The sequence below is a fragment of the Rhodococcus sp. DMU1 genome (assembly GCF_012272955.1).
In the GTDB taxonomy this organism is placed as follows: domain Bacteria; phylum Actinomycetota; class Actinomycetes; order Mycobacteriales; family Mycobacteriaceae; genus Rhodococcus; species Rhodococcus aetherivorans.
On sequence record NZ_CP050952.1, the window covers coordinates 5927433 to 5983265 of the forward strand.

Below are 55833 nucleotides of genomic sequence, written 5' to 3' on the forward strand. Positions count from 1 at the left end.
CTGTTCCACGGCGGATTCGGCGCCGACCCACAGATCCGGGAGATCCGCGAGGCCATGCGGGGCACCATGGTCGAACGGACCCTGACCGCGCTCGGCACCGAGGGCGACGCATGGACGATCATGCGGTTGCGGGGCTGGTGGGCGATGGTCGAGTCGCTCTCGATCGACCGGACCGCCGAGCCGTCCGTGTCGGTCGACGACGTCGTCGACCATGCCGTCCGGCTCATCCGCGAGGACCGGGTCTGACCGCCACCAGGCAGCCGGTCGACGGCCGGATCTCGTGGAAGGCCGGCTCGTCGAATCCGGCCCTCCGCAGTGCGCCCGCGTAGTTGCGGACGTCGACGGCGGCGATCGGGTCGACCGCCCGGGCGACGTCCGAGGCGCCGGCCTCGTCGTGACGGTGGCGCATCGCACGGGTCAGGACCCGCACCGCGATCGGGCGGATCCGGTCGGTGGGGTACATGTCGGCGAGCAGCAACCGGCCGCCCGGACGGAGCACCCGGAAGAACTGGGCCAGCGCGTCGTCGCGCCGGCCTTCGGGGATGTGGTGCATCGAGAACGTCGCGGTCACCGCGTCGAACGACTCGTCGGGGTCGTCGAGCTCCTGCGCCGTACCGACGCGGAACTCGCAGTGGGGCAGCCTTCGCGCCCGTGCGGTCGCGTGGTCGATCATCTGCCGCGACGGGTCCACCCCCACCACGTGCCCCGTGGGACCGACCCGCTCGGCCACAACGCGGGCGAATGCCCCCGGTCCGCAACCGATGTCGAGAACGGCCTGCCCGCGCTGGAGGCCGAGCAGGTCCGCCGCCGCGGCGTCGACCCGCGATCGCCGACCGGCGAAGAAGATCGTGTTGAAGGCGGCATAACCACGGACCCGGGTGATCAGCACCCCCGGTCCGTCGTCGTGGACGGTGGACTGTCGCTGGAAGTCGTTGTGTCTCATGGCTCCATGGTTACGACGGTCGCCGCGCGACACCAGGAGCGAAACCCCGGAAAGTGTCCGGTTCCGGACACTCGGGCGCACAATGTGCGGTAACGCCGACGACCGCAGGAGAACCCGTGCCGCCCACCGAGGACCGCCGGGTCCGACGGACCCGCAACGAACTGCACCGAGCGCTGATCGAGTTGCTCACCGAGAAGGGCTACGACCGCGTCTCCGTCCGCGACATCCTCGATCGCGCCGACGTCGGCCGCTCCACGTTCTACCACCACTTCCGCGACAAGGACGACCTGCTGGTGGTCAGCTGCACCGAATATGTGCAGCGGGCCGTCGAGGAACGCGCTCGGGGACGGCGGACGCCGTGGGGACCGGTGCGCACCGTGTTCGACCTGTGCGAGCAGCACCCGCGGTTGTACGAGGCGCTGGCCGGCCGGCGCAGCGACGCCGTGCTCGTGCGCGCCACCACCCACATGGTCCACGAGGTCCTCGCCGGCCACCTGCGCGAACAGTGCGAGGCGGGGGAGGCGGAGTGCGATCCGGCGGTGCGGTTCCTCGCGTGGGGGATCGTCGGCCTGTTCGGTCCTGTCGCCGCGGGCGAGCTGACGGCCGCGCAGGCGTTCGCCACGTTCGAGGCCGCGGCGCGGCCGTGGCGTCTCTCGGACCCCGGGCCGGTCCGACCCGGGGGTCCGGCGGCGGTACCGCTCACCCCCACGGCGGCGCCATCACCTATCCGGGAATCTGGATCGTCACGCCCGGCAGGACCTCGATCTGCTGCGGCACCTGGATCTCCGGCGGCAGCTCCACCGGCGGCGCCGGGATCGTGATCGGCGGCAGCTCCGGCAGCTGCAGCTGGGGCAACTGCACGGGCGCCGGGACGTTGTTCGACGGGGCCGTCACCCCGGTGTCGACGGGCACGCCCGCCTGCCCGCCGATCGGCTCGGGCCACGGGAAGCTCTCGACCTCGGTGCCCTCGAGGGCACCGTCCATCGTGCCCTTCCAGATGTCCGACGGCAGCATCGAACCGTAGATCGACCCGCCCCAGCTGTTCGTGATCGCGGTGCCGTCCGGCGTGCCGACCCACACCGCGGTCGACAGCGACGGGGTGTACCCGACCATCCAGGCGTCCTTGTTCAGGCCGGTGTCACCGAGCTGGGTGGTCCCGGTCTTCGCCGCCGACGGCCGCCCGCCCGCGAGCGCGTGTCCGCGCGAGTACGCGGCGATCGGCTGCATCGCCTGCGTGACGTTGTCCGCGACGGCCGGGTCGAGGCGCTGCTCGCCCGGGGACGCGGGCCGGTCCAGCAGCACCTCGCCCTCCGCGTTGACGACCCGCTGCACGAAGTACGGCTGGTGGTAGGTCCCCGACGCGGCGAGCGTGGCGTACGCCGACGCCATGTCGATCACCCGCGACTGGTACTGGCCCAGCACGATGCCGCCCTCCGGCGCGCCGCCGTTGTGGCTGAGCGTGGGGCCCTCGATGCCGGGAATCTCGAGCGGGATGCCGGCCTCGTGGGCGGCGTCGGCGATCTTCTGCGGCCCGTCCTCCATGGCCAGCATCAGCCGGTAGAAGCTGGTGTTCAGCGACCGCTTCAGCGCCTCGGCGATGGTGCACACGCCGCACGACTCGCCCTCGACGTTGCCGATCTCGAGATTGCCGACGGTCAGCGGAGCGCTGCTGAACCGGGCGTTCAGGCCGATGCCGTCCTTCAGCGCCGCGACGAGGCCGAACACCTTGAACGCCGAGCCGGTCTGCACGGGTGCCTGCGCGAAGTCGAACCCGACACCCTCCTCGCCGCCGTAGTACGCCCGGACCGCGCCGGTGCGCGGATCGATCGACACGACGGCCGTGCGCAGGTTCGCCGGTTCGCCCTCGAGGGTCTCGCGAGCCGAGTCGATCGCCGCCTGCTGCGCCCGCGGATCGATCGTCGTCGTGATCTGCAGGCCCTCGGTGCTGAGCACCTGGCCGCTGATGCCCGCCGCCTCGAGCTCGCGGATCACCTGGGTGCGCAGCAGCCCCTCCGGCCCGCCGGCCTCGTTGGCCTGCGTCGCCTGCGCGGCCGGCACCGTCGGGGGGAACTCCTGGGCGTCGCGTTCGGCGGTGTCGAGCTCGCCCATCTCGACCATGCCGTCGAGGACGTACTTCCAGCGCGCCTCGATCGCCGGCCGGTTGAACTCGGGGTCGAGCGCCGACGGGGTCTGGATCACTCCGGCGAGCACAGCGCCCTCGGCCACCGACAGCTCCCCGACCGGCTTGCCGAAGTACGCCTGCGCGGCGGCGGCGATGCCGTAGGCGCCGCGGCCGAAGTAGATGGTGTTCAGGTACGACTGCAGGATCTCGTCCTTGGACCACTGCCTGGCCATCTTCGTCGAGATCACCAGCTCCCGCATCTTGCGGGTGACGGTCCGGTCGGCGCCGACGAGCACGTTCTTGACGTATTGCTGGGTGATGGTGGACCCGCCGCCGGCGGTTTCCTTGCCGAGCACGTTGTCGCGGGCCGCGCGAGCGAAGCCGCTGACCGAGAAGCCCGGGTTGCTGTAGAAGTTGCGGTCCTCGGCCGAGAGCACGGCGTTGCGCACGTGCTCCGGGATCTCCGCGAGGTCGACCTCGACACGGTTGCCCTCGGGTGGCACGATCCGGCTCAGCTCGGTGGTACCGTCCGCGGCGTAGACCGTCGCGACCTGATTGGTCCTCATGTCCGACGGGCGGGGCACGTCCGTCGACATGTACGCCACCGCGAACGCGAGCGCCGGCACGAGCACCAGAACGGCCACCACGGCGAGCGCGATGTTGCCGACGATGCGCCACCGCCGCGCTTTCGCAGCGGCGGTGGGTTTCCTGTGCTGGGGGTTCGACGGGGTCGTAGAACTCACACGTACCACTTTCTCGGAAAGATCCGGGTCCGACGAATGATCGCACCCTCTCGATCGCATGGTACGGAGTTCCGTCCCGATGTGACGGGTACCGCAGGCCGCGCGGACACCGCCCGGCCCGCGCGCCCCGGCGGACAAACCGCCTCCGAGCTGCGGCGATACGGCACCCCTCAGGAGCCCGCGCGCCGCCAGGCCCGGAACGTCAGCCCCCACGCCGCCACGCACCCGAGCAGCACCAGCGACGGGACCACCCCGGGCGAGGCGGACAGCAGCTCGGCGACCGCACCGACCAGCGCCAGCAGCGTGACCATGGTCAGGAACCCGAGCAGCAGTTCGAGCCGCTGCCGGCGCGACGGCCGGCGGCTCACGACTTGACGCCGCCGGCGGTCAGGCCCGCGATGATGCGACGCTGGAAGATCAGCACCATCACCACCAGCGGCACCATCACCAGGGTGCCGCCCGCCATGATCGACGCATACGGCGTCACATACGGGTCGGTCCCGGTGAACCGGGCCATCGCCACGGTTACCGGGGCGGTCTTCTCGCTCGACAGCTGCGACATGAGCAGGAACTCGTTGACGGTCGCGATGAACGCGAGGATCGCGGTGGTGAACAGCGCCGGCGCCGCGAGCGGCAGCATGATCATCCGGAACGCCTGGCCCCGGCTGGCGCCGTCCATGCGGGCGGCCTCCTCGAGCTCCCAGGGCAGCTCGGAGAAGAACGAGGTCAGCGTGTAGATCGTCAGCGGCAGCACGAACGAGATGTTCGGGATGATCAGGGCCTTGTAGCTGCCGATCCAGCCGATGTCGGTGAACAGCTGGAACAGCGGCGTCACCAGTGCGACGACGGGGAACATCGATGCGCCGAGGATGATGCCGGTGACGAAGTACTTGCCGCGGAAGTCGAACCGGGACAGCGCGTAGGCGGTGAAGACACCGACCAGCAGCGCGATCGCGGTGGTGGCCCCGGCGATGATCACGCTGTTGAGCAGCGCCCGGGAGAAGTTGACCTTCGCGGACGGGTCCAGGGCGTCCGCGAAGTTCTGCAGCGTCGGGTTCGTCGGCCACGGCGTGGTGCTGAACGTGTCCGCCGGGTCGCGCAGCGCGGTGACGATCATCCAGTAGCACGGGGCCAGGCCCCACACGACGATGAGTGCGACGCCGGCGTAGGTGCCGATGCTGCCGCGCAGGGCCTTGCCGGTGCCCGGTCGGCTCATGCCGGGGTCCCCTTCCGCTGTTCTTCCTGCGTGCGCACCGCGTTGGCGCCGAGGAACCGGACCAGGACGAACGCCACCGCGAAGATGATGAGGAACGTGATCGTCGACAGGGCCGACGCGGAGTTCGCGCCCTGGCGCATCTGGTCGACCACCAGCACCGAGATGGTGGAGGTGGCCGGGTTGGAGCCCATCATGATGGCGGGCAGGTCGTACATGCGCAGCGCGTCCATCGTGCGGAACAGGATCGCGACCATGAGCGCCGGCTTCACCAGCGGCAGCGTGATCTGGGTGAACCGCTGCCAGGCGGACGCGCCGTCGACCTTGGCGGCCTCGTACACGTCCGACGGGATCATCTGCAGCCCGGCCAGGATGAGCAGCGCCATGAACGGCGCGGTCTTCCACACGTCGGCGACGATGATCGCGAACCGCGCGGGCCACGGGTCGGCCGTCCACAGGATCTCGGTGCCGAGGATCTGGTTGGCGATGCCGTCGTTGGCGAAGATGAAGAACCACAGCTTCGCGGTGACCGCGGTGGGGATCGCCCACGGCACCAGCACCGACGCGCGCAGCAGGCCGCGACCGCGGAACGACTTCGCCATCACCAGCGCCATCGCGAACCCGATGACCGTCTCCAGCGCCACCGTCACCACGGTGAAGAAGAAGGTGTTGCCCACCGAACCCCAGAACTGCGAGCCGAGGGTGCCCGGCGGGCACGGGATCGAGCCCGTCGCGGTGCCGCAGCTCTGCGTGATCCAGCGGACGTAGTTCTCGACGCCGACGAAGCCGCCGGTGACGAACCGGCCCGTCTCGGGATCGAGCTTCTTCGCGTCGCCGTGGAACGACATCCACACCGCCCGGCCGAGCGGATACAGAATGACGACGGCCAGCACGACCAGTGTCGGCGCGACGAACGCCCACACCGGTATCCGCCGGCGCGCCTTCACTGCCGCGGCCGGCGGCTCGGGGGGCTCGGGAGCCCGGTGCCGGCCGCCTCCACGGCCACGGTCGGGACCGATCACTGCGGTCCCGACCGTGGTGGTGGGCGACTGGTCCGCGGGCTCGACCTGCGGCTTCGCCATGTACTACTCCTGCATCAGTTGCCGGCGGTCTCGATGCCGGCCTTGGTGTCCGCGAGCGCCTGATCCACCGTCTTCTCACCGCGGATCGCCGCATAGGCGTTGTCGCGGATGGCCTTGGAGACCTGCGAGTAGTACGGGGTGACCGGACGCGGCTGCGCGTTGGCCAGGGATTCCTTCAGCGTCGCGAAGTACGGGTACTGCTCGAGGATCTGCGGGTCGTCGTAGACCTCCTCGAGGACCGGCGCGCCACCGGCCTCGGCGTAGTAGGTCTGCGACTTGCGCGTCTGCATGAACTCGAGGAAGTCGCGGGCGGTCGCCGGCGCATCGGAGAACGCGCTGATGCCGACGTTGTAGCCGCCCAGGGTGGAGGCGCCGGGGCCGTCCACGCCCGGCAGCACCGCGATGCCGTAGCGGCCGGCGACCGACGAGGACTCACCGTCGGTGAAGAATCCCGGCCAGGTGCGCATGAACAGGGCGCGGCCCTCGCCGAAGGCGTTCTGCGACTCGCCCTCGGTGTACGTCTGCGCGGCCTCGGGGATGGTCCCGTCCTTGAACGAGTCGACGACGAACTGCAGCCCCTCGGCGGTCTTGTCGTCGATGGCCGGCGTGGTGCCGTCCTCGGCGACGAAGCTGCCACCGTAGGCGTTGACGATCTCGGAGACGTTGACCGTCAGGCCCTCGTAGTTCTTGAACTGGCCGACGTAGCAGTCGATGCCCGCCTCCTGCGCCTTCGGGCACTGCTCCTTCAGCTCCGCCCACGTGGCGGGGGCCTTGTCGACCAGGTCGGTGCGGTAGTACAGGAACGCGCCGTTGGTGTTCTTCGGCGCCGCGTACAGGGTGCCGTTGTAGGTGGCGGAGTCGACCGTGGCGGGCAGCAGGCCGCCGGTCTCGATCGCGTAGTCACCCTCGAGCGGCCGCAGCCAGCCGTTGGCCGCGAACTCGGCGGTGTTGGTGACGTCCACGGCGATGAGGTCGTACTCGTCGCTCTGGGCCTGCATGCGCTGGGTGATGTCGTCGCGCTGCTGGTCCGCTTCCTTGCCCAGCGGCTTGAAGGTGACCTGCTCGTCCGGGTGCTCCGCGTTCCAGTCGGCGATGATGCTCTCGAGCGCCGTGTTCAGCGGATCCTGACCCTCGACGATCGTGATGGGGCCGCGGCCCTCACCGCCGGCGGCGGTGCCCCCTTCGCTGCCCGAGTCCGAGCCGCCGTCGGAGGAACAGGCCGTGAGCACCAGCAGCGACGCGGCGGACGCCGCGACCGCCGCGCGGCGCATCGCCTTCGAGTTCAGAATCATGAATGACTCCCCGTTGAGATCGTGAGAAAAGCCTCGTCGGCGGCACCCGGCCACCGACATCGGCCCTTACTCTGGCATGGAGGGCACCGGACTGCAGGGATTCCGCGCGACCTTGATCGGTTCCGTGTCGTGCCCTGCCGCTCGGCTCAGCCCAGGCGACGTCCGTCGGATGTGGTGAAGACGTGCACCTGGTCCGGGTCGAACCGCAGGTGCACCCGCTCGCCCTTGTGGGGCGGATTGCGCCAGTCCCCGCGCGCGACGACCTGCTGCGGGCGGCCGGCGATCTGGGCGCGGCCGTAGATGTAGGCGTCGGAGCCGAGTTCCTCGACGACGTCGACGTCCATCCCCAGGCCGTCGGGCGCGATCTCGAAATGCTCGGGACGGATGCCGACCACCACCTCCGACTCGGTGACCCGGCCGACGACGTCGCGCGGCACCTGCACGGCGGTGTCGCCGAGCATCACCCCGCGGTCGAAGACCGGCAGCCTGAACAGGTTCATCGCCGGCGAGCCCATGAATCCGGCGACGAACACGTTGGCGGGCTTGTTGTAGAGCACGCGCGGCGACGCGCACTGCTGCAGAATCCCCTTGTCGAGCACGGCGACGCGGTCGCCCATCGTCATGGCCTCCACCTGATCGTGCGTGACGTAGACGGTGGTGGTGCCGAGGCGGCGCTGCAGCTGCGCGATCTGGGTGCGGGTCTGCACGCGCAGCTTCGCGTCGAGGTTGGACAGCGGCTCGTCCATCAGGAACACCTGCGGCTGGCGGACGATGGCGCGGCCCATGGCGACACGCTGCCGCTGCCCACCGGACAGCGCCTTGGGCTTGCGGTCGAGGTACTGCTCGAGGTCGAGCATCTTCGCGACCTCCTCGACCCGCGCGCGGATCTCCGCCTTCGGCGTCTTGGCGAGCTTGAGGGCGAAGCCCATGTTCTCGGCGACGGACATGTGCGGGTAGAGGGCGTAGTTCTGGAACACCATCGCGATGTCCCGGTCCTTGGGCTCCTGCGCCGTGACGTCGCGGCCGCCGATGAGGATGCGTCCGCTGTGCACCTGTTCGAGTCCCGCGAGCATCCGCAGGGAGGTGGACTTGCCGCAGCCGGACGGGCCGACCAGGACGAGGAACTCGCCGTCCTCGATCTCCAGGTTCAACGCGTCGACGGCAGGCGTGGTCGACCCGGGGAACAGACAGGTCGCGTGGTCGAAGGTCACTGGGGCCATGGCAGGAGAATAGGCGACCCCGTCGCCGTGGTGTCCTTTCGGATCACCACGGGTCCGAAAGGGCACCACGGCGTAGCCTGCCTGGGTGAGTTCGGAGAAGATGCTGACCCGCATCGGTGGCCTGCTCCGTCAGGCGGAATCCACCGACAACCCCCACGAGGCCGACGCGTTCCTCGCCGCCGCGCAGCGGCTGGCCACGGCGGCGTCGGTGGATCTGGCGGTGGCGCGTGCCCACACGGCGGGCCGGGAGCGCCGGGCCACCCCCGTGCAGCGCCTGATCACCATCGGCGAGGCCGGCCGGAAGGGGTTGCGGACGTACGCGCAGCTGTTCCTGGCGATCGCCGCCGCCAACGACGTCCAGTGCGACATCACCACGACGTCGACGGTGATCTACGCCTACGGCTTCGCCTCCGACATCGACGTGTGCGAGGCGCTGTACTCCTCGCTGCTGGTGCAGATGGTCCGCGCCTCCGACGCGTACCTGCGCTCGGGCACCTACAAGGAGGAGACGACGGTGCGCACGGTGGTCGAGACCCGCGGGGGACGGCGGGTGCGGGCCCGGGTGCGCCGGCCCGTCGCGGCCGTCACCGCGCGGCTGAACTTCCAGTCGGCGTTCGCGGCGCGGATCGGCCGGCGGCTCGCGGAGGCGAAGCAGGACGCGGAGCAGGAGGCGGCGGCCGCCGCACCGGGCACGGCCCTGGCACTGCGGGACAAGCAGATCGAGCTGCGAGACTTCTACCGCACCACGTCCGAGGCGCGCGGCAGCTGGCGCGGGCCGGGGGTGGGGGTGGGGCACTCGTCCGACGCCCGTCGCGCGGGGGACCGGGCGGGACGGCAGGCGCGCCTGGGAACGACTCCGGAACTGCCGACTCCGGCCCGGCGGTTGCCGCGGTGACCCGGCTGCGCGACACCCAGAGGACCGCCGTCTACGAGGCGGAGTCCTTGGTACGCAAGATGTTCGACCGCGCCGACGAGCGCGGACTCCGGGTGGTGGAGCTGGCCGGGTCGCAGGTGACCCTGCCGGTGGAGCGGCGCTTCGCCTCCATTGATTCCGTCCAGGCGTACGTGGACTCGGTGCTGGCGCTGAACTGGGTGCGGGCGCGCTGGTCGCGGGCGTCGGTGCGGGTGCGCGTTCGGGCACGCGCCGGCCATGCCGCCGCTCACTACGAAAGCGATTGCGCCACAATCGCGCTCCCGGAGCACCGCGCGAACACCGCGTGGGCGTTCCGCGAGCTGGTGGTGCTGCACGAGCTGGCGCACCATCTGGATGCGTCCGATCCGGACGATCCGGCGGAGCCGCCGCACGGACCCGCGTTCGTCGACCGGTTCCTGACCCTGGTCGGCGAGATCATCGGGCCCGAGGCGGCGTTCGCCCTGCGCGCCTGCGGCTTCGCCGCCTGCGAGTGACGCCCGCCGACGGTGCGCGGGGAGGCTCAGCGGAGATCGGAACGATGTGACCTGTTCTTGAATCGCCCTTGGGCATTCCTTACCGCGTGGGTGAGGTGGTCGCCGAACTGCTTGACGCGCCCGGAGACCTGGCCGCGCCTGCCCACGCTCTGCAGGTTCTTGTTTCCGGTCCGCTTGCCCAGGTTGTACCGGGTCTTGCCGACCACTTCCTCGGCCTTGTGCATCACCTTGTTGGCGAGGTGAGCCATGGTGCCCTCCTTAGCATTTCTGCGGGGACGGAGCCGCGCCCCGTCGAGGGTTGTCATACCCCAGGGGTGCCGCCGGGAAACACCTCCGGGACATACCGATCGGTCCTTTATCACACCCTGGTGGTGCCGCACGCGCATTCCTGTTGATCGTCAGCGAACCGATGTTTGAAATGCGTAGTGTGGGCTACACCACATTCGAACCGCACCGCGGGCCCGACGCACCGGACCAGACATCGTGCGCAGCCGAGAACCTGCCCGCATCGCGGCCACTTGCAGGCGAAGGAGAATGGTCATGAAAGGTGGGGCACGAGTCGCTGCCGGGGTGAGTATCGGGTACTTCCTCGGTCGCACGCACAAGATGCGGCTGGCGTTGATGCTCGCGGGGGCAGGCCTGACGGGACGCCTGCCGAGCAACCCGCAGGACATCCTCAAGCGTGGGGCCTCGATGGTCGGGTCCTCCCCGGAACTCGTCAAGATCACCGATACGGTTCGTGGCGAACTGTTGATGGCCGCCCGCGCGGCCGCGGTCACCGCCGCGAGCAACCGGATCGATTCGCTCAACGATCGGCTCCAGCAGCGCGCCGCCGGACGTTCCAAGGCTGCCGAGGAGGAGCCGGAGGAAGAGGAGTACGCCGGCGAGGAGCCCGAAGACGAGTACGCCGAAGGCGAATACGAGGAGGAGCCGGGCGAGGAGTCCGCCGAAGAGGAGGAGTACCCGGAGGAGGAAGCCGAAGAGGAGGAAGCCCCGGAGGAGGAAGAGGGCGCTCCGGAAGAGGCCGAGGAAGCCGAGGAGGAGGCCCCGAAGCCCGCGCGGCGGCGGCCGGCCGCCCGACGGCGCACCTCGGAATCCGCGAGCCGTCCCAAGGCATCCCGGGCCAAGTCGAAGCCACAGGAACCGGAGGAGTCCGGCGACGAGGGCGAGGAGCCGTCGAAGCCCCGGCGACGCAGCACCCGCGCTGAGACACCCTCCACCGGACGCGCTCCGGTCCGGCGCACGAGGAAGTGAGTCCGATGACGCGATCACTCGGAGACGCCACCCGCCGGCTGGGCAAGACCGCCACGGAGACCGTCGGCAAGGCCGGCAAGACCGCCGCCGGCACCGCGGGACAGGCCGGTAAGACGGCCACCGGGGCGGCCGGCAGCGCCGGCAAGGCGGTGCAGGACCTCTCACCCACCAAGCACCTGCAGAAGTCGCTGCAAGGTCTGGCCGGGACGTTTGCCGAGCGTGCCCTGTCGACGGTCTCCGACAAGGTGACCGGGACTGCTGGGCGCCTCAACGACTATGCCGAGGGCGGGGGCGGCAACCTGATGAGCGCCTTGACCGGCGGCCAGAAGTCCGCGGAGGGCGAGTCGTCGGTCAAGTCCGCCATGAGCACCGGCCTGGAGAACATCAAGCAGACCGCCAAGGACAAGTTCGAGGGCGTCAAGGAATCCCTCGGCGGAGGCGGAAAAGGCAAGGGCGCCGGCGGCAAGAAGATCAAGCTCACCAATATCGTCGAGCAGATCGACGTCGGCGTCCCGATCGAACTTGCCTACGACATGTGGACCCAGTTCGCGGACTGGCCGAAGTTCATGAAGAAGGTCGAGCAGGTCGAGCAGGCTTCCGACGAGAAGCTGCAATGGACCGGGAAGGTTTTCTGGTCGCGACGCACGTGGGAGTCGACGATTCTCGAACAGGTTCCGTTCGATCGGATCGTGTGGCGCTCGAAGGGCGCCAAGGGCTACATCGATGGGGCGGTGACCTTCCACGAGCTCACCGACAACCTGACCCGGATCATCATGGTGCTCGAGTACCACCCCAAGGGGCTGTTCGAGAAGACGGCCAACCTGTGGCGGGCCGTGGGTCGACGAGCACGACTGGAGTTCAAGCACTTCGAACGCCATGTGATGACCGAGGCCGTCCTGCACGCCGAGGACATCCAGGGCTGGCACGGCGAGATCCGTGACAGCGAGGTCGTCAAGGACGACGAGACCGCCCGGCGCGAAGAGGAGGAACAGGAGCAGGAGGACCAGGAGCAGGACGTCGGGGACGAAGGCGCCGAGGACGAGACCGAGGACGAACTCCCCGAGGATCAGGACGAGGAAGACGAAGGCCTGCAGGACGAGGAAGACGAGGAGCCGGAGGAGGAAGACGAAGGCCTGCAGGACGAGGAGGACGAGGAGGACGAGGAGCCGGAGGAGGAAGACGAGGAGCCCGAGGAGGAACCGGCACCCTCACGGCGACGGCGCGCGGCCACCCGTAAGGGTGGCAGGCAAGGAGCACGCACATGAGCATCCAACCCGCCGGCGGCGGGGGCGGCGGAGGCGGCGGCGGCACCATGGCCCGTCCGAATTCGTCGGGCCTGGCCGATGTCATCGACACCATCCTGGACAAGGGACTCGTCATCGACGCGTTCGTGCGGGTGTCGCTGGTGGGCATCGAACTGCTGACCATCGACGCACGCATCGTCGTTGCCAGTGTCGACACCTATCTGCGATTCGCCGAGGCGGTGAACCGGCTCGAGATCTCGCAGAACGAACCGAAGGGCCTGCCCGACCTCGTCGGTGACATCACCCAGGGCGGCGCGAAGCACAAGACCAAGGGCGCGCTCGAGGCCGCGGGCGAGAAGGTCATGGACTTCCTCGGCGACGTGGAGGACAAGCGGCAGCCGGCCAGCCGACCGAAGAGAAGGGGGGATTGATGTCCACCGATCAGGCCGCAGAGGCACCCGAGAGCGAAGGCGGGCAGAGCACCGCGATATACGTGTACGGCATCGTGCCGGCCGACGTGGAGCCCGAGGAACACGCGAAAGGCGTGGGGAAGCCCCAGAGCGACGTCGCGGTGGTGCGCCACGGCGACATCGCCGCACTGGTCAGCGAGATCTCGGTCGACCGGCCGCTCGGCACGCCCGACGATCTGAAGGCGCACGCGGAACTGCTGGACGGTTCCGCGGCCGTCGCGCCCGTGCTGCCGCTGCGATTCGGGGCGGTGATGACGGATGCGGAGGCGGTGGAAAGGGAGCTGCTCGAGGAGCACCACGACGAGATGAAGGCAGCACTCGACGAACTCGAGGGCCGCGCGCAGTTCGTGATCAAGGGCCGCTACGTCGAGAACGCCGTCCTGCGCGAGGTGCTCGACGAGAACTCCGAGGCCGCCCGGCTGCGCGACGAGATCCGCGACAAGCCGGAGGACGCCACCCGCGACGCCCGCATGGCCCTCGGGGAGATCATCAGCCAGGCGATCGAGGCCAAACGCGCCGAGGACACCCGCCGGGTGGTCGACGCCCTCGAAGCCCTCGAACCGATGGTCAACGACCGCCAGCCCACCCACGAGGAGGACGCGGCCCACGTCGCCGTCCTCGTCGAGCTCGACCGTCAGGGCGAACTCGAGGAGGCGGTGGGTTCGCTCGCACAGGAGTGGGACGGCCGGGTCGAGATGACGCTGCTGGGCCCGATGGCGGCGTACGACTTCGTGATGAAGCGGGAACCGGAGGGCTGACGCATGGGACTGATCTCGTCCATCCTCATGTTGCCGTTCGCCCCGGTCAAAGGCGTGATCTGGCTCGGCGAAGTCATCCAGGACCAGGTCGAGCAGACGCTCCACGACCCGGCGACCATTCGGAGGGAGCTCGAGGAGATAGACGAGGCGGCGGCGGCCGGACAACTGTCGGAGGACGAGAAGGAGAAGGCCCAGCAGGCCGTCCTGGACCGCATGATCCGACCTGGCGGTGGCACGACATCCGCCGAGGGGAGGGAGTGAGACCCCGTGAGCGGCAAGACGACGCCCGAGGATTCCGACGACGTCCAATCGTCGGAACCGGGTCAACTGCCTGCGCTGACGGCAGGCGAGGCCGCCGCGACCGCGATCGAGCAACTCACGCGACTGACCTCGAAGGAACCGCAGGGGGCCACCTCGGTGGAGCCGGCCGATCACGGCTGGACGGTGGAGGTCGAGGTGCTCGAGGATCGGCGCATCCCGTCGTCGGCGGACATGCTGGCCCTCTACGAGGTGGAGATCGACCTGGACGGAAACCTGCTGGCCTACCGCAGAACCAGGCGATACGGCCGCGGCAGCAGCGACATCGGGGGAAGGGACCGGGCATGACGGTGATGGGGGGCAGCTCGTCGCCGCAGCCGTCCGGGGGCGGTCACCAGTCGACGAACCTCGGCGACATCCTCGAGCGGGTCCTCGACAAGGGGCTGGTGATCGCCGGCGACATTCAGGTGAATCTGCTCGACATCGAGTTGCTCACCATCAAGCTGCGGTTGGTGATCGCCTCCCTCGAGACGGCCAAGGCCGTGGGCATCGACTGGTGGGAGTCGGATCCGTGGCTCAGTAGCAAGGCCCGCAACCGCGAGATCGATCGGGAGGACGACAAGCTCGAACTCGAGAACCGGCGGCTGCGCGAGCGGATCGCCGAACTCGAGTCCGGGCAGGGCCGCGAGGCCGTCGAGAGCGCTCGCGTGGAAGAGGAGGATCGTGACTGACGGAACCGGAGTGTGGTTGTACGCCGTGACGGACGACGGGCTCGCCGAGGAGGACCTCGGCGGGCTCACCGGCGTCGCAGGGGAAGCAGTGCGCGCCGTGACCGCCGGGGGGCACGCCGCCGTCGTGGGTTCGGTGCCGCTCGAGGTGTTCGGGGAGGAGCCGTTGCGGCACAACCTCGAGGACCTGCAGTGGCTCGAGGCGACGGCCCGGGCGCACGACGCCGTGGTGTCCGCCCTCGTGCGGCGGGGTGCGGTGATCCCGCTGCGCCTGGCCACCGTCTATCTCGACGACGCCCGCGTGCGCGATCTGCTGGACGAGCGGCGTGCGGACTTCGAGTCGGCGCTGACCCTGGTGACCGGCCGCACGGAGTGGGGGGTCAAGGCGTACGGCGACCGGCGGGCCCTCGCCGACGCGGTGGCGGAGGCGCAGATCGCGGGCAGCGCCAAGGGCTCCGGCACCGCCTACCTGCTTCGTCGCCGCGCCCAGCTGTCGGCGCAGGAGTCCGTCGAGCGCGACGCCGCGGCCCGCGCCGACGAGATCCACTCCCGGTTGGTGCGGCAGGCCGCCGCCGGCCGGCGTCAAGCCGCGACGGATCCGGCGCTGAGCGGCCGGCGGGACTGGATGGTGCTCAACGGAACCTATCTGGTGGACGACGACCGCGCGGACGAGTTCGCGGCGACGGTCGAGGAACTCGGCAAGGAGTTTCCCGGGATCCGGCTGGAGCTGACCGGGCCGTGGCCGCCGTATTCGTTCGCCGGTGTGGAGCGGACATCCCCATGAATCACGTCAGCGAGAGCGCCGACGGCGAACGCCGCATCGCCCTCATCGACCTGCTGGACCGGGTGCTCGCCGGCGGGGTCGTCATCACCGGCGACATCAAGCTGTCCATCGCGGACGTCGACCTGGTGCAGATCTCGCTGCGTGCCCTGATCTCGTCTATCAGCACGCTGTCGGCAACCGGGATCGAACCGCCCGTCCCCCGCGACGCCCTGGAGGCGCCGGATGAGTGAATTCGAGGGCATTTCACCGCGTATCGACTCGGATCCCGAGTCGGTCGAGCGTGGGCTGGTCACGCTCGTCCTCACCCTCGTGGAGCTGCTGCGGCAGCTGATGGAGCGGCAGGCGCTGCGGCGCGTGGACGAGGGGGACCTGAGCGACGAGCAGATCGAGCGCATCGGCACCACCCTCATGCTGCTCGAGGAACGCATGGGGGAGTTGCGTGACCACTTCGGGCTCACCCCCGAGGATCTCAACATCGACCTCGGACCGCTGGGGACGCTGCTGCCCCGGGAGTGAGCCCGCGCCGCTCACATGCCGGCGACCTCGATGCGGTCGTGGTCCGCGACGGCCCCGGCGAGGATCCGCACGTGATCCTCCACGGTGCCGAGCGTGTGCTCGATCGCGGTCAGCCGGCTCACGTAGTGGCCGACCGGGTATTCGGCGGTGATGCCGATACCGCCGTGCATCTGGATCGCCTCCTGCCCGACCTTCCGTGCCGACCGGCCCACCTGCAGCTTGGCCCGCGACGCGATGGTCGGGTCGACGATGCCGTCGGCGAGGGCCATGGTGGCGTACAGGCTCATGCTCGACGCCAGTTCGAGCAGCACGTACATGTCGGCCGCGCGGTGGGTCAGGGCCTGGAAGCGGGCGAGGGGAGCGCCGAACTGCTTGCGCTGCTTGAGGTAATCGGTCGTCAGGCGCAGCGTCTCGGCCAGCGCACCGACCGCCTCCGCGCACAGGGCTGCCTGGGCCCGTACCTGGGCGGCGGTGATCGCCGCCGTGGCGTCCACGGCCTCGCCGAGCGGCACGGCAGCGGCCGAGTCGAGGACGAGTTGCGCGGCGCGGCGCTCGTCGTGGGTGCCGTACGCGGTGCGGGTGACGCCGGCCGCGTCGGCGTCGACGAGGAACAGCCCGACACCTCCCTCGGGAAGGCGGGCGGACACGACGAACGTCTCGGCGCAATCTCCGTGCAGCACAGGGTTCTTGCGGCCGGTGAGGGCCCAGGTGTCGCCGGTGCGGGCGGCGGTCGTGGCGACCTCGGTGGCGGGCCACCGGCTGCCGGGCTCGTCGTGGGCGAACGCGAGCAGCAGCGCGCCCTCGGACAGCCGTGGCAGGAGGTCCGCGCGCTGCTCGTCGGTGCCGACCTCGGCGACGAGGCCGCCCGGCAGGAACACCGCATTCAGCAGCGGTTCGGGGGCCAGGGCTCGGCCGATCTCGCCCATGACGGCCATGATCTCCACCGGTCCGGCGCCCATTCCGCCGTGCTCCTCGGCGAACGGCAGGCCGAGCACGCCGAGTTCGGCGAGCTGACGCCACACGTCGTCGCTCCAGCCGCGGTCGGTGTCGGCGACCTTGTTACGGGTCTCGGTGTCGTAGGTGCCCGAGAGCACGTCGCGGACGGTCTTGCGGAGCAGGTCCTGTTCGGTATCGAGTTCGAAGTTCATGACAGTGGCTCACAATCCGAGGATGGAGGAGGCAATGATCGAGCGCTGCACCTCGCTCGACCCGCCGTAGATGGACACCTTGCGGTAGTTCAGGTAGGTCGGGGCGGTGTGCTGCGCCCACTCCGGCGAGTCGATGCCCGCGGCGCCGACGGGCAGCGAGTCGGGTCCGGCGATGTCGGTGAGCAGTTCGGTGACCGCCTGCTGCAGCTCCGAGCCGCGCAGCTTCAGCAGCGACGACGCCGGATTGGGCTTGCCGTCGGCGGACCCGGCGACCACCCGCAGCTGCGTGAGCTCGAGCGTGAGCAGTTCGTTCTCGAGCTCGGCGAGGCGCGCGGCGAACAGCGGGTCGTCGATCAGGGTGCCGGATCCGGTCCGGGTCTGCGCGGCGAGCTGCTTGGCGCGGGCGAGCCGCACCTTGGTGGCGCCGACGCGGGCGATGCCGGTGCGTTCGTTGCCGAGCAGGAACTTCGCGTAGCTCCAGCCCGCGTTCTCCTCGCCGACCAGGTTCTCGGCGGGGACCCGCACGTTCTCGAAGAAGACCTCGTTGACCTCGTAGCTGCCGTCGACGAGCTTGATCGGGCGGACGGTCACGCCGGGCGTGGTCATGTCGATGAGCAGCATCGAGATGCCGGCCTGCTTCTTCGGCGCATCCGGGTCGGTGCGCACCAGGCAGAAGATCCAGTCGGCGTGCTGGGCGAGGGTGGTCCACGTCTTCTGGCCGTTGACGATGTAGTCGTCGCCGTCGCGCACCGCGCGGGTCTTGAGTGAGGCCAGGTCGGAGCCGGCCTCGGGCTCCGAGAATCCCTGGCACCACCAGATGTCGAGGTTCGCGGTGGCGGGCAGGAAGCGCTCCTTCATCTCCTGCGAGCCGAACTGCGCGATCACGGGACCGATCATGGATGCGTTGAACGGCAGCGGATCGGGCACCGAGGCGAGCTGCATCTCGTTGAGCCAGATGTTTCGCTGCACGGGGGTCCAGTCCTTGCCGCCCCACTCGACGGGCCAGTTCGGCACCGCCAGACCCTTGGCGTTGAGGATCTGCTGGCTCCGGACGACCTCGTCGCGGTCCAGGTGCCGGCCGGCAGCCACTTTCTCTCGGATCTCGGCGGGGAACTCGGTGGTGAAGAACGTGCGCAGTTCGTCGCGGAACGCGAGCTCTTCGTCGGTGAGCTTCAGGTTCATGGGGGCCTTCCGTCACGGTTGTGCCTGTGCGAGCGCAGCATGGGACCACGGCCCGATCCCGTTTTCACGCTGCATGATTCGCGGAGGGATGGGGGCTCGTTCGCCCTGGTGCTGCGTACACCCGTACTGTAACTTGACACTGTTAGGTTGTCCAGGCCGACCCCGGGACCGACCCCCGGACCGACGCCGAGGAAGGAGCGCCGATGGCACGACCCCGTACCCCGCTGCTCAGCCGCCCGCTCATCCGCGAGACCGCCCTGCGCCTCGTCGACGCGCACGGACTCGACGAACTGTCCATGCGCAAGATCGCCGCCGAGCTCCATGTCAGCGCGCCGTCGCTGTACAGCCACTACTCGAACAAGGACGAGCTGCTCGACGACATCGCCGACCAGGTCGGCGAGTCCGTCGACATCAGCGGATTCGACACCGACGACTGGCAGGAGGCGCTGCGCGTCTGGGCGAGGTCCTACCGCGCCGCTCTCGCCGAGCACCCGAACCTCGTACCGTTCCTCGCGCGCAGCCCGGGCCGGCGCGAGGTCGCGCTCGATCAGGCCAACGCCGTGCACGGCGGCCTGACCCGGGCCGGGTGGCCGCCACGGACCGCGACCCTGATCGGCGCGTCGATCAAGTACATCGTCGTCGGCTCGGCCATCGCCTCGTTCTCGGGCGGCTTCCTCGACGACCTCACCATCTACCGGGAGCGCTATCCCCATCTGTCCCAGGCACACCGGCTGCGCGAGCACGCGGACGAGATCGACCGCGACGGCTTCGAGCTGGCGCTCGAGTCGTTCCTGCAGGGCCTGGCGCAGCGGTTCGCGAGCCTCACCGGCGCGGATCGCTGACCGGTCTGTAGGTACGGCGCAACCGCACGAACCGCAGATGCCGGCCCGCCGCCCGGTAGTCGGCCTCGCTGCCGTCGACGTCGAAGCCCATAGCCGCGCACAACCGCGGCGCGACCTTCGGGTGCCGGCGCCCGTACCGCGCCATGAACTCCGCCGCCTCCTCCGGATCGAGGAACTCCGCGGCCACCGCGACTCGTTCGCGGCCCGACTCGATCCGCGCCGCGGGATGCGCCCGCAGGTTGCGGTACCAATCGGTCTGCTTCCCGAAGCCGACGGCCACGACGAATCCACCGGACGTGTCCTCGTGGTTCACCACCTCGAGCACCGTCTGCCGCGGCAGTCCGCTGCGCCGGCCGACGTGGTGCAGCAGCAGGAACCGGCGGCCCAGCACCCGCCCCAGCCCGATCCGGTAGAGGTGGATCGGAGCGCGCAGGAATCGGCGGCGCAGTCCGGTCGGTGGTGCGGCGGGCTCGGTGATGCGCATTCCTTCACTGTGCGCCCGATCCGTCCGCTGCACCACCGGGACGCCCACACGGATCGGCTGCGGGACCGGCGCGACGGCCCTACCGTTGACTCATGCACCGTCCCATTCGCATCGGTCTTCAACTGCAGCCCCAGCATCAGCCCGACTACGGGAAGATCCGCGACACCGTGCTCCGCGCCGAGGACGCCGGCGCCGACATCGTCTTCAACTGGGACCACTTCTATCCCCTCTCCGGGGACCCGGACGGCGCCCACTTCGAATGCTGGACGATGCTCGGCGCGTGGGCCGAACAGACCGAGCGCGTCGAGATCGGAGCGCTCGTCACCGGCGGCGGCTACCGCAATCCCGATCTGCTCGCCGACATGGCCCGCACCGTCGACCACATCAGCGGCGGCCGGCTCATCCTCGGCATCGGCGCGGGCTGGTTCGAGAAGGACTACGTCGAGTACGGCTACGACTTCGGCACCAAGGGTTCCCGGCTGAAACTGCTCGGCGAATACCTGCCCCGGATCACCGCGCGGCTCGCGAAGCTCAACCCCCAGCCGACCCGGCACATCCCGCTGCTCATCGGCGGCGGCGGACCCCGCAAGACCATCCCGCTGGTGGCGCAGTACGCCGACATCTGGCACAGCTTCGGGGACCTCGACACCCACAAGGAGAAGGCGGAGATCCTCGCGGCGCGCTGCGCCGACGCCGGCCGCTCACCGAACGAGGTCGAGCGGTCCGTGCCGTGGCCCGGAACCGCGCACGCGGCCGCCTTCGTCGACGCGGGCGTCACCCTGTTCACCGTCGGTGTCGGCGGTCCCGACTACGACCTGAGCGGCCTCCTCGAGGCGATCGGGTGGCGGGACGAGAACTCCGCACCGCCGCTGTCCGGGCTGGCCTGACCGGGCTACCCCAGGGCCGGGACGCGGCAACCGGGGTCCGGTTCTCGGCTGCCCGCGCGCACATCGTCGTTGCGTCCGCCTGGTCACTCTGTTTACTGTAGTTGAAGCCACGTATGGTCGACCCCCGCGGAAGGCGGTGAGCGGCGTGAACCCTGAAGGCGTGTGGATCGCCGGTGGATACCAGTCCGACTTCGCGCGGAACCTGACCCGGGAGGACCGGAACATCGCGGACCTCGTCGCGGAGACGGTGACGGAAACGCTGCGCGACGCCCGCATCGACGTCGCCGACGTCGGGGTGATCCACGTCGGCAATGCCTTCGGACAGCTCTACACCGGTCAGGGACACCTCGGCGGCATGCCGGCCTCCGTGCTGCCCGAGCTGTGGGGGATCCCGGCCACCCGGCACGAGGGGGCCTGCGCGTCCGGCTCCCTTGCCGTGCTCGCCGCGATGGCCGATCTCGAGGCCGGGCGCTACGACTGCGCCCTCGTGCTCGGCGTTGAACTCGAACGGTGCGTCCCCGGCGACGCCGGCACCCGGGTCATGAACGCCGCGGCCTGGGTGGGACAGGAAGGCGCCGACGCGAAGTACATGTGGCCGTACATGTTCGACAAGATCGCCGACGAGTACGACCGCCGCTACGGCCTCGACGACGAGCACCTGAGGGCGATCGCGGAACTGAACATCCGCAACGCCCGCGCCAATCCGAATGCGCAGACCCGCAACCGGACCTACGGACCCGGCAGTTTCGGCCCGGACGAGGCCGCCAATCCGGTGGTCGAGGGACGCCTCCGCAGGACCGACTGCAGTCCGCTGACGGACGGCGCCGCGGGCGTGGTGCTGCTGAGCAACCGCTACCTGAGCCGGCACCCACGCACCGTCGACGACATGTCCCGCATCCTCGGCTGGGGCCACCGCACGGTCGGACTGTCCTTGTCCGGCAAGCTCGCCCGCGACGGCGACGATCCCCTCGTCATGCCGCACGTGCGCGCCACGATCGTCGACGCGTTCGAGCGGAGCGGCATCGGCGGCGTCCGGGACCTCGACCTGATCGAAACACACGACTGCTTCACCGTCAGCGAATACCTGGCCGTCGACCACTTCGGGATCACCGCCCCCGGCCGGAGCTGGCAGGCGATCGAGAACGGCGACCTCGAGATCGGTGGCCGCATCCCCATGAACCCCAGCGGGGGCCTTCTCGGCGGCGGGCATCCGGTCGGCGCCACCGGAGTCCGGATGCTGCTGGACTGCCACCGCCAGATCACCGGCCGCGCCGGCGACTACCAGGTCCCCGGCGCCACACGAGCCGCGACCCTGAACATCGGCGGAAGTACGACCACCACGGTCAGTTTCGTCGTCGGCTGAAAGGACATCCATGGAACTCGAGATTCTGGGACGGGCACTGTCCACCCTGCCCGCGGACGACGACCACCCGTACCGCACCGGTCCGTGGCGCCCGCAACACACGGAGCGGCGCGCCGACGACCTCGAGGTGATCGGCGACCTGCCGGCCGACCTCGACGGCGTGTACCTGCGCAACACCGAGAACCCGGCGCACCCGGCACTCGAAGGTCTCTATCATCCCTTCGACGGTGACGGCATGATTCACGTCGTCGGATTTCGCGACGGAAAAGCCTTCTACCGCAACAGATTCGTGAAGACCGACGGCTTCCTGGCCGAGCAGGAGGCCGGTGGCCCGTTGTGGGCGGGCATCGCCGAACGGCCGCAGAACTCGATCCGCCAGGACGGCTGGGGCGCCCGCGGCCGCATGAAGGATGCCTCCAGTACGGACGTCACCGTGCATCGCGGCGTCGCCCTGACCAGCTTCTGGCAGTGCGGGGACCTCTACCGCCTCGACCCGACCACGCTCGAGACCCTCGGCAAGGCGACGTGGGACGGCCGATTCCCCTCCGACTGGGGCGTTTCCGCGCATCCCAAGGTCGACGTCCGCACCGGCGAACTGCTGTTCTTCAACTACGGCACCGACGCCCCGTACCTGCACTACGGCGTGGTCGACGCCGACGATCGGCTGGTGCACTACGTCGACATCCCCCTGCCCGGCCCCCGCCTGCCCCACGACATGGCGTTCACCGAGAACTACGCGATCCTCAACGACTGCCCCCTGTTCTGGATCCCGGAGGCCCTCGCGCGCGGCAAGTACGTGCCGCGCTACCACCCCGACCTGCCGATGCGGCTCGGCGTGATTCCCCGGCGCGGCCGTCCCGACCAGATCACCTGGTTCGACGCCGACCCGACCTACGTGCTGCACTGGACCAACGCCTACGAAGACGGCGACGAGATCGTGCTCGAGGGATTCCATCAGGAGACACCGGAACCGCCGGACGACGGCACCGGACCGATCTACCGGCGGCTGTTCCGTTCGCTGGCGCTCGACCGCATGGGCACCCACCTGCACCGCTGGCGGCTGAACCTGCGCACCGGCTCGCTCACCGAGGAACGGCTGTCCGAGTCCGTCACCGAATTCGGGATGATCAATCCGCATCACGGCGGCGTCCGCCACCGCTACACCTACGCCGCGACGGGGGTGCCGGGCTGGTTCCTCTTCGACGGCCTCGTCAAACACGACGTGCAGACGGGGGCGGAGGAGCACTACTCGTTCGGCGAGGGCGTCTTCGGCAGCGAGACCGTGATGGCGCCCCGCACCGGGTCGGCCGCCGAGGACGACGGCTACCTGATCACGATCACCACCGACATGAACCGGGACCGGTCCGAATGCCTGGTCTTCGACGCGCGGCAACCGGGGGACGGACCGCTCGCGCGGATCGGACTCCCCGAACGGGTCTCGAGCGGCACCCACTCGACCTGGGCGGCGGGTTCGGACCTCCCGGGGTGGCGGGACGCGGACCGGGCAGGCGACGTCCTGAACCTATGATCAGCTGTCGATGGCAGGTTCCGGCACGGTCACCGAACTCGAGCCGGGCGGTGACAACGCGATCGCGGTCACCCTCGGCATCCTCGGCGACGAGTGGAACCTGTGGATTCTGCGGTATGCGTTGCAGGGCGACCGCCGCTACCGGGACTGGATCGAGCGGGGGGAGATCTCCAACGCGGTGCTGACCGCGCGCCTGGCCCGCCTCACCGACGCGGAACTCCTCGAGCGGGTGCAGTACCAGGAGCGGCCGGCTCGACACGAGTACCGGTTGACGGCCCGCGGCCACGGCGTGTGGCCGGTTCTGCTCACCATGTGGGCGTGGGAGCAGCAGTGGGCGCCCGATCACCGGGGACAGCTCCCGGCCAGGCGGCACGCGGTCTGCGGCGCCCGGTTCACACCGGTGCTCGTCTGCGGCCACTGCGACCGGCCCGCCGGCGCACCCGACGTGGACGCGCAGCTCGGCCCCAGCGGACAGTGGCCGCGCAGCGTGCCGGCCGCGACCGGTCGCCGACGGTCCGGCCGTGCTCGCGCGCCGGAGATCCTGCCGCACACGATGGAACTGCTCGGCGACCGGTGGTCGGCGGCGCTGCTCGGGGCGGCGTTCCTCGGCGCCACCCGCTACGGGCAGTTCGCCGAGCGCATGGGGGCACCTCCGACGGTGGTGGCCGACCGGCTCCGGCGCTTCACCGAGCTGGGCGTCCTGCAGGAACTACCCAATCCCGACCGCCCGGCGTGGGTGACCTACCACCTCACCGACAAGGGGCGGGCGTTCTTCCCCGTTGTCGCCTGCATGATCGACTGGGGGCTGCGCTGGTTCCGCGCACCGGAGGGACCGGCGATCGTCCTGCGTCACCGCCACTGCGGCCACAGCTTCGCACCCGCACTGACGTGCAGTCACTGCAGGGAGCGGCTGCGGGCCTCCACGGTCTCGATCGAACCCACCGGCGGCTGACCCGCCCCGGCACACCCGTCGGACGGCGCGATTCGGATTAGGCTCCCACCATGCCCGAATCCGTGATGGCGAAACGGAGCACCGTGGCGGCGCTGCTCCTGGCGGTGCTCCTGGCGCTGACTGCGACGGCCTGTTCCTCGGGCGGTGGTCGACCGTCGGCTCCCCAGGACCTGTGTTCCCCGCCCGGGGTCGGCGGGGCCTCCGCCGCACCGACCAATCTCGACACGTCGGCCGCCGCCGCGGAGGACCGCTACACCACCCCGGGCGTGGTGCCGCTCGAGTCGATCGACGTTTCCGGGCTGAACCTCATCACCCCCGGTGTGCTCACCGTAGGCACGCTCTCCGACGCGCCACCGAGCATCTGCGTGAACTCCCAGGGCGAGTTCACCGGCTACGACAACGAACTGCTGAAGGCCATCGCCGAGAAACTCGGTCTCCGCGTGGAGTTCGTCGGCACCGAGTTCGCGGGCCTGCTCGCCCAGGTGGCCGGCCGGCGCTTCGACGTCGGCTCGTCGTCGATCACCACCACGGACGAACGTCGCCGGCTGGTCGGCTTCACCAACGGCTACGACTTCGGCTACTTCTCGCTGGTCGTGCAGAACGGCAGTCCCATCCGCGGCTTCGGGGACCTGAACGCGTCCACCCGCATCGGGGTCGTGCAGGGAACCGTCCAGGACGACTACGTCGTCAACACCCTCGGTCTCGATCCGGTGAAGTTCCCGGACTACAACACCGCGTACGCGAACCTGAAAACCGGCCAGATCGACGCGTGGGTGGCGCCGTCGCAGCAGGCCGAGGGCGCGATCGCGCCGGGTGATCCGACGTCGATCGTGCAGAACACGTTCAGCCTCAACAACTACGTCGGCTGGGCCGTGTCCCGGGAGAACCAGGCGCTGATCGACGCGCTCAACTCCGGGCTCGACGCCGTGATCGCCGACGGCACCTGGGCCGAGCTCTACACCGAATGGGTCCCCCGGGAACTGCCCGAGGGCTGGAAGCCCGGCAGCAAGGCCGCGCCGGAACCCGACCTGCCGGACTTCGCGGCGCTGGCCGCCGAAAACACCGCCAGCGGCGAGGAGCCGGCGGCCACGGCCCCGAAGTCCACGCTCGAACAGCTGCGCGAGACGTTCTTCTCGTGGGAGCTGTACCGGCACGCCTTCCCGGATCTGCTGAAGACCGGTCTGCCGAACACCCTGATCCTGGCGCTGACCTCCGGGCTCGCCGGCACGGTCCTCGGCATGCTGCTCGCCATGGCGGGGATATCGCGCACCCGCTGGCTGCGCTGGCCCGCCCGCGTCTACACCGACATCTTCCGCGGCCTGCCCGCGGTGGTGATCATCCTGCTCGTCGGCCTCGGCCTCGGCCCGGTGGTGCAGGGCGCCACGGGCAACAACCCGTACTGGCTGGGCGCGGCGGCGCTGGCGCTGCTCGCGGCCGCATACATCGGGGAGATCTTCCGCTCCGGCATCCAGTCGGTCGAACCGGGGCAGATGGAGGCGGCCCGGGCCCTGGGCTTCAGCTACCGCCGGGCGTTGACACTGGTGGTGATCCCGCAGGGCGTGCGGCGCGTGCTGCCCGCGCTGATGAACCAGTTCATCTCGCTCATCAAGGACTCGTCGCTCATCTACTTCCTCGGTCTGCTGGCCACCCAGCGCGAACTGTTCGCCGTCGGCCGCGACCTGAACGCGCAGACCGGCAACCTCTCGCCGCTCGTCGCGGCGGGCCTGTTCTACCTCATCCTCACCGTGCCGTTGACTCATCTCGTGAACTACATCGACCACCGCCTGCGCACCGGCCGGCCCGAGGCCACCCTCGACCCGCTCGAGCAGGAACTCGTCGTGGAGAGGGGCTGACCGATGCCGACCACCATCCGGGACAGCGTGTCCCTCACCGGGACCGGACTGCACCTGGCCTTCGGCACCCACAAGGTGCTGCGCGGCGTCGACATCCACGTCGACGCCGGCAAGACCGTCACCGTCATCGGCCCGTCCGGCTCGGGCAAGTCGACCCTGCTGCGCGTGCTCAACCGGCTGCACGAACCCGACGCCGGCGACATCCTCCTCGACGACCGCTCGGTGCTGAAGGACAACCCCGACGAGCTGCGGCAGCGGATCGGGATGGTGTTCCAGCACTTCAACCTCTTCCCGCACAAGACGGTGGCCGAGAACATCGCGCTCGGCCCCCGCAAGCTCAAGGGGCTGTCGAAGGAGCAGGCCCGCGCGCTCGCCCTCGAACAACTCGATCTCGTCGGCCTGAAGCACAAGGCCGACTCCCGTCCCGGCAACCTGTCCGGCGGGCAGCAGCAGCGCGTCGCGATCGCCCGCGCGCTCGCGATGGCCCCGCAGGTGATGTTCTTCGACGAGGCCACCTCGGCGCTCGACCCGGAACTGGTCAAGGGGGTCCTCGCCCTGATGGCCGATCTCGCGTCCGGCGGCATGACGATGGTGGTCGTCACCCACGAGATGGGCTTCGCCCGCTCGGCGTCGGACACGGTGGTGTTCATGGACCACGGCGCGGTCGTGGAAACCGGTCCCCCCGACGAACTGTTCGACGCCCCGAAGACCGAACGACTGCAGCAGTTCCTGTCGCAGGTGCTGTAGGCCGCTCCGCGGCCGGTGCGTCCTTCGGGTTGCCCCAGCCGCCCAAAGGACGCACCGGCGCGGTGCGCGAGGTCAGCCTCCTTCGGAAGTGCTCAACCGCTGCGCGGCGTCGTAGAGCGAATGGGCGTGTAGTTCGAACAGGGCGACGAGGTCGACGCTGTCGCCGCCGATCTCCTTGGCGATGAACAGCCCGTCGGCGCCGGCCATCGCGTACGTGGTCAGCAGGGCGACCGAGCCGTCCGACAGGCCGGGCGCGAGGTCGCGGATTGCGTCGACGAGGCGGAGGCGTGCTTGCTCACGCACCTGCAAGAACATTGTGCGGGCGCTCGGTTCGACCGGGCGCCGCTCGAGGGTGAGCATCAGCCCCAGCCGCAGGAAGTCCGGTGAATCCAACAGCGTCTTCGCGACCTGCATCGCCAGGGCCACGATGCGTTCGCGTGGGTTGTCGCCGTCCGGTACGGTCCACCCGGACAGCCAGGTGTCGAAACTGCGCTCGATCACCGCGGCGATCAGCTCGTCCTTGTCCTTGAAATGCCAGTAGATCGAGCTCGCGGGCAGACCGCACTTCTTGCTCACCAGCGCAATGCTGGTGCCCTCGTAGCCGCGCTCGGCGGCGACCTCCACGGCGGCGTCCAGAATCCGGCGACGGGACTCCTCGCCGTTCGCGCGGCGCTGCCGGGTCCTCTTCTGCTCGTCCACGAGCGCTCCTCAGGTTGCGACGGTGTGTATTGACTCACACTGCACGCCAGCTTACTGTAGTGACCACTACAGGAACAATCCCTGATCTTCGGCGGCCGGATTCCACCCCGCCGATCGACACCCTTCCCCGCTCGACGAGAGGTCTCGACGTGACCGACATCCCGCACTACGACGTCGCCGTCATCGGCTACGGCCCCACCGGCGTGACCGCCGCGAACATCCTCGGCCAGATCGGATTGAAAGTGCTTGTGATCGAGCGCAATCCGGATATCTACGGCAGGGCGAGGGCAATCTCCACCGACGAGGAGGTGCTGCGAATCTGGCAGCAGGTCGGCCTGGCGGACCGCCTGCAGGAGGACATGCTCGCCGGCAACGCCGCTACCTTCGTCGACGCGAACGGCGCACCGTTCACGGAGATCGCACCGGTGTCCCACGGATCCGGTCACCCGCCTCAGCAGTTCATCTACCAGCCCGCACTCGAGAAAGTGCTGCGCGGCGGGGTCGAACGATTCCCCAACGTGGATGTCCTGCTCGAGCACGAGTGCCTGCGGGTCCTCCAGGACGCGACCGGGGTCGAGCTGATGCTGGCCGACCTACGGAACGACGCCTTCGAACGCGTGCGTGCGTCCTACGTGATCGCCGCCGACGGTGGCGCGAGCCCCACCCGTGCTCAGCTCGGGATCGGCTACGAGGGCCGGACCTACGCCGAACGGTGGGTGGTCATCGATACGAAGGTGCTGCAGGAGTGGCCGGGCCACGATCGGCTCCGGTTCCACTGCAACCCCGACCGTCCGACCGTGGACTGCCCGACACCGCTCGGACACCACCGGTGGGAATTCCCGGTCCGCGACGACGAGGACGAGGACGAACTGGTCACCGACGCAGCGATCTGGCGCGTACTCAACAACCAGGGCATCACCGACACGCAGGTGAAGATTCTCCGCGCAGTCGTCTACAGCCACCACGTGCGCTTCGCCGACCGCTGGCGCGTCGGCCGGGTCTTCCTCGCCGGCGACGCCGCCCACGCGATGCCGCCGTGGATCGGCCAGGGCATGTCCGCCGGGGTGCGCGACGTGGCAAACCTGTGCTGGAAGCTCGCCGCAGTGCTCGACGGCACCCTGCCCGAATCGATCCTCGACAGCTATCAACTGGAACGCCTGCCCCATGTGCGGGAGGTGACCGACCGCGCGGTCAAGGTGGGCCGGCTCATCACCCAGCGGCACGCTGTACTCGCGGCCGTGCGTGATCGGTTCTTCCGGATTGCCATGCGGGTACCGGGGATTCCCGAATGGCTACGCGACAATCGGTGGATCCCGGACGCCTTCTACCCCCGAGGCCTGCTGGCCGGCCCGAAGGCGGTCGCGTCGGCGGCGGTGGGATGGCTCGTACCGCAGCCGTGGGTGCTGGACGAGAAGGGCAGCCTCGAACGCCTCGACGACGTGCTCGGTGGGCGATGGACGATCCTGCATGTCGGCTCGCCGGACTCGTGGCCCGGCTGGCGCACCGCCGGCGTACCGACCGTGCGCCTGGCCGGTCCCGGCGCCGCCCCGGCCGCCGACACCGTCGTCGACACGAACGGCACCCTGATCCGGTGGATGCGCGCCAAGGGTGCCACCGTCCTGGCCCTGCGGCCGGACGGGGTCGTCTACGCCGCCGCCGGACCCGACACCAACCTGGCGCCGCCCCCGCCGGGAATGAAAGCCGCCTCATCCATTCGCCTTTCCGAGGAAACGGAGACCCTCGCATGACCCGCACAGCGCTGACCGAACGCACCGTGACCGTCGCCGGCAAGGACATCTTCTTCGCCGAAACCGGAGAAGGGCCGGCGGTACTACTGCTGCACGGCGGCGGGCCCGGCGCCTCCGGGGTGTCCAACTATTCCCGCAACATCGACGAGCTCGCCCGGAAGTTCCGGGTGATCGTGCCGGACCTGCCCGGTTACGGACGCTCGAGCAAGGGCGTCGACCGGTCCGATCCGTTCGGCTACCTCGCCGACAACATCCGCGGACTGCTCGACGCCCTGAACCTCGGCCGTGCCCACCTGGTCGGCAACTCCTACGGCGGTGCCTGCGCCCTCCGCCTGGCTCTCGACACCCCGGAACGGGTCGAGAAGATGGTGCTCATGGGCCCCGGTGGCATCGGCACCACGCGCGGGCTGCCCACTCCCGGCCTGCAATCGCTGCTGTCGTACTACACCGGCGACGGTCCCTCACGCGACAAGCTCGAAGGCTTCATTCGCAAGTACCTGGTCTTCGACGGGGCCACCGTACCCGACGAGGTGATCGACGAACGCTACCGGTCGAGCATCGATCCGGCCGTGGTGGCCGATCCGCCGCTGCGCCGTCCCTCCGGGCCCGGCGCCCTGCGCACGCTGTGGGGCATGGACTTCACCCGCGACCGGCGACTGCGCCGGCTCGCCACCCCCACGCTGGTGATCTGGGGCGCCGACGACAAGGTCAATCGTCCGAGTGGTGGCCGCATGCTGGCACACACCATGCCCAACTGCGACCTGCTGCTCGCCGCAAACACCGGCCACTGGGTGCAGTGGGAACGCGCCGACTTCTTCAACGCCGTCACCACGGCCTTCCTCACCGGGAGCACCCGATGACCACCGCGGACTCGCTGTTCGGCTCCGTCCACCTCGGTTACGTCGTCATCGAGACGAACAAGTTCGCCGACTGGCACCGCTTCGGCCGCGACGCGATCGGCCTGCACGCCGACCGGCTTTCCGCCCAGGCCATGCGATTTCGGCTCGACGACCACGAATGCCGGTTCCTGCTGCAACGCGGCGACGCGGAGGACGTCACCGCCCTGGGCTGGGAGATCGACGATCACGGATCGTTCGACCGAATCGTCGCCCGGGTGCGCGACCGCGGCGTCCCGGTCACCGAAGGCACCGACGAGGAGGCGGCCCTGCGCGGCGTCGAACGCCTGCTGCGTTTCCCCGGGCCGAAGGACATCGACCAGGAGATCTTCACCCGTGCCCGCACCACCACCACGCCGCTGGCGATGAGCAACGCCGGATTCGTCACCGGCGCATCGGGAATGGGACACGTAGCGATCACCTCGACCCGGCCGCACACGCTGCACGGCTACTACGGCATCGTCTTCGACGCCCGGCTGTCCGACTACATCGACGAAACCATCAGCGGTGCCAAACTCAAGATCCGCTTCCTGCGCGTCAACGAACGCCACCACTCGGTGGCGATCGCCGCGGTCCGCGGTCTTCCCGTCGACCCGGTCCGCACCCGGATCCAGCACCTGAACATCCAGGTCACCGAGCTCGACGACATGACCCGGTCCTACCAGCGTGTCAAGGAACTCGGCTTCGAGATGGCCCTCGGCGTCGGCCAGCATACAAACGATCGCGAGCTGTCCTACTACGCTCGCACACCGTCCGGGTTCGAGTGGGAGGTCGGCTGGAACCCCATCGTGGTCGACGAATCCACCTGGGAGCCGACCACGCACCGCGGCATCAGCATCTGGGGCCACACCCCCGAGGGGCAGACCGTCGTCGACAAGCTGGTCCAGTTCAAGACGGCCGCACTGTCGCTGCGCCGCCCCGAGCAGACCGTCCCCGCGCTCAGCGGAACCGGAATCGCCGACGACTGCTCGATACGAATCCGTTGAACGGCGGTGCCGGTAGGACCGGCGACTATGGGTGCACCTGTGGAGGTATTCGTCGACGGCTTTGTGGATGAGTGCCCTGCGCTTGCGGGGTTGGCTTGCGGCGAATTCGTCGAGTTGGTCGCTGAGTGGTTTGGTAGGCGGCCTTGGCGGCGGGGGATGCGCTTCGGCGGTTCTACCGCGCCGACTGCGCCGACGGACTACCGAGTGCACCTCGGGCCGGTCGGCCCCGCGTGCGCTCCGTTCGCGGCCTCGATACCGCCACGACGGGGTCAGAGTCACGGCCTGACCCCTGCCTACAGTCCCGGTGCCGTCGCAGGGCACGGGAACCGCATCAAGTGTTCACACGTAAGACGTACGGACGTGCCGGCTTCGACCCGCTCCGCGAACGAACCCTCCTCGGCAGCTGATGGCGGCCGTCACGGCAGATGGGCCCGAGCCTGTCTCTGTCCATGGTTCGGATAGCTGCGATATGGAGATACCCTGAAAGGGCGTCGTCGAGAGGTAGGCGGATGGCACCAGGGATTCCCGGGCGGTACAGGGACGGATAGCACGTTGGCGATCGACGACGAGCCGCTCCGAACCCAGCGCGATACCGTCTCCGCGACGGTGAACGAGCTGCGCGCGGCCGGGTTCGATGACGCCCAGGAGATCGGACGCGGAGGCTTCGGTGTGGTCTATCGCTGCACCCAGTCCGCTCTGGATCGCACGGTGGCAGTGAAGGTGCTCACCGACGACCTCGACGAGGAGAACCAGGCCCGATTCCTCCGAGAGCAGCAGGCAATGGGCCGACTGACCGGGCACCCGAACGTCGTGAGTGTGCTCGCGGTCGGCGTCACCGACAGCGGACGTCCCTTCCTGGTAATGCCCTACCATTCGCAGAACTCGCTCGACGCGCGGATTCGCAGGCACGGCCCGCTCTCGGTGCCGGAGACGCTGCGGTTGGGAGTGAAGATGGCCGGTGCCCTCGAAACGGCGCACCGATTAGGCATAGTGCACCGCGACGTCAAACCCGGCAATATCCTGCTCACCGACTACGGCGAACCGTCGCTGACCGACTTCGGTATCGCGCACATCACCGGTGGTTTCGAAACCGCGACCGGCACGATTGCCGGATCTCCCGCGTTCACCGCCCCGGAGGTGCTCGGTGGTGACCCGCCGACTCCTTCCTCCGACGTATATGGGCTCGGGGCAACACTGTTCGCGGCGCTGACCGGGCATGCGGCATTCGAGCGCCGTAGCGGTGAACAGGTGGTGGCCCAATTCCTACGGATCACCACCCAACCAGCGCCGAGCCTCCGCGAATCCGGTATCGAAGCCGACGTCGCCGCGGTGGTGGAACGCGCGATGTCCCGGGATGCGGGCGAGCGACCCACGGCGGCGGCGCTGGGCGAGGCACTGCAGGAAGTCCAACTCCACCGCGGTGTCCCCGTCGACGAGATGGCGCTACGCCTTGTCCTCGACGCAGAGCGGGACACAGGCGACCCTGTGCCTCTGTCGGCAGGGCGGTCACCCGCCCAGCGACTCCCGTCTCCTTTGCAACCGGGAACGGTTGTCGATGGCGGTCTTCCCCTGGAGTTGACGAGCTTCATCGGCCGGCGAACAGAGCTCACGGAGGCCAAGAGACTACTGTCGAGGTCACGACTGGTCACCTTGACCGGGATCGGCGGTGTCGGAAAAACCCGACTGGCGTTGCGAGTCGCGACCAACACCCGGCGCGGCTTCGCCGACGGAGCCCGGCTGGTTGAGTTGGGCGACCTGCGCGACGGCTCGTTGGTGGGCGAGGTCGTCGCGGCCGGGTTGGGGATACGGAACCGCTCCCCGAAACCTCTGCAGACCCTCGTGGAGTTCCTGGCAGCTCGGCAGATGCTGCTGGTGCTCGACAACTGTGAGCAGGTTGTGGACGCGGCGGCGGACCTCATTGAGACACTGCTGCGCACCTGCCCTGGCCTGCGGATTCTCGCGACGAGTCGCGAAATCCTCGATGTTCCCGGGGAAGCCGTCCTCCGCGTGCAACCGCTGACTGTTCCGGAAACAGACCGGCAACCGTCGCTGAAGGGGCTGCCCAGCTACGACGCAGTGACGTTGTTCGCCGAGCGGGCCGCCGCCGCGGTGCCCGGCTTCGAGGTCACCGCGGACAACGCGGGCACTGTCGCTCGAATCTGCGCCCGGCTGGATGGTCTGCCCTTGGCTATCGAATTGGCGGCGGCGCGGCTGCGCACGATGTCGCCGGACCAAATCCTGCAGCGGTTGACCAACCGGTACGCGCTGCTGACCCGCGGCAGCCGCAGCGCGCCGACCCGTCAGCAGACCTTGCGGTGGAGTATCGACTGGAGCTATGAACTGTGCTCCCCTGCAGAACAGCAGCTCTGGGCCCGGCTGTCGGTCTTCGCCGGCAGCTTCGAACTCGATGCTGCCGAGCAGGTGTGCATGTACGACGCCGAACCCGCCGATCTCGCCGATCTCGTCGCGTCGCTGGTGGACAAGTCGATCCTCATTCGTGGGGACTCGGGGGCGATGGTGCGTTTCCGGATGCTCGAAACGTTACGCGACTATGGCAGGGACAAGCTCGAGCAGGCGGGCGCGCTCGTAAACCTCCGCCGACGTCACCGCAGCTGGTACCGGCAGCTGGCCTTGGACGCAGAGTCCGGATGGATCAGCCCTCTCCAGCTCGGATGGCTCTCCCGGCTCGAGCGAGAACAATCCAACCTGCGCGAAGCGATGGAATTCAGCCTGCCCGAGGCCGACGACGCTTCGGCCCAGGCGGGGCTCGAGATCGTCACCGCCTTGTTTCCGTTCTGGCTCTCCCGGGGCCTGCTCCGCGAGGGACGCCGTTGGCTCGACCGAGCGCTGACGCTGCGGGATGAACAGGACACCGCCCTTCGGGTCAAGGTGCTGTATTCGGCCAGCATCCTTGCCAGCCGTCACGAAGACCTGGAGCGGGCAGCCGCGCTGACCGAGGAAGGCCGTGTCCTGGCCGAGGCCCATGGAAGTGCACTCGATCGTGCGCTCATGCAGCACGCCGCCGGTGTTCACGCCCTGCACAGCGGCCATCCGGAGCGCGCCGTGGGCTCTTTCACCGCGGCCCTCGATGTACTGCGCGGCGCACGCAGCCTCCTTGCGTACATCACGACTCTGCACGCACTGGGATTGGCCCACGAGATTCTTGGGCACGCCGAAGACGCTGCTGGCTGTCTCGAAGAGGCGATCCGAATTGCCGAATCACACGGTGAATCGGTGTCCTGCGGCCGCTCGGCCTTGACTCTGGGGCTAGTGAGGTGGCGAGAGGGCGACCGTGATCGCGCCGTGATGCTGTTGCGAAAGGGACTCGAACTGGCCCGCTTGGTCGACGATCCCTTCGGGGCCACCTGGTGCCTGGAAATCCTCGCCTGGATCTCGTCCCACGAGAACCGATTCCACCGCGCCGCTGTCCTGATGGCAGCTGCCGAGGTACTACGACGGAGGGTGGGCACCTCCATCGTTCAAATCCCGGACTTGACCGAATCTCACGAGGAATGCGAGCGCATCACGCGCCGCTCACTCGGACCGCGGGCGTTCGCGGCCGCATCCCGCGAGGGCGAAGCGCTGGGTTTCGCCGCCGGTGCCGCCTATGCCCTCGATGAACAGGCATCGACTGCATCACCACACGTCGGTCCCGCGACGGTACTCACCAAACGCGAACGCCAGGTCGTAGACCTGGTCGCACAGGGCCTGACCAACAGAGCGATCGCCGCCCGACTCGTGATCTCCCCGCGCACCGTACAGAGCCACGTCGAGCACGTCCTCACAAAACTCGGTATTTCCTCCCGCACACAGATTGCGGCCTGGACCGCCGGACAGGCCGCCGATCGCGGGGCTGATGAGAGATAAACGTGTCTCGCATACCGTGCACGGCCCAACGGCGCCTCCCGAGGCTCCGATAGGTCGCTGGTGCGGTTGCATCAGACGCTCTCGGGAGGGATAAGACGGCAGTCGGCTGGTCTTCGGCGGATTGGAGGCTGGAGGGGCACTTTGGGCTGATGTACCCCGGTCAGCATCTTGCTTCGACTCGGCACGTGTCGTCCCAGTCCGGCAGTTCGGCCAGATCAGGGGCCAACAGGCGGTCGAGCAGCACGATCGGCACGGCCAGCAACCATGACATCGGTACAGTGAAGAGTTTGTCGATAATGATATTCATCTCAGAGCTCCTGGCTCTAGAAGCGGGGTTGGTCGCGGCTCAGGTGACGCACGCGGCGCCGCAGGTCCAGCGACGGAAGAACTGAGCGGTGTACGTGAAGAACGACAGGTCCGGATGCAAGTCCGCGGCCGAAGCCGCGAAAGTGGCGGATGCCGACAAGTGGCTCGTCTGCGGTTGGAACGGCACGGCCGGTACATGGACGGCGCGTCCCGACCCCTGACAATCCCCACCTGGGAACGGGATTCACCGCGGAGGCTTATTCGGGGTGTCGGGTCAGCGATCAACGAGGTTCTCGAAGATGGTGGCGTTGGCCATACCGCCACCCTCGCACATCGTCTGCAGCCCGTACCGGATACCCTCGGCGCGCATGTGGTGGACGAGAGTTGTGGCCAGGCGCGCTCCCGAGCCGCCGAGCGGATGGCCGACCGCGATCGCCCCGCCCAGCGCATTCACACGATTCTCCGGGGCTCCGGTCGCTCGGAGCCATGCACCGACGACGCTGGCGAACGCCTCGTTGACCTCGAAGGCGCCGATGTCCTCGAGGGTCAGGCCTGCCCGGTCGAGTACCCGCGCCGTCGCGGGGATCGGCCCGGCCAGCATGGTGACGGGGTCGTCGCCGACCACCGTCGCCGTGTGCACCCGCGCCAGTGGTGTGAGTCCCAGCTGCCGGGCGCGTTCTCCGGACATCATCAGCAGCGCGGCTGCGCCGTCGGAGATCTGAGACGCGTTGCCCGCGGTGACCCGCCCGTCCTCGCCGAGGACCGGATCCAGCTGACCGAGCTTCTCGAGGGTCGTGGCCCGGCGAACTCCTTCGTCGAATTCGAGCTTCGTGCCGTCCGGCAGAGTCACCGGCACGATCTCACCGGCGAAGCGACCGTCGTCGACCGCACGGGCCGCCCGCTGGTGTGAGCGCAGGCTGTACTCGTCGAGCCAGGTGCGGCTCAACTCGTACCGGCCGGCGAGAGTCTCGGCACCTCGAATCTGGTTGAATTCGACACCCTCGTATCGCCGCCGGATCGCGTCGCTGTTCGGGTCACCGAGGCCGACGCGCCGCGCCGATCCCATCGGGATCCGGGTCATCGATTCGACGCCACCCGCAACAGCGATGTCGTACTGGCCGGAAATGATACCCGCGGCGGCGAAATGCAGTGCCTGCTGGCTGGATCCGCACTGCCGCTCGATGGTGGTGCCGGGCACCGACTCCGGCCAGCCCGCGGCGAGGACGGCGTTGCGTGCGATGTTGCCGGCTTGTTCGCCGACTTGGCCGACACACCCCCACACGACGTCGTCCACGGACCCGGCATCGATCCCGGTGCGATCGAGCAGCGCGGTCAGGACGGTCGCGGACAGATCGACTGGGTGGACGTCCGCCAGCGCGCCCTTGCGACGCCCGATGGGGCTCCGGACGGCTTCGACGATGACTGCATCACGCATGGGGTGTTCCTCTTCTCTCGTTGTCGGTAGTCACGACGCGGTCCAGACCGGGGTGCGCCGTTCGGTGAAGGCGGCCGCACCCTCACGCGCGTCGTTCGAGCCGAACACCGGCATCACGATGCGCCTGGTTCGCTCGAAGGCCTCGACGGGCGGCCAGCCGGGCGACTCGACGACCACCTTCTTGCTGGCCTGCACCGCGAGCGGGCCGTTGGCGGCGATCTCCTCCGCGAGGGCGAGCGCCTCCGTCAGCACCTCGGACTCGGGAGCCAGTCGATTCACCAGGCCGAGCGGGTGCAGCTGAGCGGCCGTCATGGATGCCCCGGTGAGAATCATCTCCAGTGCCACCGCGCGCGGCAGCCGCACCGGCAGCCGGGTCAGGCCACCGGCGGCAGCGACCAGACCGCGACGCACCTCGGGCAGACCGAACGTGGCGGTCGGTGCGGCGACCACGAGATCGGCTGCGAGAACGATCTCGAATCCGCCGGCGAGCGCCGGACCGTCGACGGCGGCGATCAGCGGCTTGGCAGGAGGCGCCTCGACCAGCCCGGCGAACCCGCGACCCTCGATGCGGGGGCTCTCGCCCCGCAGGAAAGCCTTGAGATCCATTCCGGCACAGAAGTATCCGCCGGCGCCGGTGAGTACGCCGACACTCAGATCCGGGTCGTTGTCGAGCCGGTCCATCGCCGATGCGAGCGCACTCGCCATCTCCCGATCCACGGCGTTGCGGGCTTTCGGACGGTTGAGCGTGATCACCAGGACCCGACCTCGCCGTTCGGTCAGTACCACGTGCTCGGGAGTCTCGCCGGTCATCGGGGCGCCATCCGGATTGCGCCGTCGAGGCGGATCGTCTCGCCGTTGAGCATGCCGTTCTCGATGATGTGCGCGGCCAGCGAGGCGAACTCGGACGGCTCACCGAGGCGCTGCGGGTGCGGGACCGAGGCCGCCAGGGCCTCGCGAATATCGCTGCGGGCGTTCAGCAGAAGCGGGGTGGCGAACACGCCGGGCGCGATCGTGCACACCCGGACTCCGACACTGGCGAGGTCGCGGGCCGCAGGCAGGGTCATCCCCACCACCCCAGCCTTGGAGGTCGCATAGTTGATCTGCCCGATCTGGCCCTCGTAGGCGGCGACGGACGCGGTCAGAACGCACACACCGCGGTCGCCGTCGAGGGGCTCGTTGGCGGCCATCGATTCGGCCGCGTAGCGAAGCACGTTGAAGGTACCGATGACGTTGAGGCGGATGACCGACTCGAACGGCTCGAGGTCGGCGGCCTTGCCCTCTTTGGTGAGGATGCGCATCGGTTTGCCGCGGCCGGCGCAGTGCACGACCGCACGTACCGGGCCATGCTCGGCGGCCGCGGCGAATGCGGCGGCGACGGCGTCCGAGTCGGTGACGTCCGTCGGCACGAACTGCGCGGCCGGGCCCAGCGCTGCGGCCTGCTCGGCGCCCGGTGAGCCGGGAAGGTCGAGCAGGGTGACGGTGGCGCCGGACTCGACCAGACGGGTGGCGGTCGCCAGTCCGAGTCCGGATGCGCCGCCGGTGACGACGGCGTTGATGTCCTTGATCTGCACTTCGATGATCCTTCGATGCGGTCCGGACGCGTGGCGACCGGAGCGGGTGCGTTGAGAGGCTCAGAGCCCCATCGATTTCGAGATGACACTCTTCATGACTTCGCTGGTGCCGCCGAAGATCCGGGTGACCCGGGCGTCGGCGTACAGCCGGGCGATGGGGTACTCGGTCATGTAGCCGTAGCCGCCGTGCAGCTGCAGGCACTTGTCGATTACCCGGGCCTGCAGCTCGGTGCAGAACAGCTTCACCTTCGCTGCGTCCGCCGGGGTGAGTGTGCCGTTGTCGAGGGCGATGAGCGCCTGGTCGACCATCGATTGCCCCGCCTGCAGGTCGGTCGCGCATTCGGCGAGTACGAACTTGGTGTTCTGGAAGTTGGCCAGCGGCGTGCCGAACACCTGGCGTTCCCGGGCGTATTCGAGGGCGAGGTTGACTGCCGCGGTGGCGGTGGCGAGACCGGTGATTGCGATCGACAGTCGCTCCTGCGGCAGGTTGTGTGCCAGCATCGCGAATGCGGCGCCCTCCTCGCCGAGGAGGTTCCTGGCCGGTACGCGGACGTTGTCGAACGTCAACTCGGCGGTGTCGGACGACTTCATGCCGATCTTGTGCAGGTTGCGGCCCCGGATGAATCCGGGCATGTCCCCCTCGACGACGAGCAACGACAGTCCTTTGCGGCGGTTCTCCGGATCCTTGGAAGTGCGTGCCACCACGATCACCAGTTCGGCGTTGATTCCGCCGGTGATGAAGGTCTTGTTGCCGTTGAGGATGTAGTCGTCGCCGTCCCGGACGGCGGTGGTGGCGACGCCCGCGAGGTCCGAGCCGATGCCGGGTTCGGTCATGGCGATTGCGCTGACCAGGTTGCCGTCGGCGAAGCCCGGGAACCAACGGTCGCGCTGTTCCTCGTTGGCGTACTCGAGGAAGTACGGCAGCACCGTGTTCAGGTGCACCTGGAATCCGCCGAGCGAGGCGGCGGCGTAGCCGATCTCCTCGTAGACGACGGTGTTGAACAGGAAGCTGTCGATGCCGCCGCCGCCGTACTGTTCGGGAACCTGCAGACCGTTGATACCGATCTCTGCGGTCTTCTTGTAGAAGTCGCGGGGGATGCAGCCCTGAGCCTCCCAGTCGGGCAGGTTCGGAGTGATTTCCTTGGCGATGAATTGGCGGACCGTGTCGCGGAAGGCGTCGTGGTCTTCGGTGAAGATGTTGCGTTGCATGGTGATTCCTTTGAGAAGGCGGGCTGTCGGCAGGCGGGTTCCGATGTCTAGCGGAGGCGGACGATGTCGGAGGCGACCAGGGCGTCGACCGCGGCGGCGGGGTAGCCGAGTTCGGCGAGCAGCTCGGCGGTGTGCTGACCCAGGTCCGGGTCGCCTTCGCTGCCGGGCTTGGGCATGCTGCCAAGGTGCCAGGGTGACCCGAGGGCGGTGTGCGATGCCCCGTCCGTGTCGCTGACTTCGATGAACAACCCGGACGCTTCGACGTCGGCGCTGCGCATGGCCTCGGGGTAGGTGTTGATCCTGCCGGCCACAACTCCGTTGGTGGTCAGCAACTCCATGGCCTCGTCGCTCGTCATCGTCGAGAATGCGCTGCGCAGCTCGACCAGCATTGCCTGCCGGTTCGCCACCCGCAGGGTGTTGCTTGCAAAGCGCGGGTCCTCGGCCAGGTCGGGGCGCCCGATGAGGCGACACAATCGGTGGAAGTGCACGTCCGAGTAGGCGGACAGGACCAGGTTGCCGTCCTTGGTTGTCATCACGTCCGCGGCGGGGGCGATGCTGGGCTGTCCGTTGCCCTTGCGGATGGGCTCCTCGCCGGTGATCAGGTACTGGCCCCAGTTCGTGCCCTGCAGGTGGAGCGCGACTTCGAGCAGCGAGACCTCGACGGTGTCGCCTTCGCCGGTGCGGAGCCGGCGCACATAGGCCGCCAGGATCGCCTGGGCGCACACGTAACCGGAGGCGACGTCGACGATCTGGGCCCCCACCTTCTGCGGCTCACTGTCGGCTTCCCCGGTGACCCACATCATCCCGCTCTCGGCCTGCGCCGCGATGTCGAGCCCGGGTCGGTACTTCGACGGTCCGTGCAGACCGAATCCGCTGACGGTCGCGTAGACCATCCAGGGGTGGGCGGCGAGGACCTGCTCGGCGCCGAGTCCGAACGACTCCATGACGCCGGGGCGCAGGTTCTGCACCACGATGTCGGCGCCGGCGATCAGTTTCCGGGCGATCTCCTGTGCCTGGGGGTCCTTCAGGTCCAGCGCGATGGACCGCTTGCCGCGGTTGTAGTTCTGCAGCATGGCCTCGCCGGCTGGTCCGATCCCGCGGGCGGACTCGCCGTGCACCGGTTCGACCTTGATCACGTCCGCCCCGAGGTCCACGAGGATCTGGGTGGCGGCGGGGGCTGCGATGAACTGCCCGAAGTCGACGACGCGGACACCGTCCAGGGGCCTGTTGATGTTCATGCTGTCTCCTCGACTCGACGGCGGATGAGGGTGATGTCGCGCTCGGGGTTGACCATGAAGACTGCGATGACTGCGCCGACGATCATCAGGGCGCCGCTGGACTGGAAGCCGATCGCATAGCCGGTGATCTTGTCGACGGACGAGCCGACGGCGAAGCCGAGCACGAGCGGCGCCACCATGCCGGAGATGCTTGCGACCGCCGAGAGCATGCCCAGGACCATCCCGCGCTTCTTCGCCTGGACGACGTCGGCGATCGCGGAGAGTGCGACACCGAAGGCTGCGGTGTTCAGCGAGAACGCGAGGGCGATCAGGACCAGTTGCAGTCCGCCCTGCGGGAGTAGCGTGAACCCGGCCATCGAGATTCCGGCGGCGGCGACGAGCGCTGCGCTGAAGTAGCCGCGGGCGACCCGTCGGGAGACGCCCCGCGAGATCAGCCGGCCGGAGAACCAGCCCGCGGCGATAGCGCCGCCGGCGGCGAGCCCGTAGGGCAGCATCATGAGCTGACCGGCGGTGGCGGTGTCGTAGCCCAGGCCTTCCTGGAGGTAGACGGGCAGCCAGGCGATCTTCAGGGTGGTCGACCAGTACGAGCTGAACATCAGTACCGCGATGCCGATTACAGTGCCGGTCTTCAGGATCGTCTTGTAGGGGGCGTCGACAGTCTCGACCACCACCGTGGAAACCGAAGCCGTTTCGCCTTCACCGGCGCTGCGGCCGAGGATCAGCCAGGCCCCCGCCCACAGGATGCCGATCGCGATGAGTACATAGAACGCGGCGTGCCAATCCCAGTAGAAGATGATCCAGGTGAGTACGGGCGCGGCGATCAGAGTGCCGATCGAGGCGCCCGCGGAAACGAAGCCGCCCGCCATCGCCCGCCTCTCCGGCGGGAACCAGGAGTGCGCGGCGTGGTTGGCCAGCGCGAACGCTGGACCTTCGGCGAATCCGAGGATCACACGGCAGGCGATGAGGACGCCGAAGCTGACCGTGCCGAGCAGTGGGATCATCGTCGCGACCCAGGTCAGCATCAGGCCGGCGAGCAGCCAGCGAAGGCTTACCCGAGACGAGAGCCAGCCGAAGAACAGTGCGCCGGCAGCGAACAACCAGAAGAAGCTGCTCTGCAGGAGTCCGAACTGCTGCGAGCTCAGCCCCAGGTCGCGCTGGATCTGCACCCCGGCGAACGCGATGACGGATTTGTCGGCGTGGTTGATGAGCATGAAGAGGACGAGAAGGCCGACGACGAGCCAGGCACGTCGCATCTGCGTCGACCGTGGCGGCCGTGACCGTACCGACGGGTTCGTCGGCGTTGTTGTGTGCATCGTGGGATCCCTTCGAGAACGAGCGGCAGTGGCGCACCGACGAGCGGGGCGATGTCCGCTCCGAAGGATGATCATTAGGTGATGGAGCCGGGCGCGCCGCAATGACGTGATGTGGTACACACCATTCAAGGCGCGGAGATCGATCGAGTCAAAGACCAAAAAAGTAGAAGACCTACTGTAATTGCCTATGAATCATGGAGGCTCGGGCATTGTCCTCCCGTAGTCGGCGGTCGCCTTCTTCGCGCGTCAGTCTTCCGGCTTCGACCAGGGACAGTCCGTTGGCCATGTACCCTGCGACGGACTGGGCGAACTCCTCGAACGATGCCCGGGCGCAGACCAGGAACTCGGTCGATGCCTCCGTGATCCGTCCGGGCCGGTGGACGACGCCCATCTTGCGGGTCAGGCGCGGCGAGAGTTCCCGTACGACCCCGCCGCGGAGGATCGCGTCGAGACCGCTACGCAGCGCGACGATCGACACCCCACCGCCGGCGAGGACGATCGGCAGCACCGCGCCACGCTGGCGCACCTCCACCGCGACATCCGGCTCGACTCCGTGCAGGCGCAACGAGCGCTCGATGAAGTCGCGGGTCGCCGTACCGCGCCCACTCATCACGAAAGGGACCCCGGACAGCTGCTCGATCGGCACCGGGTCCGGCCACCGCGCATCGGTTCCCGGCGGACACACCAGGACCAGCTGCTGATCGATCAGTTCCTCGCCCACCAGCTCCTCGGCGGGCAGGGGCAGCGCGAGGATGCCCAGCTCGCACGCTCCCGACTTGACCAGGGAGACGACATCGGCGGTCTCTTCGCGTTCCTCGATCCGGAAGCGGATGTCCGGATACTGATGGCGGAACTTGGCCACCCACACAGACAATGGATCCGAGGACAGATCCGACAGAGAGGCGATATCGATCCGACCGCCGCGCATTGCACCGACATCTCGGACCGCATTCTCCGCAGCGCCCACCTCGCGCAGGATGGTGCGGGCCGGGCCGACAAGCGCCTCGCCGGCGGGAGCAAGTACCAGCCCCCGCCCGACCCGGTGAAACAACTCGACACCGAGATCCTTCTCGAGCTTGCGCACCGCCTGTGACAGGGAGGGCTGCGCTACCCGCAGCTGCGCCGCAGCTCGTGTCACCCCGCCGCAGTCGACGACGGCGAGGAAGTACTCGATCTGGCGTAGGTCCATGACCCGAATCTAGAGGCTGCACCGGTCGTGGCGTCCGAAACGCCAATCCGGGGCTCGACGATCCGAATCCCGATCAGGCAGCTGACGCTGCCCGTGCGCGTATTCGGTAGTGCCACCTACCAGAACCGCATACGGCACCGCAGCAGCGAGCGGGCCGAGAGTTCAATGCGGAATCAGATCTCTATGCCGTCGCCTGGGACAAGGTCGAATTCCTGCACGCCGGACACGCATGCGGATCTCCCCAGGGCCGGGTACTACCGCGGTTCCGGTGCGGACAGTACGAATCCTGCGGCTGCGTGGGTTCCCGGGCCAACACGGGAGCGCGCGGATTCACATGTACCCAACCATCCGCAATGCCAATTCGACAAAGCGCTCGGCCAGCGACTCGGGATCGGAGTACGCATTCGAAGGGAACCAGCGACTGACGTCGATGCCCAGCGAGGTGATCGCCAGTGTGGCCGCCGCGGAGTCGAGGGTGTGGAATTCGCCTGATGCATCGCCGGATTCGAGGATACGGTCGAACACCTTCGAGGTCGCACGCCTGATTTTGGCGATTGCCTGGAAGTGCTCGTCGGACAGTGCCCGCAACTCGTATTGGACAACCCGCGCAATTGCATGATGGCGCGCATGCCACTTGACGTAGGCGGATACCGCGGCGACCAACTGATCGCGCGGATGTGTCGCCGTGTCGGATGCTCGGGTGATCGTGTCGAGAACTGCGAGGTGGCCCTCGAGGGCGATGGCGAAGAGGAGCGACTCCTTGGTCTTGTAGTGCGGGTACACCGCGCCGGGACTGAGGTCGAGACGTGCAGCGATTTCTCGGGTACTGGCCGCTCCGTATCCCTTGGCGGCAAAGACCTCGGTGGCTGCGGCCCGTATCCGTGCCGCGGCCTTCGACGTGCCCACCTCGTAGGAAAGATCCTCCAGCGGTGCGTTCACGCGTACGACCGCCTTTCGGAGGGGGGAGGGGTTGACAGGGCTCCATTCACGGGACCAGTATATGCAATCGCATAGAAAATATGCGTTTGCATATTTCTTCGGTGTGCTCGACCTCGTCTGCACACCCCCTTCCGCCGCTGACCAGGAGTCGCCATGTCCGAGGCTGTGATCGCTTCCGTCGCCCGTTCGCCGATCGGGCGTGCCATGAAGGGGTCGCTGGTAGGTATGCGGCCGGACGACTTGGCCACGCAGATGGTCGCCGCGGCGCTGGCGAAGGTGCCCGAACTCGATCCTACGGACGTCGACGACCTGCTCCTCGGTTGCGGCCTGCCCGGCGGTGAACAAGGCTTCAACATGGCCCGCAATGTCGCGATCGAGCTGGGCTACGACTTCCTGCCCGGCACCACCGTCACCCGCTACTGCTCGTCGTCGTTGCAGACCACCCGCATGGCCTTTCACGCGATCAAGGCCGGTGAGGGGATGTGTTCGTCTCCGCCGGTGTCGAGACGGTGTCGCGGTTCGTCAAGGGCAACTCCGACTCACTGCCCGACACCCAGAATCCGCTCTACGCTGACGCGCAGGTCCGCACCGAGAAGCTCGCCCGAGGCGGACAGCAGTGGGTCGACCCCCGCGAGGAGGGGCAGGTCCCCGACGCCTACATCGCGATGGGCCAGACTGCCGAGAACGTCGCCCAGATCACCGGCGTCACCCGCGAGGAGCAGGACCGTCGGGCGGTGCGCTCGCAGAACCGCGCCGAGGACGCGATCAAGTCCGGCTTCTTCGAACGGGGGATCACCCCGGTGACGCTGCCCGACGGTACCGTCGTCTCCACCGACGACGGTCCCCGTCCGGGCACCACCTACGAGGCGGTCAGCCGACTCGCCCCGGTGTTCCGTCCCGACGGCACCATCACCGCCGGCAACGCGTGCCCGCTCAACGACGGCGCCGCCGCGCTGGTGATCATGTCCGACACCAAAGCCCAGGAGCTCGGCCTGACCCCGCTCGCGCGGATCGTCTCGACCGGAGTGTCGGGTTTGTCGCCGGAGATCATGGGTCTCGGTCCGATCGAGGCCACCCGCAAGGCCCTCGCCCTGGCCGGTAAGACGGTGTCCGACATCGATCTGTTCGAGATCAACGATGCGTTCGCCGTGCAGGTCCTGGGCTCGGTCCGGGAGATCGGCATCGACGAGGACAAGCTCAACGTTTCCGGCGGCGCGATCGCTCTCGGACACCCGTTCGGCATGACCGGGGCCCGCATCACCGCCACCCTGCTCAACAACCTGCAAACCCACGACAAGCAGTTCGGTGTTGAGACCATGTGCGTCGGCGGCGGCCAGGGCATGGCCATGGTCCTCGAACGACTTCGCTGACAGACAGGAAAATCAATGGGCAACATCATTTTCGACTTCTCCGGCCGCTCGGTCGTCGTCACGGGCGCCGCCCGCGGCATAGGCCGGGCCCTCGCCCGCCACTTCACCGAAGCCAAGGCGACGGTGTTCATGGTGGACTTCGACAAGGACGAGCTCGACCAGGCCGCCCGCGAGGTCGGAGCCATCGGCATCCCCGCCGATGTCAGCAACACCGAGGACGTCGAACGGGTCGTCTCCACCGTGATCGACGAGACCGGCCGGGTCGATGTCCTGGTCAACAACGCCGGCATCCTGCGGGACAGGGTGCTGTGGAAGCTGACCGACGACGACTGGAACCAGGTCCTCGAGGTCCACGCCGGTGGGACATTCCGATTCACCCGAGCCTGTGTGCCGCACTTTCGCAAGCAGGAGTTCGGGCGGGTCGTCAACGTCACCTCCTACACCGGACTGCGTGGCAACCGCGGCCAAGCCAACTATGCCGCCGCCAAGGCCGGCATCATCGGCTTCACCAAGACCGCCGCGAAAGAACTCGCCGCGTTCGGCGTCACCGTCAACGCCGTCTCCCCGAACGCAGCCACCCGGATGACCGCCTCCATCCCGCAAGAGAAGATCGCCGAGGTCACGGGCCCGATCCCGAGGTTCGCCGACCCGTCCGAGATGGCCGACGCCATCTGCTTCCTCGCTTCCGAGGAAGCCGGCTACATCACCGGCGCCGTCCTCCCGGTCGACGGCGGACTCTCCATTTGACCCACCATCGAACGGACACCCATGACCGACGTACTCTCCCGGCGCGACATCGACTTCCTGCTGTACGAGTGGCTCGACGTGGTGTCGCTGACCACCCGCAAGCGCTTCGCCGAACACTCCAAGGACACGTTCGACGCGGTGCTCGACCTCAGCGCCGACATCGCGCACAAGCACTTCGCCACGCACAACAAGAAGGCCGACGCCAACGAACCGACCATGCGTCCGGACGGCACTGTCGAGATGATCCCGGAGGTCCAGCAGGCACTCGACATCTTCTCGGCCGCCGGACTGACCGCCGGGCAGTTCGACGAAACCGTCGGGGGCATGCAGCTGCCCACTACGGTGGCACGGGCGGCGATGGCCTGGTTCCAGGCGGCAAACGCCGGCACCGCCGCGTACCCGTTCCTGACTGCGGCCAACGCGAATCTCATCGCAACATACGGCACCGCACAGCAGATCGACGACTACGTTCGTCCGATGCTCGAGGGCCGCTGGTTCGGCACGATGTGCCTGTCCGAGCCGCAGGCCGGGTCGTCACTGGCAGACATCACCACCCGAGCGCTGCCCCAGGACGGCAGCTACCGGTTGACCGGCACGAAGATGTGGATCTCCGGCGGCGATCACGAGCTGTCCGAGAACATCGTGCACCTGGTACTGGCAAAGACTCCCGGCGGTGGTACCGGCGTCAAGGGCATCTCGTTGTTCATCGTCCCGAAGTTCCTCCCGGGATCCGGCGGCGTACTCGGGGAGCGCAACGATGTCACGCTCGTCGGGCTCAACCACAAGATGGGCAACCGGGGAACCACCAACACCTTGCTGTCGTTCGGCGACGGAACGCATTCACCACACGGCCAGGCTGGCGCGATCGGCTTCCTTGTCGGAGAAGAACACCGCGGCCTGCCCTACATGTTCCACATGATGAACGAGGCTCGGATCGGTGTGGGATTCGTTGCAACGGCACTCGGCTACGCCGGGTACCTGCAGTCGCTCGAATATGCGAAGGTACGGACACAGGGCAGACCGGTCGGCGCGAAGGACCCGTCGGCACCGCCGGTCCCGATCATCGATCATGCCGACGTGCGGCGAATGCTGATGGCGCAGAAGTCTTATGTCGAGGGGGCCCTCGCACTGGGTCTCTACTGCTCTCGGCTGGTGGACGAACAGAACACCGCGTTCGACGAGTCCGCCGGCGCAGACGCCGGACTGCTACTCGACGTCCTGACACCGATCGCGAAGAGCTGGCCGTCGCAATGGTGCCTGGAGGCCAACAGCCTGGCGATCCAAGTACACGGAGGGTACGGCTACACCCGCGACTACGACGTCGAACAGTTCTACCGCGACAACCGCCTGAACCCGATCCACGAGGGCACACACGGCATCCAGGGGCTGGATCTGCTCGGGCGCAAGGTCGCCATGCACGACGGCGCCGGCGTGACGCTGCTCGGATCGAAGATCGCCGAGACGATCGGACGAGCACGACAGATCGGCTCCGACGCCGCGCGGTACGCCGACGAACTCGAGGGCGTGTGGGATCGAATGGTCGAGGTCACAAGCGCCTTGCTGTCGGCGCAGGACGTGGCAGCCGCACTCGCGAATTCGTCCGTGTACCTCGAGGCGTTCGGGCACACGGTCATCGCGTGGATCTGGCTCGAGCAGCTCACCTCGGTCGACGGCAAGACCGGCGACTTCTACGACGGAAAGCGGGCCGCCACCCACTACTTCTATACCTACGAGCTCAGCAAGGTCGGTCCGCAGCTCGAGCTTCTGGGACGCATGGACCGCACCCTGGTCGACCTGAATCCTGCTGTCTTCTGACTTCCGAAGGGACACTACCCATGAGTGTGCTCGACAAGTTCCGTCTCGACGACCGTGTCGTCGTCGTCACCGGCGCATCGTCCGGTCTCGGGATCGCGTTTGCGAAAGCATGCGCCGAGGCCGGCGCAGACATCGTCCTGGCGGCCCGACGGGCGGACAGGCTCGACGACACCGCCGCTCTCGTTCGCGTCGCGGGGCGCCGAGCCCTCACCGTGGCCACCGATGTCGTGGACCCCGATCAGTGCAACGCAATGGTCTCGGCGGCGATGAACGAGTTCGGCCGTGTCGATGTTCTCGTCAACAACGCCGGGATCGGGACGGCCGTTCCGGCCGTCCGTGAGACGCCGGAGCAGTTCCGCTCGGTGATCGACATCAACCTGAACGGTTCCTACTGGGCCACCCAGGCCTGCGGCCGTGTCATGCAACCTGGCAGTTCGATCGTCAACATCTCCAGCGTTATCGGGCTCACCACAGCCGGACTACCGCAAGCCGCCTACAGCGCGAGCAAAGCCGCGATCATCGGACTGACCCGGGATCTGGCCCAGCAGTGGGGATCACGCAAGGGAATTCGTGTCAACGCGATCGCGCCGGGGTTTTTCGCCACCGAAATGACCGAGCAATACAAGGGCGGATACCTCGAGTCGCTGTCCCCACGCATGGTCCTCGGACGGACCGGTGACCCGATCGAACTGGCTGCGACGGTGGTCTGGTTGGCTTCCGACGCAGCCGGTTATGTCACCGGACAGACCCTTGCGGTCGACGGCGGCGTCACCATCACCTGAAGTACCTCGTATCCACCAGGCGGACACCACCGAGGACGCGTTGCGGCCCACCCCGCACGCTCGAAAGAAGGGAAACGATGTCCACCACCATCGACGAGCCCGACGACCTGCCAGTCTCGGCGGACAACGGCTCCCCAGCGGCGACTGGATCGAGATCACCCAGGATCGTGTCGATCTCTTTGCCGAGGCCACCGACGATCACCAGTGGATTCACGTCGACGTCGATCGCATCCGCACCGAAAGCCCCCTTCGGCGGACCCATCACGCATGGCTACCTCACCCTGTCGCTGCTGAGCGACATGGTCGCCCGGATACTCGACGTCCGAGGGGCCCGACGGCTGTGAACTACGGACTGAAACAAGGTACGGTTTCCCGCGCCGGTGCCCGTCGGATCCGGCGAAGGTGAATCGATTCTGTACTGAGATGCAGGCGCGGGTCATCGACAAGTGTCTGCAACTGCACGGCGAGGACAGCTGCATGACCGAACATCCCATCGCCCGCCTGTACGCCCATACCTGCGTCACCCCATCTTCGGCGGTACCGGTGAGGTCATGAAGAGCGTCATTTCCAAGTCGCCGGGTCTGTCGACACTCGACGGATCCGGTTCACGCCGTCGGCCCCCCGGCGAGGCCGAGTGCGTGCACTCATGAGCCGGCCTCGACGAAGCTGTCCTCGGCTTCCGTCTCGTCGCTGCCCAGATGCTCCTCGGCAGAAGCGCGGATCCTGGCGATCCTGTTCCGGGCCAGATTCACGGCAAGTTCGATGTCACCGTCGCGAATCGCCTGGTGCAGGGCCCGCCAACCCTCCAGATTGAGCCTGATGGTGTCGGGGTTGGCCGCGAGAGCCAAACGCACGTACCGCAGCGTCTGCAGGGACACGGATTGGAGCAGGTCGGCAAGGATGCGGTTGTCCGACAGTTCCGCCACCTCACTGTTGAGAAGGAAGGTGGCGACGGCGTATGCGTCGACCGACTCATCAGCCGCCTGGATGATTCGTGGAATATGGCGGTCGAACAACGCGACCAGATCCTCGTGCTGTTCCAGCATTTCCTGGCGAAGGATCAGTCCATAGAGCCGGGACCGGACATCGAAGACGTCGCCGAGGTCCTTCGCTCGCGGCACCGGAACCGTCGCTCCGCGACGCGCCTGGAACTCGACAAGTCGATCACGTTCGAGGATGCGCAGTGCCTCACGTACCGGTGCCCGACTCACCTTGAGCGCGGCGCTGATGTCCTGCTCCAGGAGGCGCTGGCCTGCATGAACGTAATCGAGAACGATGATTGCTGCGAGCCTGGCGGCGATTTGCTCCGGCAGCGGGGTGGCGGCTATGGCCTCTTGCTGCCGACGCAGAATTGCCTGCTCGATGGCGACCATCCACTCGTTGCGAGGGAGCACTAGCGCAGAGGGGTCGGGCAGGTCTTGGGTTCTCCGGCGTGCCATGCGTCACACTCCTGCGTGAATTCTTCGCCGCCTTGCCCTGATTCGTAGTGGACAAGCTCAGTTTATTGTCGACGGCAATTGTATCCGGTCTTGAGTCTCGAGCCCAGGTCGGCACTCCTCGACGTGCGGCCTCTTACCCCACCGAAGAGCGGTGTTCACACCTCCGACGGGCAGGCCGCCGTAGACGGCTCTTCTTTCAAGATTTTTGTCGACATAAACAGGACCGAGTGTTAGCTTGTGATCTGCAACACTCGCTGGCCGCGCGCCCCCAAGGCGCACTTCAGAAGTGAGGTCAAGTTATGAAGCTCGAGATCACTCCCCTCACCGGCACGATCGGTGCCTCCGTCGAGGGAATTCGGCTCGATGAGCCCCTCGACGCAACTGTGTTCGACGAACTGCACGAGGCATTTCTCACACACTGCACTCTGGTGTTCCCCGATCAGCACATCAAGCCTTCAGCTCAGGTGGAGTTCGCGCGATGGTGGGGTGATCCTGTCGTCACAGCAATGCTCAATCCGCTCGACGGCAATCCTGAAGTTGTCCAGATCGCCAACGTCAGGAAGGAAACGACGGCCACCGAGGCGTGGCACTACGACGCTGCGTTCACCGAAGTGCCCCCGAAGATTTCCATCCTGTCCGCCGTCACGGTTCCGGTTGGCGGCGACACGATGTGGTCGAACCAGTACCGCGCCTATGAACGACTGAGCCCGGACATGCGGAGGGTTCTCGACACTCTCCGGATCCGATTCCACGGGACACGGCTCGGGCGCATGCTGGAAGTGGCGAAAGCCGACATTCCCAGCGCAGTGCACCCACTTGTGCGCACCCATCCCGAAACCGGACGGAAGGCGCTGTACGTCGGACACCGCGAGAACGTGTGCATCGAGGGATGGACCCGCGAGGAGGGTGAAGCCCTGCTCGAGTACCTCTACCGGAACTCGGTCTCCCCGGACAACGTCTATCGGCACAGCTGGCGGGAGGGCGACGTGGTCATGTGGGACAACCGTTGCACCATGCACTACGCCGTGCACGGCTACGGCGACCAAGAGCGCGTCCTGAATCGCGTCACCCTCCACGGCGAGAAGCCGATCTGAATCCCCGCGGTGTTCGGGCCGAAAGTGCCATTGGGCCCGCAGGCGCGACCGACCGCTCGCCATGAGCGAACTCCCTGACGAAAGAAGCGGGCGGAACGAACGTCAACGTCGTTCGTGGCCACCGATCGGAGCATCCATGCAACTCACTGACGATCCCTCGACCCAGAAGAAGGACCGCGCGAGATCCCGGGGCAGGCGGGTACGTTTCTCGCGGGAGAACGTAGTGGTTCTCGCGGCACAGATCCTGCTTGCCGTGGTGTGGTTGGGACTGTGGCAACTGACAGCCACACAGCAATGGCTCGACCCCGTCCTCGCGAAGTCTCCCGGACAGTCGTGGGACTACATTGTCGTCGCAGCGCAATCCGGTGAGCTGTGGAGCAACACCCGATACACGATGATCGCCGTCCTCATCGCCTGGATACTTGCCGGGGCGGTCGGCGTCGTCGTCGGCGTGGCCCTGGGTCTGCTGCCCCGGGTAGAGCGCGTGCTCACGCCGTATCTCGAAGCGGCCAATGCCATGCCCCGTATTGCTCTTGCGCCGTTGTTCATCGTCGCCCTGGGCATCAATACATCCGCGAAGGTCGCCTTGGCGTCCACGCTGGTGTTCTTCCTTGTGCTGTCAGGCGCTCGTGCCGGCGTGCGGTCCACGGATGCGGAGTGGCTGCGTATGTCCACCGTTCTCGGAGCGCGTAAGCACCAGATCTTTCTGAAGGTGCTCCTCCCGGTGGCAACTCCGGCCATCTTCGCGGGGCTCCGGCTCGGACTGATCTACTCCCTGCTCGGCGTCGTCGGTTCCGAACTGATATCGGCGCGAAACGGGCTCGGCCAGTTGATTGCAACGTACTCCGCAACCTATCGGATGGAGGCGGTCTATGCGATCCTCCTGCTGCTCGCAGGTATCGCAGTCGTCCTCAATCAGGTCATGGGATTGGCCGAACGCCGGTTCCTGCGCTGGCAACCGCCGGTCGACCGCTGACAGATCCGTTGCTCGGAAATGAACTGGAGTGAAGAAGTGAGCACAACCTCGATGGCGCGACAGAGCTCTGTCCCCACTGCACATGCGACGCAGGATCGTCGTCACGACGCGATCGTGCTCACCGGAGTGAAGGTCGACTTCCCCAATCCTGCCGGCGGTATACGGACGGTGCTGTCCCACATCGACCTGTCCATTCCTGCAGGGGAATTCACAGCCGTAGTCGGACGCAGCGGATGCGGAAAGACGACACTGCTCAACATGGTGGCCGGCCTGGTCGAACCTACCGAGGGCACGGTCTCGGTCCTCGACAAGAAGCCACGTTCAGCCCGAAATCACCTCGGTTTCATGCCGGCACGAGATGCGCTGCTGCCCTGGCGAACTGCGCTGCGCAATGTGGAGTACGGTCTCGAGCTGCGCGGAATGAGCAAGTCGGAGCGTCGCGGCATCGCACGCCGATGGCTGAACGCGGTCCACCTCGGCGAGGCAGAGCGGCTCTGGCCGTGGCAATTGTCACAGGGAATGCGGCAACGAGTGGCGCTGGCTCGAACCTGGGCACTGAATCCGGACGTGCTGCTGATGGACGAGCCGTTCGCGGCTTTGGACGTAAACACACGACTGTCGGTGCAACAGGAGTTCCTCCAGCTGTGGCAACAGGAGGAGCATCGCACGGTCGTCTTCGTCACGCACGACCTGGGCGAAGCCGTCGCCCTGGCGGACCGGATCGTCCTCATGGGCGAGGGAAAGGTCCTCGACGACGTGAGAGTCGACCTCGATCGTCCCCGTGACCTCGCCGCCATTGCCGGGGACAGTCAATACCAGTCGATCTATGAGCGCCTTCGCGCGCAGCTGCACTGATGTCGCCGGTCGAGTGACCCACACAAGAGTTTCAACATTTCAAGGAGAATCGATGTCGAGATCCCGCAGCACGCTCGCCGTAGTGGGCGCTTTGGTTTCGGTGGGTGCACTGGTCGCATGCGGCGGACCGGAATCCGCCACGGCAGAGGACGGGTTCACCTCGGTCACCGTCGGCAACATGAACAGCAACTCCCTCACGTTTCCGCTGCTGGTGGCGCAGGAAGAGGGATTCTTCACGGACGTGGGGTTGCGGGTCGACACCGTCAACTCCGTCTCCGGACCGGAACTGACCGCAGCACTCATCGGCGGCACAACACAGATCGCCGTCGGAACGCCGGAAAATGTGATGCCGGCCATGGCCCAAGGACAGGACATCCTCACGATTCCGCCGTTCGGCCGGCTCGACATGTCGCTGGTCACTTTGGCAGACAGTGGAATCGAGGACATTTCGGCTCTCGCCGGAAGACAGGTCGGCGTCGTGCAGCGCGGCAGCTTCTCCGAGAAGTTCGCGCGCAGCGTCATCGCCGATCACGGTCTCGACCCCGACAGCGTCACGTATGTCGCGGTGGGCTCCGGTGCCACCATGGAACCGGCCGTGCGCAATCGAAAGGTCGATGCAACAGTGGGCGCGACATCCACGGTCGCCCTGCTGGAACAACACGGACTCGATGTCCGCACGCTGGCGAATTCCCTGGACGGGACCGGAGGCGAAGCGGGAACCTTCGGAATGCAGACCATGTGGACAACTACCGCCCCGTTCCAGCAGCAGCACCCCGGGATCGTGGACGGGTTCTGCACGGCGATGAACCGCGCGGGCGCATGGATCGCCGACGATGCGAATCGCGACGCGGGAGCGCAGAAACTGTCGACGTTGCTGGCGGTCCCGCAGGAGACCGCGGAGAAGATCTGGGATCGCACGCACCTGTCCTGGACGTACCGGATCGACCAAGAGAAGTGGGACAAGGTCAGTGCCTGGGTCTTGGAGGAGAACACCTCGGAACTCCCGTATACCGACCATGTGATGACGGATTGCGGCGAACAACTGTAGATCGGGGCAACAACCGATCGCTCGCCATCATGCGATGCCTCCCGCCGGTCGTCCGTGCAGGGCGGCGGTAGGTTTCGCTCGAACAAAGAAAGTTGCTTCATGGATACCACTCGATACGGGGCCCCGCCCGTTCTCGCCGTCGGCGTCGTTCGGGAAACGGGCGACGGCGAGCGGCGGGTCGCGCTGGTGCCGATGATCGTCCCGTCGTTGATCAAGAAGGGGCTCGACGTGGTCGTCGAGTCCGGGGCCGGGCTCGGTGCGCTGATCCCGGACGAGGCCTACGTCGAGGCCGGTGCGCGGATCGGGGATGCGTGGTCGGCGGATGTGGTGCTCAAGGTGGCGCCGCCGTCGGATGCGGAGGTCGCCCGGATGCGGTCGGGGCAGGCGCTGATCGGGTTCCTCGCCCCGCGCAACGCGCAGAACCAGATCGGGGCGCTGGCCGCGGCCGGGGTGCAGGCGTTCGCCGTCGAGTCGATCCCGCGGATCTCCCGGGCGCAGGTGATGGACGCGCTGTCGTCGCAGGCGAACGTCGCCGGGTACAAGTCGGTGCTGGTCGCCGCGTCGGAGTCGACGCGGTTCTTCCCGATGCTCACCACCGCCGCGGGCACGGTCAAGCCGGCGACGGTGCTGGTGCTCGGTGTGGGGGTGGCCGGGTTGCAGGCGCTGGCCACGGCCAAGCGCCTGGGCGGGCGCGCCACCGGCTACGACGTGCGTCCGGAGGTCGCCGACCAGGTGCGGTCGGTCGGTGCGCAGTGGCTCGATCTGGGCATCGACGCCGCCGGTGAGGGCGGCTACGCCCGCGAACTCACCGCCGACGAGCGTGCGCAGCAGCAGGCGGCGCTCGAGGAGGCCATCAAGGGCTTCGACGTGGTGATCACCACCGCGCTGGTGCCGGGCCGGCCCGCGCCGCGGCTGGTGACCGCCGCCGCCGTGGAGGGCATGAAGCCCGGCTCGGTGGTGGTGGATCTGGCCGGCGAGACCGGCGGCAACTGCGAGCTGACCGAACCCGGACGCACGGTGGTCAAGCACGGCGTGACCATCTGCTCGCCGCTGAATCTGCCCGCGACCATGCCTGAGCACGCCTCGCAGCTGTATTCGAAGAACGTCGTGGCCCTGCTCGAGCTGATGCTCGACGAGTCCGGTGCCCTGGCGCCGGACTTCTCGGACGAGATCCTCGACGGCGCCTGCGTGACCCGCACCGCCGAGGCGGACGACTCGGCCACGAGGGTGGGAGTACTCCGTTGAAGACCCTCGGCAACCTGCTCACCACCTCGGTGTTGTGGACGTCGGC

Annotated in this window: 55 protein-coding genes and 3 pseudogenes (1 of these 58 cut by a window edge); 36 read left to right on the forward strand and 22 right to left on the reverse strand. The window is 68.0% G+C overall.

The features are described from left to right. Window positions 1–246, forward strand: the final stretch of a protein-coding gene (locus HFP48_RS27185; RefSeq protein ID WP_006932287.1) for a TetR/AcrR family transcriptional regulator. Its footprint begins 318 nt before the window's first position; the window shows 246 of its 564 coding nt (coding positions 319–564); the start codon falls outside the window, past its left edge; its stop codon occupies window positions 244–246. Here the strand turns inward: HFP48_RS27185 and HFP48_RS27190 are convergent. After that, window positions 224–943, reverse strand: coding sequence for a class I SAM-dependent methyltransferase (locus HFP48_RS27190; RefSeq protein WP_050036162.1), 720 nt, complete (start codon window positions 941–943; stop codon window positions 224–226). The genes HFP48_RS27185 and HFP48_RS27190 overlap by 23 nt on opposite strands. A gap of 116 nt (window positions 944–1059) precedes the next feature. Here HFP48_RS27190 and HFP48_RS27195 point away from each other — a divergent pair, with 116 nt between their 5' ends. Next, window positions 1060–1764, forward strand: a complete 705-nt coding sequence (locus tag HFP48_RS27195) for a TetR/AcrR family transcriptional regulator (protein ID WP_065923287.1) — start codon at window positions 1060–1062, stop codon at window positions 1762–1764. Here the strand turns inward: HFP48_RS27195 and HFP48_RS27200 are convergent. From HFP48_RS27200 to ugpC, 6 genes are all read right to left on the reverse strand, one after another. Next, the gene (locus HFP48_RS27200; protein WP_168580414.1) at window positions 1667–3808 is read right to left on the reverse strand and encodes a transglycosylase domain-containing protein; all 2142 of its coding nucleotides are present in this window, start codon (window positions 3806–3808) and stop codon (window positions 1667–1669) included. The two genes, HFP48_RS27195 and HFP48_RS27200, sit on opposite strands and share 98 nt — an antisense overlap. Before the next feature lie 170 nt (window positions 3809–3978). Beyond that, window positions 3979–4176 carry a hypothetical protein gene (locus tag HFP48_RS27205; protein ID WP_006932283.1) on the reverse strand — a complete coding sequence of 66 codons (198 nt, stop codon included), beginning with the start codon at window positions 4174–4176 and terminating at the stop codon, window positions 3979–3981. After that, the gene (locus tag HFP48_RS27210) at window positions 4173–5024 is read right to left on the reverse strand and encodes a carbohydrate ABC transporter permease (RefSeq protein ID WP_006932281.1); all 852 of its coding nucleotides are present in this window, start codon (window positions 5022–5024) and stop codon (window positions 4173–4175) included. Before HFP48_RS27210 ends, HFP48_RS27205 begins: the two co-directional genes overlap by 4 nt. Next, window positions 5021–6103, reverse strand: coding sequence for a sugar ABC transporter permease (locus HFP48_RS27215; RefSeq protein ID WP_029546719.1), 1083 nt, complete (start codon window positions 6101–6103; stop codon window positions 5021–5023). Before HFP48_RS27215 ends, HFP48_RS27210 begins: the two co-directional genes overlap by 4 nt. A 14-nt stretch (window positions 6104–6117) precedes the next feature. Further along, on the reverse strand, window positions 6118–7395 hold the full coding sequence (locus tag HFP48_RS27220) for an ABC transporter substrate-binding protein (RefSeq protein ID WP_006932272.1): 1278 nt from the start codon (window positions 7393–7395) through the stop codon (window positions 6118–6120). 146 nt (window positions 7396–7541) lie between these two features. Further along, on the reverse strand, window positions 7542–8615 hold the full coding sequence (ugpC, locus tag HFP48_RS27225) for a sn-glycerol-3-phosphate ABC transporter ATP-binding protein UgpC (RefSeq protein WP_029546720.1): 1074 nt from the start codon (window positions 8613–8615) through the stop codon (window positions 7542–7544). Between the two features lie 85 nt (window positions 8616–8700). Here ugpC and HFP48_RS27230 point away from each other — a divergent pair, with 85 nt between their 5' ends. Further along, entirely contained in the window at window positions 8701–9510 is an 810-nt protein-coding gene (locus HFP48_RS27230; RefSeq protein ID WP_168580415.1) for a DUF2786 domain-containing protein, read from the forward strand. Further along, a complete protein-coding gene (locus HFP48_RS27235; protein ID WP_006932256.1) occupies window positions 9507–10022 on the forward strand; it encodes a TIGR04338 family metallohydrolase in 516 nt (171 codons plus the stop codon). The genes HFP48_RS27230 and HFP48_RS27235 overlap by 4 nt, the downstream gene beginning before the upstream one ends. A 26-nt stretch (window positions 10023–10048) precedes the next feature. Here HFP48_RS27235 and HFP48_RS27240 read toward each other — a convergent pair whose 3' ends face one another. Continuing rightward, complete coding sequence (locus HFP48_RS27240) at window positions 10049–10270, reverse strand: CsbD family protein (RefSeq protein ID WP_006932247.1); 222 nt, start codon at window positions 10268–10270, stop codon at window positions 10049–10051. Window positions 10271–10562: 292 nt separating this feature from the next. On the opposite strand from HFP48_RS27240, the gene HFP48_RS27245 reads away from it, so the two are divergent. From HFP48_RS27245 to HFP48_RS27290, 10 genes are read left to right on the forward strand one after another with little or no spacing between them, the layout of a single operon-like run. After that, window positions 10563–11276, forward strand: coding sequence for a hypothetical protein (locus HFP48_RS27245; RefSeq protein ID WP_050036167.1), 714 nt, complete (start codon window positions 10563–10565; stop codon window positions 11274–11276). A gap of 5 nt (window positions 11277–11281) precedes the next feature. Beyond that, complete coding sequence (locus HFP48_RS27250) at window positions 11282–12541, forward strand: SRPBCC family protein (RefSeq protein ID WP_168580416.1); 1260 nt, start codon at window positions 11282–11284, stop codon at window positions 12539–12541. Next, window positions 12538–12951, forward strand: a complete 414-nt coding sequence (gvpJ, locus tag HFP48_RS27255) for a gas vesicle protein GvpJ (RefSeq protein WP_185713320.1) — start codon at window positions 12538–12540, stop codon at window positions 12949–12951. Before HFP48_RS27250 ends, gvpJ (HFP48_RS27255) begins: the two co-directional genes overlap by 4 nt. Then, window positions 12951–13748, forward strand: a complete 798-nt coding sequence (locus tag HFP48_RS27260; protein ID WP_050036169.1) for a GvpL/GvpF family gas vesicle protein — start codon at window positions 12951–12953, stop codon at window positions 13746–13748. The genes gvpJ (HFP48_RS27255) and HFP48_RS27260 overlap by 1 nt, the downstream gene beginning before the upstream one ends. Window positions 13749–13751: 3 nt before the next feature. After that, a complete protein-coding gene (locus HFP48_RS27265; protein ID WP_050036170.1) occupies window positions 13752–14009 on the forward strand; it encodes a gas vesicle protein GvpG in 258 nt (85 codons plus the stop codon). A 6-nt stretch (window positions 14010–14015) separates the two neighbouring features. Further along, window positions 14016–14354, forward strand: coding sequence for a gas vesicle protein GvpO (gvpO, locus tag HFP48_RS27270; protein ID WP_050036171.1), 339 nt, complete (start codon window positions 14016–14018; stop codon window positions 14352–14354). Then, the gene (gene gvpJ, locus HFP48_RS27275; RefSeq protein ID WP_050036172.1) at window positions 14351–14737 is read left to right on the forward strand and encodes a gas vesicle protein GvpJ; all 387 of its coding nucleotides are present in this window, start codon (window positions 14351–14353) and stop codon (window positions 14735–14737) included. Before gvpO ends, gvpJ (HFP48_RS27275) begins: the two co-directional genes overlap by 4 nt. Then, window positions 14730–15518, forward strand: coding sequence for a GvpL/GvpF family gas vesicle protein (locus HFP48_RS27280; RefSeq protein ID WP_168580417.1), 789 nt, complete (start codon window positions 14730–14732; stop codon window positions 15516–15518). Before gvpJ (HFP48_RS27275) ends, HFP48_RS27280 begins: the two co-directional genes overlap by 8 nt. Beyond that, the gene (locus HFP48_RS27285; protein ID WP_168580418.1) at window positions 15515–15748 is read left to right on the forward strand and encodes a gas vesicle protein; all 234 of its coding nucleotides are present in this window, start codon (window positions 15515–15517) and stop codon (window positions 15746–15748) included. The genes HFP48_RS27280 and HFP48_RS27285 overlap by 4 nt, the downstream gene beginning before the upstream one ends. Beyond that, window positions 15741–16034: a gas vesicle protein K gene (locus HFP48_RS27290; RefSeq protein WP_006932222.1), complete on the forward strand. Its 294-nt coding sequence runs from the start codon at window positions 15741–15743 to the stop codon at window positions 16032–16034. The genes HFP48_RS27285 and HFP48_RS27290 overlap by 8 nt, the downstream gene beginning before the upstream one ends. 11 nt (window positions 16035–16045) lie before the next feature. Here HFP48_RS27290 and HFP48_RS27295 read toward each other — a convergent pair whose 3' ends face one another. Continuing rightward, window positions 16046–17182, reverse strand: coding sequence for an acyl-CoA dehydrogenase family protein (locus HFP48_RS27295; protein WP_050036174.1), 1137 nt, complete (start codon window positions 17180–17182; stop codon window positions 16046–16048). A gap of 9 nt (window positions 17183–17191) precedes the next feature. Next, window positions 17192–18364 (reverse strand): acyl-CoA dehydrogenase family protein, encoded by a 1173-nt coding sequence (locus HFP48_RS27300; RefSeq protein WP_029546726.1) that lies wholly within the window; start codon window positions 18362–18364, stop codon window positions 17192–17194. Window positions 18365–18567: 203 nt separating this feature from the next. On the opposite strand from HFP48_RS27300, the gene HFP48_RS27305 reads away from it, so the two are divergent. Further along, complete coding sequence (locus HFP48_RS27305) at window positions 18568–19206, forward strand: TetR/AcrR family transcriptional regulator (protein WP_006932215.1); 639 nt, start codon at window positions 18568–18570, stop codon at window positions 19204–19206. On the opposite strand, the gene HFP48_RS27310 is transcribed toward HFP48_RS27305, so the two are convergent. After that, the gene (locus tag HFP48_RS27310; protein ID WP_168580419.1) at window positions 19187–19690 is read right to left on the reverse strand and encodes a nitroreductase family deazaflavin-dependent oxidoreductase; all 504 of its coding nucleotides are present in this window, start codon (window positions 19688–19690) and stop codon (window positions 19187–19189) included. The two genes, HFP48_RS27305 and HFP48_RS27310, sit on opposite strands and share 20 nt — an antisense overlap. A 92-nt stretch (window positions 19691–19782) precedes the next feature. Here HFP48_RS27310 and HFP48_RS27315 point away from each other — a divergent pair, with 92 nt between their 5' ends. The 6 genes from HFP48_RS27315 to HFP48_RS27340 all read left to right on the forward strand — a co-directional run bounded on the left by HFP48_RS27315 (window position 19783) and on the right by HFP48_RS27340 (window position 27020). Next, complete coding sequence (locus tag HFP48_RS27315; RefSeq protein ID WP_168580420.1) at window positions 19783–20577, forward strand: LLM class F420-dependent oxidoreductase; 795 nt, start codon at window positions 19783–19785, stop codon at window positions 20575–20577. Between the two features lie 136 nt (window positions 20578–20713). Beyond that, window positions 20714–21940: an acetyl-CoA acetyltransferase gene (locus HFP48_RS27320; RefSeq protein WP_043800967.1), complete on the forward strand. Its 1227-nt coding sequence runs from the start codon at window positions 20714–20716 to the stop codon at window positions 21938–21940. Between the two features lie 10 nt (window positions 21941–21950). Then, window positions 21951–23468, forward strand: a complete 1518-nt coding sequence (locus HFP48_RS27325; protein ID WP_006932208.1) for a carotenoid oxygenase family protein — start codon at window positions 21951–21953, stop codon at window positions 23466–23468. Between the two features lie 10 nt (window positions 23469–23478). Next, window positions 23479–24420, forward strand: a complete 942-nt coding sequence (locus tag HFP48_RS27330) for a helix-turn-helix domain-containing protein (protein WP_201356142.1) — start codon at window positions 23479–23481, stop codon at window positions 24418–24420. Window positions 24421–24470: 50 nt separating this feature from the next. Continuing rightward, on the forward strand, window positions 24471–26273 hold the full coding sequence (locus HFP48_RS27335; protein ID WP_050036180.1) for an ABC transporter substrate-binding protein/permease: 1803 nt from the start codon (window positions 24471–24473) through the stop codon (window positions 26271–26273). 3 nt (window positions 26274–26276) lie between these two features. After that, window positions 26277–27020, forward strand: coding sequence for an amino acid ABC transporter ATP-binding protein (locus HFP48_RS27340; protein ID WP_168580421.1), 744 nt, complete (start codon window positions 26277–26279; stop codon window positions 27018–27020). Between the two features lie 72 nt (window positions 27021–27092). Here the strand turns inward: HFP48_RS27340 and HFP48_RS27345 are convergent, their stop codons facing one another. Continuing rightward, window positions 27093–27719 (reverse strand): TetR/AcrR family transcriptional regulator, encoded by a 627-nt coding sequence (locus tag HFP48_RS27345; protein WP_029546733.1) that lies wholly within the window; start codon window positions 27717–27719, stop codon window positions 27093–27095. Window positions 27720–27868: 149 nt separating this feature from the next. Between HFP48_RS27345 and HFP48_RS27350 the strand changes: the two genes are divergently transcribed. The 4 genes from HFP48_RS27350 to HFP48_RS27365 all read left to right on the forward strand — a co-directional run bounded on the left by HFP48_RS27350 (window position 27869) and on the right by HFP48_RS27365 (window position 35216). Further along, on the forward strand, window positions 27869–29467 hold the full coding sequence (locus tag HFP48_RS27350; RefSeq protein WP_168580422.1) for a bifunctional 3-(3-hydroxy-phenyl)propionate/3-hydroxycinnamic acid hydroxylase: 1599 nt from the start codon (window positions 27869–27871) through the stop codon (window positions 29465–29467). Then, window positions 29464–30327, forward strand: coding sequence for an alpha/beta hydrolase (locus HFP48_RS27355; protein ID WP_072636715.1), 864 nt, complete (start codon window positions 29464–29466; stop codon window positions 30325–30327). The genes HFP48_RS27350 and HFP48_RS27355 overlap by 4 nt, the downstream gene beginning before the upstream one ends. Beyond that, the gene (locus HFP48_RS27360; protein ID WP_168580423.1) at window positions 30324–31349 is read left to right on the forward strand and encodes a VOC family protein; all 1026 of its coding nucleotides are present in this window, start codon (window positions 30324–30326) and stop codon (window positions 31347–31349) included. Before HFP48_RS27355 ends, HFP48_RS27360 begins: the two co-directional genes overlap by 4 nt. 552 nt (window positions 31350–31901) lie before the next feature. Beyond that, on the forward strand, window positions 31902–35216 hold the full coding sequence (locus tag HFP48_RS27365) for a protein kinase (RefSeq protein WP_168580424.1): 3315 nt from the start codon (window positions 31902–31904) through the stop codon (window positions 35214–35216). A 160-nt stretch (window positions 35217–35376) separates the two neighbouring features. On the opposite strand, the gene HFP48_RS27370 is transcribed toward HFP48_RS27365, so the two are convergent. The 9 genes from HFP48_RS27370 to HFP48_RS27410 all read right to left on the reverse strand — a co-directional run bounded on the left by HFP48_RS27370 (window position 35377) and on the right by HFP48_RS27410 (window position 44416). After that, complete coding sequence (locus HFP48_RS27370) at window positions 35377–35523, reverse strand: hypothetical protein (RefSeq protein WP_168580425.1); 147 nt, start codon at window positions 35521–35523, stop codon at window positions 35377–35379. A gap of 273 nt (window positions 35524–35796) precedes the next feature. Beyond that, a complete protein-coding gene (locus HFP48_RS27375) occupies window positions 35797–36957 on the reverse strand; it encodes a thiolase family protein (RefSeq protein WP_168580426.1) in 1161 nt (386 codons plus the stop codon). 30 nt (window positions 36958–36987) lie between these two features. Beyond that, window positions 36988–37767, reverse strand: a complete 780-nt coding sequence (locus tag HFP48_RS27380) for a crotonase/enoyl-CoA hydratase family protein (RefSeq protein ID WP_168580427.1) — start codon at window positions 37765–37767, stop codon at window positions 36988–36990. Further along, entirely contained in the window at window positions 37764–38528 is a 765-nt protein-coding gene (locus HFP48_RS27385) for an SDR family NAD(P)-dependent oxidoreductase (RefSeq protein ID WP_168580428.1), read from the reverse strand. The genes HFP48_RS27380 and HFP48_RS27385 overlap by 4 nt, the downstream gene beginning before the upstream one ends. 60 nt (window positions 38529–38588) lie before the next feature. Next, window positions 38589–39737: an acyl-CoA dehydrogenase family protein gene (locus tag HFP48_RS27390; RefSeq protein WP_168580429.1), complete on the reverse strand. Its 1149-nt coding sequence runs from the start codon at window positions 39735–39737 to the stop codon at window positions 38589–38591. A 47-nt stretch (window positions 39738–39784) separates the two neighbouring features. Continuing rightward, a complete protein-coding gene (locus HFP48_RS27395; protein WP_168580430.1) occupies window positions 39785–40975 on the reverse strand; it encodes a CoA transferase in 1191 nt (396 codons plus the stop codon). Next, window positions 40972–42228, reverse strand: a complete 1257-nt coding sequence (locus HFP48_RS27400; protein ID WP_168580431.1) for an MFS transporter — start codon at window positions 42226–42228, stop codon at window positions 40972–40974. Before HFP48_RS27400 ends, HFP48_RS27395 begins: the two co-directional genes overlap by 4 nt. A 232-nt stretch (window positions 42229–42460) precedes the next feature. Next, window positions 42461–43477 carry a LysR substrate-binding domain-containing protein gene (locus HFP48_RS27405; protein ID WP_210432787.1) on the reverse strand — a complete coding sequence of 339 codons (1017 nt, stop codon included), beginning with the start codon at window positions 43475–43477 and terminating at the stop codon, window positions 42461–42463. Window positions 43478–43807: 330 nt separating this feature from the next. Beyond that, window positions 43808–44416, reverse strand: a complete 609-nt coding sequence (locus tag HFP48_RS27410) for a TetR/AcrR family transcriptional regulator (RefSeq protein WP_168580432.1) — start codon at window positions 44414–44416, stop codon at window positions 43808–43810. 153 nt (window positions 44417–44569) lie between these two features. Between HFP48_RS27410 and HFP48_RS27415 the strand changes: the two are divergent. From HFP48_RS27415 to HFP48_RS27440, 6 genes and pseudogenes are all read left to right on the forward strand, one after another. Continuing rightward, a pseudogene (locus HFP48_RS27415) lies at window positions 44570–45786 on the forward strand (acetyl-CoA C-acetyltransferase). 15 nt (window positions 45787–45801) lie between these two features. Continuing rightward, window positions 45802–46533, forward strand: a complete 732-nt coding sequence (locus HFP48_RS27420; RefSeq protein ID WP_168580433.1) for an SDR family NAD(P)-dependent oxidoreductase — start codon at window positions 45802–45804, stop codon at window positions 46531–46533. Between the two features lie 21 nt (window positions 46534–46554). Beyond that, window positions 46555–48348 carry an acyl-CoA dehydrogenase gene (locus tag HFP48_RS27425; protein WP_168580434.1) on the forward strand — a complete coding sequence of 598 codons (1794 nt, stop codon included), beginning with the start codon at window positions 46555–46557 and terminating at the stop codon, window positions 48346–48348. Between the two features lie 20 nt (window positions 48349–48368). Next, window positions 48369–49130: a glucose 1-dehydrogenase gene (locus tag HFP48_RS27430; protein WP_168580435.1), complete on the forward strand. Its 762-nt coding sequence runs from the start codon at window positions 48369–48371 to the stop codon at window positions 49128–49130. 148 nt (window positions 49131–49278) lie between these two features. Further along, a pseudogene (locus HFP48_RS31770) lies at window positions 49279–49423 on the forward strand (MaoC/PaaZ C-terminal domain-containing protein); the annotation flags it as partial. A 94-nt stretch (window positions 49424–49517) separates the two neighbouring features. Beyond that, a pseudogene (locus tag HFP48_RS27440) lies at window positions 49518–49714 on the forward strand (acyl-CoA dehydrogenase family protein); the annotation flags it as partial. Window positions 49715–49774: 60 nt separating this feature from the next. Here HFP48_RS27440 and HFP48_RS27445 read toward each other — a convergent pair. Then, window positions 49775–50503 carry a GntR family transcriptional regulator gene (locus HFP48_RS27445; RefSeq protein ID WP_231772256.1) on the reverse strand — a complete coding sequence of 243 codons (729 nt, stop codon included), beginning with the start codon at window positions 50501–50503 and terminating at the stop codon, window positions 49775–49777. A 365-nt stretch (window positions 50504–50868) separates the two neighbouring features. On the opposite strand from HFP48_RS27445, the gene HFP48_RS27450 reads away from it, so the two are divergent. From HFP48_RS27450 to HFP48_RS27470, 5 genes are all read left to right on the forward strand, one after another. Then, window positions 50869–51663, forward strand: a complete 795-nt coding sequence (locus HFP48_RS27450; protein ID WP_168580437.1) for a TauD/TfdA family dioxygenase — start codon at window positions 50869–50871, stop codon at window positions 51661–51663. A 136-nt stretch (window positions 51664–51799) separates the two neighbouring features. Beyond that, entirely contained in the window at window positions 51800–52639 is an 840-nt protein-coding gene (locus HFP48_RS27455; protein ID WP_168580438.1) for an ABC transporter permease, read from the forward strand. A gap of 36 nt (window positions 52640–52675) precedes the next feature. Further along, on the forward strand, window positions 52676–53494 hold the full coding sequence (locus tag HFP48_RS27460) for an ABC transporter ATP-binding protein (protein ID WP_231772255.1): 819 nt from the start codon (window positions 52676–52678) through the stop codon (window positions 53492–53494). A gap of 52 nt (window positions 53495–53546) precedes the next feature. Then, on the forward strand, window positions 53547–54542 hold the full coding sequence (locus HFP48_RS27465) for an ABC transporter substrate-binding protein (RefSeq protein ID WP_168580439.1): 996 nt from the start codon (window positions 53547–53549) through the stop codon (window positions 54540–54542). A gap of 99 nt (window positions 54543–54641) precedes the next feature. After that, on the forward strand, window positions 54642–55787 hold the full coding sequence (locus HFP48_RS27470) for a Re/Si-specific NAD(P)(+) transhydrogenase subunit alpha (RefSeq protein ID WP_168580440.1): 1146 nt from the start codon (window positions 54642–54644) through the stop codon (window positions 55785–55787). Window positions 55788–55833 lie beyond the last annotated feature (46 nt).

Excerpts from the sequence above, each read along its gene's own strand:
- HFP48_RS27215 (WP_029546719.1), bottom strand. The coding sequence starts at position 6,103 with ATGGCGAAGCCGCAGGTCGAGCCCGCGGACCAGTCGCCCACCACCACG.
- HFP48_RS27240 (WP_006932247.1), bottom strand. The coding sequence starts at position 10,270 with ATGGCTCACCTCGCCAACAAGGTGATGCACAAGGCCGAGGAAGTGGTC.
- HFP48_RS27405 (WP_210432787.1), bottom strand. The coding sequence starts at position 43,477 with ATGGACCTACGCCAGATCGAGTACTTCCTCGCCGTCGTCGACTGCGGC.
- HFP48_RS27210 (WP_006932281.1), bottom strand. The coding sequence starts at position 5,024 with ATGAGCCGACCGGGCACCGGCAAGGCCCTGCGCGGCAGCATCGGCACC.
- ugpC (WP_029546720.1), bottom strand. The coding sequence starts at position 8,615 with ATGGCCCCAGTGACCTTCGACCACGCGACCTGTCTGTTCCCCGGGTCG.
- HFP48_RS27265 (WP_050036170.1), top strand. The coding sequence starts at position 13,752 with ATGGGACTGATCTCGTCCATCCTCATGTTGCCGTTCGCCCCGGTCAAA.
- HFP48_RS27325 (WP_006932208.1), top strand. The coding sequence starts at position 21,951 with ATGGAACTCGAGATTCTGGGACGGGCACTGTCCACCCTGCCCGCGGAC.
- HFP48_RS27250 (WP_168580416.1), top strand. The coding sequence starts at position 11,282 with ATGACGCGATCACTCGGAGACGCCACCCGCCGGCTGGGCAAGACCGCC.
- HFP48_RS27295 (WP_050036174.1), bottom strand. The coding sequence starts at position 17,182 with ATGAACTTCGAACTCGATACCGAACAGGACCTGCTCCGCAAGACCGTC.
- HFP48_RS27220 (WP_006932272.1), bottom strand. The coding sequence starts at position 7,395 with ATGATTCTGAACTCGAAGGCGATGCGCCGCGCGGCGGTCGCGGCGTCC.
- HFP48_RS27305 (WP_006932215.1), top strand. The coding sequence starts at position 18,568 with ATGGCACGACCCCGTACCCCGCTGCTCAGCCGCCCGCTCATCCGCGAG.
- HFP48_RS27330 (WP_201356142.1), top strand. The coding sequence starts at position 23,479 with ATGGCAGGTTCCGGCACGGTCACCGAACTCGAGCCGGGCGGTGACAAC.
- HFP48_RS27395 (WP_168580430.1), bottom strand. The coding sequence starts at position 40,975 with ATGAACATCAACAGGCCCCTGGACGGTGTCCGCGTCGTCGACTTCGGG.
- HFP48_RS27300 (WP_029546726.1), bottom strand. The coding sequence starts at position 18,364 with ATGAACCTGAAGCTCACCGACGAAGAGCTCGCGTTCCGCGACGAACTG.
- HFP48_RS27375 (WP_168580426.1), bottom strand. The coding sequence starts at position 36,957 with ATGCGTGATGCAGTCATCGTCGAAGCCGTCCGGAGCCCCATCGGGCGT.
- HFP48_RS27380 (WP_168580427.1), bottom strand. The coding sequence starts at position 37,767 with ATGACCGGCGAGACTCCCGAGCACGTGGTACTGACCGAACGGCGAGGT.
- HFP48_RS27445 (WP_231772256.1), bottom strand. The coding sequence starts at position 50,503 with ATGGTCGCCATCGAGCAGGCAATTCTGCGTCGGCAGCAAGAGGCCATA.
- HFP48_RS27425 (WP_168580434.1), top strand. The coding sequence starts at position 46,555 with ATGACCGACGTACTCTCCCGGCGCGACATCGACTTCCTGCTGTACGAG.
- gvpJ (WP_050036172.1), top strand. The coding sequence starts at position 14,351 with ATGACGGTGATGGGGGGCAGCTCGTCGCCGCAGCCGTCCGGGGGCGGT.
- HFP48_RS27470 (WP_168580440.1), top strand. The coding sequence starts at position 54,642 with ATGGATACCACTCGATACGGGGCCCCGCCCGTTCTCGCCGTCGGCGTC.
- HFP48_RS27420 (WP_168580433.1), top strand. The coding sequence starts at position 45,802 with ATGGGCAACATCATTTTCGACTTCTCCGGCCGCTCGGTCGTCGTCACG.
- HFP48_RS27190 (WP_050036162.1), bottom strand. The coding sequence starts at position 943 with ATGAGACACAACGACTTCCAGCGACAGTCCACCGTCCACGACGACGGA.
- HFP48_RS27450 (WP_168580437.1), top strand. The coding sequence starts at position 50,869 with ATGAAGCTCGAGATCACTCCCCTCACCGGCACGATCGGTGCCTCCGTC.
- HFP48_RS27370 (WP_168580425.1), bottom strand. The coding sequence starts at position 35,523 with ATGAATATCATTATCGACAAACTCTTCACTGTACCGATGTCATGGTTG.
- gvpJ (WP_185713320.1), top strand. The coding sequence starts at position 12,538 with ATGAGCATCCAACCCGCCGGCGGCGGGGGCGGCGGAGGCGGCGGCGGC.
- HFP48_RS27340 (WP_168580421.1), top strand. The coding sequence starts at position 26,277 with ATGCCGACCACCATCCGGGACAGCGTGTCCCTCACCGGGACCGGACTG.
- HFP48_RS27355 (WP_072636715.1), top strand. The coding sequence starts at position 29,464 with ATGACCCGCACAGCGCTGACCGAACGCACCGTGACCGTCGCCGGCAAG.
- HFP48_RS27360 (WP_168580423.1), top strand. The coding sequence starts at position 30,324 with ATGACCACCGCGGACTCGCTGTTCGGCTCCGTCCACCTCGGTTACGTC.
- HFP48_RS27310 (WP_168580419.1), bottom strand. The coding sequence starts at position 19,690 with ATGCGCATCACCGAGCCCGCCGCACCACCGACCGGACTGCGCCGCCGA.
- HFP48_RS27285 (WP_168580418.1), top strand. The coding sequence starts at position 15,515 with ATGAATCACGTCAGCGAGAGCGCCGACGGCGAACGCCGCATCGCCCTC.
- HFP48_RS27315 (WP_168580420.1), top strand. The coding sequence starts at position 19,783 with ATGCACCGTCCCATTCGCATCGGTCTTCAACTGCAGCCCCAGCATCAG.
- HFP48_RS27290 (WP_006932222.1), top strand. The coding sequence starts at position 15,741 with ATGAGTGAATTCGAGGGCATTTCACCGCGTATCGACTCGGATCCCGAG.
- HFP48_RS27465 (WP_168580439.1), top strand. The coding sequence starts at position 53,547 with ATGTCGAGATCCCGCAGCACGCTCGCCGTAGTGGGCGCTTTGGTTTCG.
- HFP48_RS27430 (WP_168580435.1), top strand. The coding sequence starts at position 48,369 with ATGAGTGTGCTCGACAAGTTCCGTCTCGACGACCGTGTCGTCGTCGTC.
- HFP48_RS27260 (WP_050036169.1), top strand. The coding sequence starts at position 12,951 with ATGTCCACCGATCAGGCCGCAGAGGCACCCGAGAGCGAAGGCGGGCAG.
- HFP48_RS27335 (WP_050036180.1), top strand. The coding sequence starts at position 24,471 with ATGCCCGAATCCGTGATGGCGAAACGGAGCACCGTGGCGGCGCTGCTC.
- HFP48_RS27245 (WP_050036167.1), top strand. The coding sequence starts at position 10,563 with ATGAAAGGTGGGGCACGAGTCGCTGCCGGGGTGAGTATCGGGTACTTC.
- HFP48_RS27390 (WP_168580429.1), bottom strand. The coding sequence starts at position 39,737 with ATGCAACGCAACATCTTCACCGAAGACCACGACGCCTTCCGCGACACG.
- HFP48_RS27400 (WP_168580431.1), bottom strand. The coding sequence starts at position 42,228 with ATGCGACGTGCCTGGCTCGTCGTCGGCCTTCTCGTCCTCTTCATGCTC.
- HFP48_RS27455 (WP_168580438.1), top strand. The coding sequence starts at position 51,800 with ATGCAACTCACTGACGATCCCTCGACCCAGAAGAAGGACCGCGCGAGA.